Source organism: Psychrobacter maritimus (genome assembly GCF_029953575.1).
Lineage (GTDB): Bacteria > Pseudomonadota > Gammaproteobacteria > Pseudomonadales > Moraxellaceae > Psychrobacter > Psychrobacter maritimus.
In genome coordinates this window covers 1,384,117-1,441,787 of sequence record NZ_CP124526.1, presented here as the reverse complement: position 1 = coordinate 1,441,787, position 57,671 = coordinate 1,384,117, and the positions used below count along the sequence as shown (strand labels likewise).

General features: G+C 43.1%; 50 protein-coding genes and 1 other RNA gene (2 of these 51 only partly in view). 34 read left to right on the top strand and 17 right to left on the bottom strand.

Annotated features, from left to right (window positions below):
* The 4 genes from QJS82_RS05950 to QJS82_RS05935 form a co-directional block, all read right to left on the bottom strand.
* A protein-coding gene (locus QJS82_RS05950; RefSeq protein WP_201564977.1) for a Smr/MutS family protein crosses the window boundary here: on the bottom strand, window positions 1–344 show its 5' portion. Its footprint begins 388 nt before the window's first position; the window shows 344 of its 732 coding nt (coding positions 1–344); the start codon lies at window positions 342–344; its stop codon lies off the left edge, out of view.
* Window positions 345–422: 78 nt separating this feature from the next.
* Window positions 423–1,304, bottom strand: coding sequence for an indole-3-glycerol phosphate synthase TrpC (gene trpC / locus QJS82_RS05945; RefSeq protein WP_281491567.1), 882 nt, complete (start codon window positions 1,302–1,304; stop codon window positions 423–425).
* Between the two features lie 130 nt (window positions 1,305–1,434).
* On the bottom strand, window positions 1,435–2,556 hold the full coding sequence (gene trpD, locus QJS82_RS05940) for an anthranilate phosphoribosyltransferase (RefSeq protein ID WP_281491682.1): 1,122 nt from the start codon (window positions 2,554–2,556) through the stop codon (window positions 1,435–1,437).
* 115 nt (window positions 2,557–2,671) lie between these two features.
* Entirely contained in the window at window positions 2,672–3,307 is a 636-nt protein-coding gene (locus tag QJS82_RS05935) for an anthranilate synthase component II (RefSeq protein WP_281491566.1), read from the bottom strand.
* Window positions 3,308–4,056: 749 nt separating this feature from the next.
* On the opposite strand from QJS82_RS05935, the gene glnA reads away from it, so the two are divergent.
* Window positions 4,057–5,466: a type I glutamate--ammonia ligase gene (glnA, locus tag QJS82_RS05930; RefSeq protein WP_281491565.1), complete on the top strand. Its 1,410-nt coding sequence runs from the start codon at window positions 4,057–4,059 to the stop codon at window positions 5,464–5,466.
* A gap of 190 nt (window positions 5,467–5,656) precedes the next feature.
* A complete protein-coding gene (locus QJS82_RS05925; RefSeq protein ID WP_281491564.1) occupies window positions 5,657–6,490 on the top strand; it encodes a DUF4124 domain-containing protein in 834 nt (277 codons plus the stop codon).
* Between the two features lie 173 nt (window positions 6,491–6,663).
* Here QJS82_RS05925 and QJS82_RS05920 read toward each other — a convergent pair whose 3' ends face one another.
* Window positions 6,664–7,380 (bottom strand): SIMPL domain-containing protein, encoded by a 717-nt coding sequence (locus QJS82_RS05920; RefSeq protein ID WP_201620364.1) that lies wholly within the window; start codon window positions 7,378–7,380, stop codon window positions 6,664–6,666.
* Window positions 7,381–7,647: 267 nt separating this feature from the next.
* Between QJS82_RS05920 and ffs the strand changes: the two genes are divergently transcribed.
* From ffs to QJS82_RS05850, 14 genes are all read left to right on the top strand, one after another.
* An RNA gene (gene ffs, locus QJS82_RS05915) (signal recognition particle sRNA small type) lies at window positions 7,648–7,744 on the top strand.
* 207 nt (window positions 7,745–7,951) lie between these two features.
* Window positions 7,952–8,548 carry a LemA family protein gene (locus QJS82_RS05910; RefSeq protein ID WP_281491563.1) on the top strand — a complete coding sequence of 199 codons (597 nt, stop codon included), beginning with the start codon at window positions 7,952–7,954 and terminating at the stop codon, window positions 8,546–8,548.
* Window positions 8,549–8,598: 50 nt separating this feature from the next.
* Window positions 8,599–11,763: a M48 family metalloprotease gene (locus QJS82_RS05905; protein ID WP_281491562.1), complete on the top strand. Its 3,165-nt coding sequence runs from the start codon at window positions 8,599–8,601 to the stop codon at window positions 11,761–11,763.
* Between the two features lie 84 nt (window positions 11,764–11,847).
* Window positions 11,848–12,732, top strand: coding sequence for a hypothetical protein (locus tag QJS82_RS05900; RefSeq protein ID WP_281491561.1), 885 nt, complete (start codon window positions 11,848–11,850; stop codon window positions 12,730–12,732).
* Between the two features lie 198 nt (window positions 12,733–12,930).
* A complete protein-coding gene (gene serC, locus QJS82_RS05895) occupies window positions 12,931–14,040 on the top strand; it encodes a 3-phosphoserine/phosphohydroxythreonine transaminase (protein ID WP_281491560.1) in 1,110 nt (369 codons plus the stop codon).
* Between the two features lie 246 nt (window positions 14,041–14,286).
* The gene (locus QJS82_RS05890) at window positions 14,287–16,119 is read left to right on the top strand and encodes an extracellular solute-binding protein (RefSeq protein ID WP_281491681.1); all 1,833 of its coding nucleotides are present in this window, start codon (window positions 14,287–14,289) and stop codon (window positions 16,117–16,119) included.
* A 217-nt stretch (window positions 16,120–16,336) separates the two neighbouring features.
* A complete protein-coding gene (gene tnpB / locus QJS82_RS05885; RefSeq protein WP_271133349.1) occupies window positions 16,337–17,485 on the top strand; it encodes an IS200/IS605 family element RNA-guided endonuclease TnpB in 1,149 nt (382 codons plus the stop codon).
* 134 nt (window positions 17,486–17,619) lie between these two features.
* A complete protein-coding gene (gene gloB, locus QJS82_RS05880; RefSeq protein ID WP_281491559.1) occupies window positions 17,620–18,399 on the top strand; it encodes a hydroxyacylglutathione hydrolase in 780 nt (259 codons plus the stop codon).
* A gap of 42 nt (window positions 18,400–18,441) precedes the next feature.
* Window positions 18,442–19,509: a microcin C ABC transporter permease YejB gene (yejB, locus tag QJS82_RS05875; RefSeq protein ID WP_201564987.1), complete on the top strand. Its 1,068-nt coding sequence runs from the start codon at window positions 18,442–18,444 to the stop codon at window positions 19,507–19,509.
* Window positions 19,509–20,591 (top strand): ABC transporter permease, encoded by a 1,083-nt coding sequence (locus QJS82_RS05870; RefSeq protein ID WP_281491558.1) that lies wholly within the window; start codon window positions 19,509–19,511, stop codon window positions 20,589–20,591. Before yejB ends, QJS82_RS05870 begins: the two co-directional genes overlap by 1 nt.
* A 1-nt stretch (window position 20,592) precedes the next feature.
* Complete coding sequence (locus QJS82_RS05865) at window positions 20,593–22,290, top strand: ABC transporter ATP-binding protein (protein WP_281491557.1); 1,698 nt, start codon at window positions 20,593–20,595, stop codon at window positions 22,288–22,290.
* A 34-nt stretch (window positions 22,291–22,324) separates the two neighbouring features.
* Entirely contained in the window at window positions 22,325–22,684 is a 360-nt protein-coding gene (locus QJS82_RS05860; protein WP_201625481.1) for a hypothetical protein, read from the top strand.
* A 36-nt stretch (window positions 22,685–22,720) separates the two neighbouring features.
* Window positions 22,721–23,095, top strand: coding sequence for a hypothetical protein (locus QJS82_RS05855; protein ID WP_281491556.1), 375 nt, complete (start codon window positions 22,721–22,723; stop codon window positions 23,093–23,095).
* Between the two features lie 245 nt (window positions 23,096–23,340).
* Entirely contained in the window at window positions 23,341–24,663 is a 1,323-nt protein-coding gene (locus QJS82_RS05850; RefSeq protein WP_281491555.1) for an iron-containing alcohol dehydrogenase, read from the top strand.
* A 124-nt stretch (window positions 24,664–24,787) separates the two neighbouring features.
* Here QJS82_RS05850 and folE read toward each other — a convergent pair whose 3' ends face one another.
* Complete coding sequence (folE, locus tag QJS82_RS05845; protein ID WP_281491554.1) at window positions 24,788–25,384, bottom strand: GTP cyclohydrolase I FolE; 597 nt, start codon at window positions 25,382–25,384, stop codon at window positions 24,788–24,790.
* A gap of 352 nt (window positions 25,385–25,736) precedes the next feature.
* Between folE and QJS82_RS05840 the strand changes: the two genes are divergently transcribed.
* Together QJS82_RS05840 and QJS82_RS05835 are read left to right on the top strand one after the other, a co-directional pair.
* On the top strand, window positions 25,737–26,543 hold the full coding sequence (locus QJS82_RS05840) for an enoyl-ACP reductase FabI (protein WP_068405263.1): 807 nt from the start codon (window positions 25,737–25,739) through the stop codon (window positions 26,541–26,543).
* A gap of 109 nt (window positions 26,544–26,652) precedes the next feature.
* Window positions 26,653–27,351: a YoaK family protein gene (locus tag QJS82_RS05835; protein WP_201564990.1), complete on the top strand. Its 699-nt coding sequence runs from the start codon at window positions 26,653–26,655 to the stop codon at window positions 27,349–27,351.
* Window positions 27,352–27,400: 49 nt separating this feature from the next.
* Here QJS82_RS05835 and QJS82_RS05830 read toward each other — a convergent pair whose 3' ends face one another.
* Window positions 27,401–27,562 (bottom strand): hypothetical protein, encoded by a 162-nt coding sequence (locus tag QJS82_RS05830; protein ID WP_281491553.1) that lies wholly within the window; start codon window positions 27,560–27,562, stop codon window positions 27,401–27,403.
* 501 nt (window positions 27,563–28,063) lie between these two features.
* Here QJS82_RS05830 and QJS82_RS05825 point away from each other — a divergent pair.
* The 5 genes from QJS82_RS05825 (at window position 28,064) to QJS82_RS05805 (ending at window position 35,681) form a co-directional block, all read left to right on the top strand.
* Window positions 28,064–29,485, top strand: coding sequence for an SLC13 family permease (locus QJS82_RS05825; protein WP_281491552.1), 1,422 nt, complete (start codon window positions 28,064–28,066; stop codon window positions 29,483–29,485).
* A gap of 172 nt (window positions 29,486–29,657) precedes the next feature.
* Window positions 29,658–30,248, top strand: a complete 591-nt coding sequence (locus tag QJS82_RS05820) for a DUF1543 domain-containing protein (protein ID WP_281491551.1) — start codon at window positions 29,658–29,660, stop codon at window positions 30,246–30,248.
* Window positions 30,249–30,261: 13 nt separating this feature from the next.
* On the top strand, window positions 30,262–30,567 hold the full coding sequence (locus QJS82_RS05815) for a hypothetical protein (protein WP_281491550.1): 306 nt from the start codon (window positions 30,262–30,264) through the stop codon (window positions 30,565–30,567).
* Between the two features lie 219 nt (window positions 30,568–30,786).
* Window positions 30,787–35,136, top strand: coding sequence for an ATP-dependent RNA helicase HrpA (gene hrpA, locus QJS82_RS05810; protein ID WP_281491549.1), 4,350 nt, complete (start codon window positions 30,787–30,789; stop codon window positions 35,134–35,136).
* Between the two features lie 176 nt (window positions 35,137–35,312).
* A complete protein-coding gene (locus QJS82_RS05805) occupies window positions 35,313–35,681 on the top strand; it encodes a hypothetical protein (protein ID WP_281491548.1) in 369 nt (122 codons plus the stop codon).
* 124 nt (window positions 35,682–35,805) lie between these two features.
* Here QJS82_RS05805 and QJS82_RS05800 read toward each other — a convergent pair whose 3' ends face one another.
* Window positions 35,806–37,218: an aspartate ammonia-lyase gene (locus QJS82_RS05800; protein WP_281491547.1), complete on the bottom strand. Its 1,413-nt coding sequence runs from the start codon at window positions 37,216–37,218 to the stop codon at window positions 35,806–35,808.
* Window positions 37,219–37,748: 530 nt separating this feature from the next.
* Window positions 37,749–38,084 carry a hypothetical protein gene (locus tag QJS82_RS05795; protein ID WP_201620298.1) on the bottom strand — a complete coding sequence of 112 codons (336 nt, stop codon included), beginning with the start codon at window positions 38,082–38,084 and terminating at the stop codon, window positions 37,749–37,751.
* 203 nt (window positions 38,085–38,287) lie between these two features.
* On the opposite strand from QJS82_RS05795, the gene QJS82_RS05790 reads away from it, so the two are divergent.
* The gene (locus tag QJS82_RS05790) at window positions 38,288–38,908 is read left to right on the top strand and encodes a class I SAM-dependent methyltransferase (RefSeq protein WP_281491546.1); all 621 of its coding nucleotides are present in this window, start codon (window positions 38,288–38,290) and stop codon (window positions 38,906–38,908) included.
* Window positions 38,909–39,030: 122 nt separating this feature from the next.
* Here the strand turns inward: QJS82_RS05790 and QJS82_RS05785 are convergent, their stop codons facing one another.
* Entirely contained in the window at window positions 39,031–39,897 is an 867-nt protein-coding gene (locus QJS82_RS05785; protein ID WP_281491545.1) for an AraC family transcriptional regulator, read from the bottom strand.
* 191 nt (window positions 39,898–40,088) lie between these two features.
* Here QJS82_RS05785 and QJS82_RS05780 point away from each other — a divergent pair, with 191 nt between their 5' ends.
* Complete coding sequence (locus tag QJS82_RS05780) at window positions 40,089–40,502, top strand: organic hydroperoxide resistance protein (RefSeq protein WP_201625953.1); 414 nt, start codon at window positions 40,089–40,091, stop codon at window positions 40,500–40,502.
* Between the two features lie 252 nt (window positions 40,503–40,754).
* Here QJS82_RS05780 and QJS82_RS05775 read toward each other — a convergent pair whose 3' ends face one another.
* The gene (locus QJS82_RS05775; protein WP_201625954.1) at window positions 40,755–41,126 is read right to left on the bottom strand and encodes an MliC family protein; all 372 of its coding nucleotides are present in this window, start codon (window positions 41,124–41,126) and stop codon (window positions 40,755–40,757) included.
* A gap of 205 nt (window positions 41,127–41,331) precedes the next feature.
* Window positions 41,332–42,255, bottom strand: coding sequence for a DMT family transporter (locus QJS82_RS05770; RefSeq protein ID WP_281491544.1), 924 nt, complete (start codon window positions 42,253–42,255; stop codon window positions 41,332–41,334).
* Between the two features lie 140 nt (window positions 42,256–42,395).
* Here QJS82_RS05770 and QJS82_RS05765 point away from each other — a divergent pair, with 140 nt between their 5' ends.
* Window positions 42,396–43,079: a DUF421 domain-containing protein gene (locus QJS82_RS05765; RefSeq protein WP_281491543.1), complete on the top strand. Its 684-nt coding sequence runs from the start codon at window positions 42,396–42,398 to the stop codon at window positions 43,077–43,079.
* An 88-nt stretch (window positions 43,080–43,167) separates the two neighbouring features.
* Here QJS82_RS05765 and QJS82_RS05760 read toward each other — a convergent pair whose 3' ends face one another.
* The gene (locus QJS82_RS05760; RefSeq protein WP_281491542.1) at window positions 43,168–43,758 is read right to left on the bottom strand and encodes an ATP-binding protein; all 591 of its coding nucleotides are present in this window, start codon (window positions 43,756–43,758) and stop codon (window positions 43,168–43,170) included.
* The gene (gene pnuC, locus QJS82_RS05755; protein WP_281491541.1) at window positions 43,709–44,470 is read right to left on the bottom strand and encodes a nicotinamide riboside transporter PnuC; all 762 of its coding nucleotides are present in this window, start codon (window positions 44,468–44,470) and stop codon (window positions 43,709–43,711) included. Before pnuC ends, QJS82_RS05760 begins: the two co-directional genes overlap by 50 nt.
* A gap of 373 nt (window positions 44,471–44,843) precedes the next feature.
* Here pnuC and QJS82_RS05750 point away from each other — a divergent pair, with 373 nt between their 5' ends.
* The 7 genes from QJS82_RS05750 (at window position 44,844) to QJS82_RS05720 (ending at window position 54,604) form a co-directional block, all read left to right on the top strand.
* The gene (locus QJS82_RS05750) at window positions 44,844–45,989 is read left to right on the top strand and encodes a beta-ketoacyl-ACP synthase III (protein ID WP_281491540.1); all 1,146 of its coding nucleotides are present in this window, start codon (window positions 44,844–44,846) and stop codon (window positions 45,987–45,989) included.
* A gap of 305 nt (window positions 45,990–46,294) precedes the next feature.
* Window positions 46,295–47,386 (top strand): peptide chain release factor 1, encoded by a 1,092-nt coding sequence (gene prfA / locus QJS82_RS05745; protein WP_281491539.1) that lies wholly within the window; start codon window positions 46,295–46,297, stop codon window positions 47,384–47,386.
* A gap of 91 nt (window positions 47,387–47,477) precedes the next feature.
* Complete coding sequence (locus QJS82_RS05740; RefSeq protein ID WP_281491538.1) at window positions 47,478–47,951, top strand: hypothetical protein; 474 nt, start codon at window positions 47,478–47,480, stop codon at window positions 47,949–47,951.
* Between the two features lie 129 nt (window positions 47,952–48,080).
* Window positions 48,081–49,619 carry a lysine--tRNA ligase gene (gene lysS / locus QJS82_RS05735; RefSeq protein ID WP_201565008.1) on the top strand — a complete coding sequence of 513 codons (1,539 nt, stop codon included), beginning with the start codon at window positions 48,081–48,083 and terminating at the stop codon, window positions 49,617–49,619.
* Window positions 49,620–49,733: 114 nt separating this feature from the next.
* The gene (locus tag QJS82_RS05730) at window positions 49,734–51,107 is read left to right on the top strand and encodes a hypothetical protein (protein ID WP_281491537.1); all 1,374 of its coding nucleotides are present in this window, start codon (window positions 49,734–49,736) and stop codon (window positions 51,105–51,107) included.
* Window positions 51,108–51,276: 169 nt separating this feature from the next.
* Window positions 51,277–53,469 carry a DNA polymerase III subunit gamma/tau gene (gene dnaX, locus QJS82_RS05725; RefSeq protein WP_281491536.1) on the top strand — a complete coding sequence of 731 codons (2,193 nt, stop codon included), beginning with the start codon at window positions 51,277–51,279 and terminating at the stop codon, window positions 53,467–53,469.
* A 235-nt stretch (window positions 53,470–53,704) separates the two neighbouring features.
* Complete coding sequence (locus tag QJS82_RS05720; RefSeq protein WP_201565011.1) at window positions 53,705–54,604, top strand: LysR family transcriptional regulator; 900 nt, start codon at window positions 53,705–53,707, stop codon at window positions 54,602–54,604.
* A 127-nt stretch (window positions 54,605–54,731) separates the two neighbouring features.
* Here the strand turns inward: QJS82_RS05720 and QJS82_RS05715 are convergent, their stop codons facing one another.
* Both QJS82_RS05715 and QJS82_RS05710 read right to left on the bottom strand, forming a co-directional pair.
* Complete coding sequence (locus tag QJS82_RS05715) at window positions 54,732–55,913, bottom strand: aspartate aminotransferase family protein (protein ID WP_281491535.1); 1,182 nt, start codon at window positions 55,911–55,913, stop codon at window positions 54,732–54,734.
* A 64-nt stretch (window positions 55,914–55,977) separates the two neighbouring features.
* The gene (locus QJS82_RS05710; RefSeq protein ID WP_068405332.1) at window positions 55,978–56,190 is read right to left on the bottom strand and encodes a DNA gyrase inhibitor YacG; all 213 of its coding nucleotides are present in this window, start codon (window positions 56,188–56,190) and stop codon (window positions 55,978–55,980) included.
* Between the two features lie 248 nt (window positions 56,191–56,438).
* Here QJS82_RS05710 and QJS82_RS05705 point away from each other — a divergent pair, with 248 nt between their 5' ends.
* On the top strand, window positions 56,439–57,101 hold the full coding sequence (locus tag QJS82_RS05705; protein ID WP_281491534.1) for a class I SAM-dependent methyltransferase: 663 nt from the start codon (window positions 56,439–56,441) through the stop codon (window positions 57,099–57,101).
* A gap of 172 nt (window positions 57,102–57,273) precedes the next feature.
* Here QJS82_RS05705 and QJS82_RS05700 read toward each other — a convergent pair whose 3' ends face one another.
* Window positions 57,274–57,671 carry the final stretch of an ABC1 kinase family protein gene (locus tag QJS82_RS05700; protein ID WP_201565014.1) on the bottom strand. The gene runs 1,012 nt beyond the window's last position, so 398 of the gene's 1,410 nt are visible here — the last part of the coding sequence; its start codon lies off the right edge, out of view; its stop codon occupies window positions 57,274–57,276.

The following is a 57,671-nucleotide window of genomic DNA, read 5'->3' as shown; positions in this document are numbered from 1 at the left end:
CCTAAGTCACTTGCTTCACTACCTTGAGCTGCGGCACGTTTTGATAACGTTGCGGCGTCAAGTTTGCCGGCTTTTGAAGCATTGGCAGGCGAGCGCACATTTTTATCTTCTAATTGATTGACGCCATGCATCGCTTGCATAAATAGCACTTTATCGTCGTCGATATGTTCGCTATCTAATTGCTTGACCGTTTTTTTAACTTGTTTTTGCGTCAACAATGACACAGGTTCGGTTGGCTTTTCATTATCGCCATCCGCTGAGTTGGTATCGCGACCTTTACTCAGTTGCCCTTTGAGCTCTTTTAGTTGGTCTTGCATTTCTTTTGAAAACAGAGAGTTTGACATAATAGTTAATGTATCGTTGGTGAGTGAATGAGTGGCTTAATGGTTTATATAGTACATAAAAAATCGATTTAGCTTACTTTACGCCTGTGCTGCAACGCTCGCAAGTAAGGATTGTAACGCTTGTCCGGGATGATCGGTTTTCATAAATTGTTCACCTATTAAAAAGTGCTGAATATCGTTATTGAGCATCAAACGAATATCGTCGCTGCTATGGATACCGCTTTCGGTGACAATTAGTGGCGACGTCCTTGGTAACAGCATGCCGCTATCAACGTCAGCTGCTAAGGCTTCGATTAACAGGTTTTTTAGCTCGAGCGTCGTTTGTAAGTCGACATCAAAGGTATTTAAGTCACGATTATTAATACCATAGATATTGTGCGCTGAGCGTGGCAGTTGTAGGGCGCGCTCAAGCTCAGCCTTGGCATGCACTTCAATCAATACATCCATACCAAGCTCGATGCTTAGCGCATGCAGTTCTTGTACTTGGGTATCGTCAAGACAGGCCATAATTAGCAAGATGCAATCGGCACCCATCAAGTAAGATTGGTAAATCTGATATACATCTACCATAAAATCTTTGCGCAATATCGGTAAGCTGCAAGATTCGCGTGCTTGGATTAAGTAGCTATCGTCACCTTGGAAATAATCACGGTCGGTGAGTACTGATAAACAACTGGCACCGGCTTGCTCATATTGCTTAGCAAACAGCGCTGGGGCAAAATTATGATTGATAATACCTTTAGATGGCGAGGCTTTTTTAATCTCAGCAATGATACCAATATCAGCGCTGCGTAAAGCATCGGCAAAACCGCGACGGGGCTGTGTATCAGCAGCAACTTGTGCTTTTAATGCCTCAAGCGATACTGCTGCACGAGCAGCGACAACCTCCTCATGTTTGGTGGCGACGATACGCTGCAACACTGAAGGAATAGCGGTGTCTGATTTTGGATTGGCGGTCATGGCTATATTCCATTATTTGATAAAAAAATTAGGGTAACAATTAGGCAAATAAATTAAGGCTGCATAAATAGTTGCGATTAACAAGGTTATGAGCAACGTATTTTTTTATTAATTCTAAGCATTTAGCTTATTAAGCTTGGTCAGCTAATTGCTGCGTATATTTGGCTAGGTCATCAAGCTTAATCAAAGCGTCACCATTTTGAATGACTTTTTGTGCGCGGCTCACGCCATTCGGATAGTTGCTGGCAAGTCCTGCGGTATATATCGCGGCACCGGCATTTAAGGCAATCATATCACGAGCTTTTAGGACAGCGCGGTCGGTAGTATCTGCTCCTGATAAAGCGGCACGAATCAGCTCAAGACTTTGTGCTGGAGAATCTACATCAAGGCCAATTAAGGTTTGTGATTCAACGCCGGCATCTTCTGGCATCATCTCATAAACAGAGATCTCACCATCTTTTAACTCAGCCACCGTGGTCGAGGTCGCGAGACTGATTTCGTCCAAACCATCTTTTGCTCCGACCACCATGACATGGCGCGCGCCCAAGTTTTTCATCACTTTTGCCAAAGGTTCACATAGCTGCGCGGTAAAGACGCCGATGACGAGATTTGGCGTGCCAGCAGGGTTGGTCAGCGGACCTAAGATATTAAAAATTGTCCGCGCTTTTAGCTCACGGCGTACCGGATTGGCGTAGCGCATCGCACTATGATGATTGGGCGCAAATAAGAAACCAATGCCTTGATTTTCAATACATTGCTGCGCTTGTTCGGGGGTCAGCGTAAGGCTAATACCTGCTTGTTCAAGTAAGTCTGAGCTACCAGATTTGGTCGAAACGCCGCGGTTACCATGCTTAGCGACTTGCGCCCCCGCTGCGGCTGCTACCAAGGCTGCGGCTGTTGACACGTTAAATAAGTTAGCCCCATCGCCACCTGTACCGACGATATCGACCATATAACGACAGTTTTTTGGGCTGATATTGGCGGCTAAAGCACGCATGGCGCTTGCTGACGCTGTAATCTCGTCAATTGACTCACCTTTCATACGTAAACCAGTCAAAATCGCGCCCATCATAGCATCGCTACATCTGCCTTGCATAATGATGAGCATGACTTGATACATCTCATCAAAGGTCAGATCAATATGCTGAAAAATTCTGCCTAAAGCGGTGGTTAGGAGTTTATGAATATCCTCATCTGAGAGCTGGTTGATGTCTTCAACCCCTTTCTGCGTTTGGTTAATTTGTTCCATCATTGATTTTTCATCCTGCATAGCGGCAGAGGTCATAATATTCTCACTTATTATTATCTTTTATCATTGTCGTATAAATACATTCATTGGGTTAAATAGAGTTTTTCTTTTAAAACAGCTAGCCTACTTGGGGTAGCTCATCTGACGACATTACGGCTAGATTGTGCGTTTGTAAAAAGTTATTTAGCAGCTGATAACCGGCTTCGCTCAAAATCGACTCAGGATGAAACTGAACGCCCTCAATTGCAAACTCGCGGTGGCGAATGCCCATGATTTCCTCAATATCGCCATTAGCATTACCATCCGCATTTTGCGTCCAAGCGCTAACCTCAAAGCATTCTGGTAAGCTTGCTTGCTCAATCACCAGTGAGTGATAACGGGTAAACTTTGCTGGATTGGGCAAGTTGACAAACGCCCCTTGTTCATTATGATAAATAGCCGATAAACGCCCATGCATGACCTCGCTTGCTTTGACGATTTTGCCGCCAAACGCTTGGCCGATTGCCTGATGACCCAAGCAAATACCTAATATCGGGATAATACCTTTAAACGTCTCAATGACCTCTAACGAGATACCGGCGCGGTCAGGGTCACAGGGGCCAGGACCAATAACAATGGCATCTGGCGCAAGTGCTTTAATCTCCTCAATACTGATTTCATCGTTATGCCAAACCCTGATGTCCTGCTGCAATTCACCGAAGTACTGTACAATATTGTAGGTAAAGCTGTCGTAATTATCGATCATCAAAATCATTATGTTTTCAACTTAGAATCTTTAACTTAGTATTTCTAACTTTAGAATCTTAGACGTATTGCTATGCGGGTACTTTACGGTTTTATGCTTGGTCATGATAGTTTTTATGCTCATTTATAAAGCGCAGCCATTTTTATAATGCGAAAGGCTTGTTAAGCTTGCCATATTAAACGTCGTTATCTTAACACTATTTTGCCATCTATCAAATGTAGTCCAGCCGCCCTCTAATAGATAACGAATGCACTATAAAAGTGCGACAATTATTAATAAAGTGCTGTTTATGCGCTTCTATAGTGCGTTTATCGTTATGTTATACTTTCATGCTTAAGGATTACAAACTACCGTTGCCATGCAAGTCATTTTCTAATATGCCAATATTTCTTACATAACTATCTGTATTTACTATTAATAATTATGATTTACGGCTTTGTATTGTATTAAAATTTTTATAGTGGTACTCAGAATTGGCATAGCAGTTGCACCCATAATCAGTATTAGTAACTAACGTTACGAAACAATGCGCTACGAAGTAATGCAGCGTTATTTATTAATATGCATTTGAACAGTTAAGCATTATGAGCCAGATGTTGCTAAAATAGCTGCTGCTTGTAGTCGGTTAGGAAAATTACCGTTAAGAGTAAAGAGACATACTGAGTAAATAACGCTGATAACACCGATTTTCTAGAATCTAATATTTTTAATCCTAAGTTTTAATTTCAGTACCATGATAACCATAAGGGAAACTATCCATGTCGAATAAACTACTTGATCTTATCAAATCATCCAATGCCAAATGGGTCGATTTTCGTTTCACCGATACGCGCGGCAAAGAGCATCACATGAGCTTTCCAGCGCATAGCGTTGACGAAGAAGTGATGGAAGATGGCAAAATGTTTGATGGCTCATCGATTGCTGGTTGGAAGGGTATTGAAGCCTCAGATATGATTTTACGTCCTGATCCAGAGACCGCCTTTATCGACCCGTTCTTTGATGCGGTTACGGTGGTTGTGACTTGTGATATCATCGAGCCATCAACGCTACAAGGCTATGACCGTGACCCACGCTCTATCGCCCGCCGCGCTGAAGAATACTTAAAGTCTACCGGTATTGGTGATACGGCTTTTTTTGGTCCTGAGCCTGAGTTTTTTGTATTTGACGAAGTAAAATGGTCGATTAACATGTCTGGCGTCAGCCATGAAATCGTTGCTGAAGAAGCGGCTTGGTCAACCAATAAAGACTATGAGTGGGGCAATATGGGGCATCGCCCGCGCGTCAAAGGCGGCTATGTACCAGTACCACCCGTTGATAGCTCACAAGACATGCGTGCAGTGATGTGCGAGCGTATCGAAGATATGGTTGGTGAAGGTTGTATCGAAGTCCATCATCATGAAGTTGCCCCTTGTCAGTTAGAGATTGGCGTTGCCTTTAATACTTTAGTTCGTAAAGCGGATGAAGTGCAAAAGCTAAAATATGCGGTCCATAACGTTGCCCATCAGTTTGGCAAAACCGCAACCTTTATGCCAAAACCAGTGGTCGGTGATAATGGTTCAGGCATGCACGTGCATATTTCTATCTCAAAAGACGGTGTCAATACTTTCTCAGGTGATGAATATGCGGGTTTGTCAGAAACCGCGCTATACTTTATTGGCGGTGTTATCAAGCATGCGCGTGCCTTGAATGCGATTACCAACCCATCGACCAACAGCTATAAGCGCCTTGTGCCTCATTATGAAGCGCCTATCAAGCTTGCGTACTCAGCGTCTAACCGTTCAGCGTCTATCCGTATTCCACACGTTAGTAGCCCAAAAGCGGTGCGTGTTGAAGCTCGATTCCCTGACCCAGCAGCCAACCCATACCTAGCGTTTGCGGCGTTACTCATGGCAGGTCTTGATGGTATTCAAAACAAGATGCATCCAGGCGAAGCCGCTGATAAAAACTTATATGACTTACCACCAGAAGAAGAAGCACTCATTCCAACGGTTGCTGAAAACTTAGAAGTGGCGCTACAAGCGTTGAAAGAAGATCACGAGTTCTTATTAAAAGGTGATGTATTCACTAAAGAGATGCTAGAAGCCTATGTTGCGCTTAAACAAGAAGAAGTACAGCGCGTCAATATCACAGTACATCCTGTTGAATTTGACTTGTACTATAGCTGCTAATCTATAGTTAAAACGCCAAATTCTCGATAAAAAAACCAGTTAAGTAATTCTTAGCTGGTTTTTTTGTTCAATCAAAGTGCGTGTTTAATTGGTCGATTTAGTGTGAAGTCATTGCTGATTTAATGGTAAAAATATCGCATAATGGTTGCATCTATATATTAATAATAAATATCTACCAGGCTAACTAATTATGAGCTCATCATTTAAAAGCACTGTTTTCAATAAAGGATTGTCGCTAAGACTACTAACAGGTTTGATTATCAGCACCGCCAGTCTTTACGCGCCGATGGCAAATGCCGCTGCTATTTATAAAGTTGTCGATGAAAAGACCGGTCAAGTCACCTTTACCGACCGTCCGCAGAACTATGAACAGCAAGCAGGCAAGCAAATTAGCCGAACCAGTGTCATGACTGGCAGCGACAGTGTGGGTGCAAATAGTTCTAGTCAAACCAGTAATGCCAACAATCAGCCTGTCAATACCGCCCAAGCGCCTGCTGCCGCTAATACCACTGGCACCACTGCCAACAGTGACTCAACCGTTAACAAAGCGCCCATTAACTATCAGCTGACCATGACAGAGCCTAGCGAAGAACGGGCGTATCGTCGTCCCGTACAAACTATTGATGTAAAGGTGCAAGTAAAACCTGCCTTACAAGTGGGCGATAGTGTGAGCATTTACTTAGATGGTAACGAAGTGGCGCAGGGTTTAAGCGCCTCGATTGCAACTGTTGATGTTTTGCCGGGTGCGCATAACATCAAAGCCGTGATAAAAAATAAGAAAGGGCAGATAGCAAAACAAGTCGAGCGTACCGTTTATGTCATCCAAAATACGCAAACCTTGCAAAAAAATAAAAAATTAGCAGAGCAGCTTTTGGCGTATCAGCGTCTGCCTTGGTATCAAAAAGTGTTACTAAAAATGCGTCAAGATGGCAAACAGCCTAATATGTTGTCATTTACTAAGCCAATAGTTGATAAACCCATAGTTGATAAACCCATGACGCTTGAAGAACCGGTAAAAAAATAAATCTGAGTCACTGTGTTAAAGGCTAGTAGTGAAAGGTTAACAGTGAAAAGATAGCGGCAATCCATTAACAATAATTGCTGGATATAAAATAAGGGCAATCACTGAAAGCAGTGAGTGCCCTTATTGGTAGAAGTTAGTAATAATATCTATTGCTTAACTCATTATTTCTGCGTTTATTTCGTTAACTCAATCGTGCCATTCGCAGTCACTGAAATGGTACTGTTGCCCGATTCAAAGCTTTGGCTTGGTACTGAGGCATCCGCCGCTTCAGCTTTCATATTCATCGCGCTATACATAGGGCGAGGGTAGTTGCTACCGGTATTTAGATTGACAGTGACGACACGATAACCGCGCGCATCCCATGCACGAGTCAGGTTTTTAGCCTGCTGCTGAAAAGCGCGAGAAGCATCGGTCATAAGCTTTTGCTCTAGTGCATCTTTTTTAGCGTCTGAAACCCCAAAGTTTAGGTTTTCCATCACTAAGGTCTCTTGCAAGTCTGCAATCAGCTGACTGGTCGCGGCAAAGTCAGTACTCTTTAAGTCGATGCTGGCTTGTCCTGTCCAACCAATGATTTTGTCGTTTTTATCATAGCGCGGATAAGTGCGCTGCTGACCGGTACTGACCGTCACACTAGGGTAGCGTTTGGCGATTTTCATCGCGTTATTGATAGAAGTATTAAGCGTTGTAGCTAGCGTCTTAGCATCTGTTGCCTGTGCTTTTTTATACATACTGGCGCGAACTTCATCGTTCTGGACTTCTTCCTTGACTTCCGTTTGAAAAGTCAGCTGATCGTAGCCTGTGGGTTCTGCATGGGCGCTACCCATCATCGCGGTCAGTAGGGCGGCCGTACCCGTAGCAAGTGCGGCTTTGTTCATCCAAGTGTTTTTCATAATTATCTCCTAATGAGTGCTAGTAATGGTAATCTCAATTATCTGAGTCACATTGATTTACGTTGTTATAATGCGCATTGTTATATCCGCTGTTGTTTGTGTTCATTTTTTATTCAACAGACCTTAGGTAAAATAGCAGAAAATACACGGGTTGCTGTGAGAATTTTGTCACTTAAGTTACAGGCTCATTGAGTTTCTAAAGCAAACAGTTTGACGATAGGGGTTGTAATAATAAAAAATCCTTGTATAATCTGCAACTGGTGGCTCCATTGGTAGCCTCGCAACATTGTTCTATGAATCCCGCCAGGACCGGAAGGTAGCAACGGTAATAGTTATAATGTGTGCCGAGGATGTGCTGATGGAGTCGCTTTTTTTTGCCTAAAATTTGCTGATACTCCTGCTATATCGTTTTAAAGAGTGAAACCTAATAATAAGTCCTTCATTGTAAAGGGCTTTTTTTTCGCCTCCAATTCGCCCGATTTTGAACTTTGAGCAATATATATGGGTTAAAATACATTGTAGTAACCTTTATTAACAATAGTATAAATACAAAACTTTTTGGAGTCTGATAATGAAAATGTTTGTTTGGTTATTCATTGCAGTGGTCATATTGATGGTGGTTTTTGGGGTGTCAGTATTTAATAAGCTGGTACGTGCCCGTAACCAAGCAAAAAATGGCTTTGCGCAAATCGATGTGCAGCTAAAGCGCCGTCATGATTTGATTCCAAATTTGGTCGAAACCGCCAAACGTTATCTGACCCATGAAGAAGAGACGCTGACTCGCGTGATTGGCGCGCGTAATCATGCTCAGAGTTTGCAAGATTCTACTAAGCATCAGCCAGACTCCCTTGAACATATGGCGTTGTTTGCCAAAGCAGAGAGTATGTTGTCGAAAGCCTTGGGGCAATTCTCAGCGGTTGTGGAGTCTTACCCTGAGCTAAAAGCGGATATCATGATTAAAGAGCTGATGGATGAGTTGACCAATACCGAAAACCGGATTGGCTTTGCCCGTCAGCATTATAATGACAGCGTGATGTTTTATAACAATGACCGTGAAATGTTCCCAAATAATCTCGTCAGCAGCACCTTTGGATTTCGTCCACTTAGCCCATTGGTATTTGAAGACAGAAAGGCAATTGCTCAAGCACCTGTTGTCGATATGGGCTGATATTTACATAATGTCAAATGCACTTAGTTATGGTTAGGTAAGAGTAATAGATGGATTTTTTTGGTGCACAGCGTACCCGTACTCAGCGCAGCTTGTTGCTTTATGGGCTATTTTTTCTGATTGTCTTTGCCCATATTGCGGTGGCACTTGGTGTTATGGCGCTGCTGCTCACGCTATTTACCGGTGGCATTTATCATTGGGTATTAATACTGGTGGTCGTATGGACAATCGGTAGCTTTGTTGCGGGCAGTTTTTTAGAGTATAGACGCTTAAAAGCAGGTGGTCGTGCGATTGCTCAGCGCGTGGGCGCGGTGCGCTTGTTTATCGACCACAGCCAAGATGCTTGGGAGCATAGCCAAGGGGTTGCTCATCAGCATCAGCCTGCAGCAAAGGTTCGCTTTAGTGCCCGCCATATTGCGGTGCGTGATGAGCGGGATTTCCCGCCTGTTTATCGGCGTTATTATGAGATTGCCCAGCAGCTAGCCATTGCTTCGGGTTTGCGTATGCCGATTCTCTATGTGCTGCCTGAAGAACAAGGTATCAATGGCTTTGTGGCGGGTCGCCATAGTCAGGATATGGTGCTCGTCGTCACCCAGGGCGCACTTGATAAGCTATCTGATGAGGCGCTATACGGGCTGATAGGGCATGAGTATGGTCATATTTTGCATGGCGATGCGACGTTTAATTTACAGCTAATGGTGGTGTTAGCAGGCTTGCAATTACTCTATGACTGGAGTGATTCTATTAATAATTTTGGTTCTGGTTATAAAGTCAGTCATAAAAACAGTCAGCAAAACTATTTTGATGGCTTTTTTATTAATAGTGCGGTCAATCAAAGTAACCCTTTACCGCAAAGAGCGATTGATAGCCATGCGCGTAGCACTGAAGCGCAGACAGCAAGCTTTACCACTCATAGTGAATGGGTCGCCTACTGGCAAAGCCAGTCGCAAAGCCAGCAATCATCAGCTAAGAGTCAGTCAAGATGGCTACAACATAATAATAAGTTCGATAGTCAAGCACCGCGCAATATTTGGACATTATTAATACATGGGTTGAGTTTTTCTAGTATGGCCAGTGCGCAACTGATTAAGCATAGCTTTAACCGTGAGCGCGAGTTGCTTGCTGATGCGACCAGTGTGCAGCTGACACGTTCGCCAGCTATTATGGAAACCTTAAAGGCCATTCATCAAGATACGCTTGGTTCGCGCTTAACTGGCATCGCCGATATCAATGGATTAAGTCATTTCTTTTTTGCCAGTAGTGGTGCAGATTTGGGTGACGTATCGTGGTTTGCCACCCATCCAAGTTTGGCTGAGCGTATGAGCGCTATTAACGAGAATGCTTATCATGATTTCGCCGTACAGGTTGCTAAAGAAAAACGCATCAATCAACAAAAGATTAAAGAGATATATGAGCAGCGCCGCTTAGGTGATTGGGGCGTGATAGTAGCAAATAGCCTAAGCAATCATAAACAAGATAAAAATACACGTCAAACTCTAGTAACTGCTGCTCAGTCAGCGTCAGATATTTATAAAAGCGCGACCGATAAAAACCGCTGTTCGGCTGAGAAAAGCCTTAACAGTAACTTCAATGATGTTATTGAAAAAGATGCTATCGAAAAAGAAATCGCTACCTTTTCTACTAGTGAAATGCAGAACGAATTGCAAGGCGATAACGGGCTTGAATTTGTTGTAGAGCAAGATGTTGTTATTGATGGGCGTTTGCAGGTGCAAGCAGAAGATATCGGTACTCATCAGTTGCTTAAGCCATGGCAAGCTAAGCCTGATAGTGATTTGCCGTCTGATACATTAGTTGGTATTGATGACATACAAAAAGTCTCCCTACCGCAGTATGTGCTCAATCACAGTTATCACCCGCTAGGGGCGCAAGCTTTGATTGAAGCCGTGCTACTTTGCCATCAGGGTTGTGTGCTATCAACAACAGCGACTTATAATTTAACTGATATCTGGCTTGGGCTTGATGAGGATGGAACCTCTGCTGCTGAAACTGATACAAGCGGCAACACACAAATTTTACCGCATACACTCGATCATAAATTATTAGCGGCAGTGGCAAATCTTGACAGACGATTAGACAGTGCTTTGATTGCGTTAGCGCTAAAGCAACTACGCCAACATAATCTATCAGAAAGTGCTATCGATGAGTTGCGCTTAAAATATGAAGCCAGTCATCGTAATCAAGACCATCAACATTATATGCAGCAAAAAAAGTGTCGGACGATGCTAGTGCGCTATCAGCGAGGTATCATTGAGCTGTTTGAAAACTTACTTACGGCTGATCTAAGCCAAAATATCGCTCATAATATAGATAATGATGATTCTATTGATAAGTCTACATCCGTATTAAATCCTTTAGAGAATACGCGCTCGCGATTGTCTCGGTCGCCTTCGATTTTGTCCTTATGGCAGGCGCTACAGCTACAGCAGTTACTACCCGTATTATCTACTGTATTAAACGATAAACAGGTGCAATCACATCTTCACTCTCGATATTCATATTATCAATGGCAGCAAGTATTGCATGCTGGCACGGATGATATTTATGCTCAGCTTGACCCGTCAGGACAGGTGTTTAATGGTCTCGATATTGCCGCAAAAACCATGCTTACTTTATTGGCTTATCGCTTATCAAAGGATGCTAAAGGGCAGATAATATCTGCACTAGATAGCTCAGTACCTATCTCAGTACCTATCTCAACACCTATTTCAGTGCTCAGCTACAATAGTGCTAGCGTTGCTCATTATCTTGTAGATTTACGCCGTCATGCACGTTTGATTGATATTGATTTAGCAGCCGTTAGTGAGGCAAATTTGCAATGGTTGTTATTGACTGCGCAAAGTTTAAATAGTGTCCAATTATTAGCATTAATAGAAGCGGTGCCTATTTTTATAGCGTCTGCCAGTCAATCGTCTGTATCAGAAGCCAAAGGTGATGATAATTATCGACAGAGGCAACAGGGCGGCGATCAAATAGATTATAATGCTCATATACAGGACGGCAATGCAGATAGGGCAGATAGTGTAGATAAGGCGGGCAATGATAGTACGCGCCATTTTTATACTTATCATACGTACCGGCAATGGCTGAGTACGTTGCATACAGTGATGTTACACGATACGATAGTCAGTCAAGATGAGTATGATTGCTTGACCGAGCTTGCCAATCATTGGCTAGGCGTTCGGCAGCTTTTTTGAGCAATGTCATTGATTGCATTTGAGTATTCTTTTGATAGTAAAAGCCTGTAAATTCATTTTAGATAAGTAGGATAGTAAATAAGCATGAGTGATATTCAAGACCCGCTAATTGTATTGCAGCATCGTATGCAGCAGCGCCAGATTTTAGCGATGATGGGTATCAATCAGTGGGTGCAGCCAAGCTCTGAAACCATGAATATTGCCGATATTTCTGCGCCTACTCTGCCTGAGCAGACTACCGCTAACTCAACTTTATCTAATGCCAGCACTCCATCTAATGCTACAGCTTCTTTTACAACGAGCACTGAACAGCCAAGCATTGCATCTTCTAATATTGAATCCCCAAATATTAATGCCATATCAGATATGGTAGATGATGAGTCTAATCATTCTTATGATGACGCTAATGAGACAGGTTTAAGCCAATCTGACCAACAAAGCCCCGTTACCTATAGTTTTGACTCGACTGCCCCTGATATCTCTAAGCCCGCCGTTACCTCACTTGTAAATACTGTCGTTCAGCAAACTGCGATTGATAATGTAAATAACGCTTCAAGCTTTGAAGATAGCAGTTTTAAAGAGAATAACTTTAAAGACGATAGCTTTAAAAAGGTAGTACCATTTGATTTACAAGGTGGTCGCTATGGCGATTGGGTAATTTTGGTTGATATTCAAGCCCTTAATCATGACAGCCAAAAACTGTGGCAAAATATCACCCAAGCGCTATCCATCAGTTGTGAGACAACCTCATTTCCTATTTGTGAAGGTATGGATACCGCTGAGCTTGCCAATGCCAGCCTTGCAGGATATATCTTTAAGATTGGTCGTAGCGAAGAGATAAAAGTTGCCGCATTGACTGCTTTGCCTGACGGCCTTGAGCATCCGAACCTTTCTACTGTGCCCACGCTCGATGACATGCTTGCTGATAGTAGCCTTAAACGTCAGCTTTGGGAGCAGTTATCTAGTTAAATTTAAATGCTAATAATTAAAGCTTGACCATTAAATTCGCATAATTAAAAAACACGGTTATTAAATACACTGTTAAAAATAAATATAGAGATAAAACTTAAGGGGTTTTAAAGCGACAGTTTTATAGATGAGCTGCTAAAACTGCCGCTTTAGAACTTATATAACCACGATGATTTCATCATATTTAGGATAATGATTATGACCACTAAAGCCGCTCCTAACCGTGTACCCAACTTTTCAGCGGGACCTGCCACCATACCGACCGCCGTTTTATCACGCGCTCAAGAAGAGTTGCTTGATTGGCAGGGACGCGGTATGTCGGTTATGGAAGTAAGTCACCGTAGTAAAGAATACATCGCGATTACCGAAAAAGCGGAAGCCAAATTGCGCTCGCTCATGGACATTCCAGATAACTATAAAGTGCTGTTTTTGCAAGGCGGTGCCAGCTTACAGTTTTCAGCGATTCCATTAAACCTGTTAAATGGTGGCCGCGCAGACTATCTAACGACAGGTACTTGGTCTGGTAAAGCGGTTAAAGAAGCACAGCGCTATGCCAAACTGGGTTTAGGCGAGGTTAATGTGGTGGCAACGGGTAAAGACAGTAATTTTACCGACGTGCCAGCCCAAAGCGATTGGAACTTAAGCGAAGATGCGGCGTATTTCCACTACTGCGCCAATGAAACCATTCATGGTGTACAAATATTTGAGCCGCCACAAGTCGATGCGCCAATTATCGCCGATATGTCCTCTTGCATTTTGTCACAGCCTATTGACGTCTCTAAATTTGGCATGATTTACGCGGGTGCGCAAAAAAATATCGGGCCAGCAGGATTAATCATTGTCATTATTCGTGAAGATTTATTGGGGCAAGCAAGTGAATGGTGTCCATTGCTGATGAACTATGAACATCAGGCTGAAAAAGAGTCAATGTCAAACACGCCAGCGACGTATTCTTGGTATTTAGCAGGGCTGGTATTTGATTGGTTAGAGGAGCAGGGCGGCGTTGCTGCTATCGGCAAAATTAACCAACAAAAAGCTGATTTGCTCTATAAAACGATTGATGACAGCAGTTTTTATAGCAACCCAGTTGACCCTAAATATCGCTCTATCATGAACGTGCCTTTCACGTTAGCAGACAGCAGCCTTGACAAAGTATTCTTAGAAGAGTCAGCGGCAGCAGGTTTGATGAATCTAAAAGGTCACCGCGATGTCGGCGGTATGCGTGCCAGTATTTATAATGCAGTGTCGCTAGATTGGGTACAGCAATTGGTTGACTTTATGATCGCCTTTGAAAAAAAGCACGCTTAAGTTAGCACAGGTTTTAAAACAAAAGACGCAACTTTTATGAGCTGCGTCTTTTTTTATGCGTATTAGTGTTTTTTAAGCTGCATAATCCGTCATGTAGCAACCTTAACGCTGCAAAATATTAGGTTAAAAAACCTAAGTTTGTTATGATAAAATTTCGTGAATCGTCTATTTTGCCGTCAGTCGCGCATTTTTTATCCAAGTCGGTTTAGAGTAGAAGGTCGTTATGAGGGTTGTTATACAGTCATGATGCTAAAAAATACCATGCTAAAAGCCGTCTTGCTCGCCATTACTATCAGCTGGATACCTGCTAGTATTGCTGCGCCAATCACTACGACTGCGCTTGGGCATAATAGTACCACTGAATATATTGACGTGCCGTTTATGCCTTATGCCAATCCCAATGCGCCCAAGGGTGGCACATTATCGCTTGAGGCACGCGGCACCTTTAATGCAGCCAATAAATGGATGACCACAGGCGTGGCGATGGTCGGTACTGACTACCTGTACGATACCTTGATGACTGGCTCACTCAATGAAGCCTTTACCATGTATCCGCAGCTGGCAAATAAAGTCACGTATGACCCTGATGACACCAGTTGGATTATTTACCATGTTAATCCTGCTGCGCGCTTTTGGGACGGGTCGCCAGTGACCAGTAGTGACGTCAAAGCCACTTATGATGCGATACTGACTAAAGGCCCAATGTATATCCGCAGTTATTTAGGCGATATTAAAGACATTGAGATTGTCGATAAGCAGCGGGTAAAGTTTGTTTTTAAGTCTGATGAAAATAAAGAGATTTTATTAACGGTCGGGCAATTCCCTATTTTTGCTAAGTTATCGATTGATACAGATTTTGAGAAAATCACGCTCACGCCATTGATGGGTAGTGGTCCTTATAAACTTGGCCGCGTCGATGCGGGGCGTGCGGTCAGCTATGTGCGTGATCCCAATTATTGGGGCCGTGATTTGATGGTCAATCGTGGTCGCTATAACTTTGATATGATTAAGTTTGTCTATTATCAAAGTGATGAGATTGCTTTTGAGGGTTTTAAATCTGGGCAATATCGCTTTCGTCCTGAAAACAAAGCCTCTAATTGGGCAACAGGTTACAATTTCCCAGCTGTCAAAGCAGGTCTGATTAATAAAGAAACCATAAGCAGCGAAAATCCAGTCCCGATGCAGGGTCTGGTGATGAATATGCGCAGGCCACTTTTTCAAGATATTCGCGTCCGCCAAGCATTGACGGCAGCTTATGATTTTGAGTGGATGAACAAAACTTTATTCCATGGGCAATATGAGCGTCTGCAAAGCTTCTTTCATGGCTCAGAGCTTGCTGCTACTGGTACGCCATCTGCGGCTGAGATGCAGGTATTAAGCCCATTGCTAGCCAAGCTTGAACCGATTCAGCGACAAGCGGTATTGACGGAATGGCGATTGCCAACCAGTGATGGTAGCGGCTTTAATCGTAAAGCCTTATTAGAGGCGCGCCAGCTGTTGCTAGATGCTGGCTTTTATTATGATGATATGCAGTTATATCAGCCAAATGGCAAGCTTGCTCAGATTGAAGTTTTGATGACAGGCGAGACCATGGGACGCGTGCTGTTGCCTTATATCCGTAATTTAAAGCGTTTGGGGTTTGACGCGACCTTACGCCAAGTCGATGGGCCACAATATTACGAGCGTATGCGCCGTTTTGACTATGATATGGTGGTCGACGTCTTTGCACAGAGCTTATCACCTGGTGCTGAGCAGGCGGCGTTTTGGGGCAGTGTAGCCGCTGATGAAGCGGGCAACGCCAATACCATCGGTATTAAAAATATAGTGATAGATGAGGTCGCAAGCGCACTTGCAAATGCTGAGAGCCGTGATGAGATTGTTTTATATACCAAGGTGCTCGATCGCTTGCTACGGGCAGGTCATTATTTAGTACCTTTATACGGCAAGTCTGCCACCAATGTTGCCTACTGGAATCAATATCGTCATACTGAAAAACTGCCGACCAACGCCGTCGCTATCGATTATTGGTGGACAGATAAAGAAGCAGAAGCACGTGTTAATCAATATTTGAAGCAATAGTCTAAAACAATGGCTCTAAAAGATAGTTTAAAGCAATAATTTAAGTTAATAAATGCAATGACGCTTCAGAACTTTTTATTTGGTTTGAAAATTTAACATTTCAGCGCAGAATTCCCCTACTTCTAAAGTAGTGGGATGAATGCGTTATTGATAACTACCCTTACTCTCTATGGTATTATAATTAATAATTATAACGCCAATTAACAACAAGCTCCTTATGACCAAGCAAATCCTAAAAGCCCATAAAGTCAGGCTGTACCCCAATGAAGAACAGCAAATATTCTTTGCTAAATCATTCGGCTGCACACGCTTTATCTGGAATAGGATGCTTAGTGACAAAATTGATCATTACAACGAGCATAAGACCGAGCTTAAAAATACTCCTGCTCAATATAAGAAAGAGTTTGAGTGGCTCAAAGAAGTCGATAGCCTGGCACTGGCTAACGTCCAGCAAAACCTAAGAGCCGCTTATAGTAAATTCTTCAAAGGTTTAGGCTTCCCTAAGTTCAAAAAAAAAGGTCAGCGTGACAGCTACACCACCAATAACCAAAAGGGCACAGTGGCGATCACAGATAGCACTGTCAAACTGCCTAAGATTGGTCATATCATCGCTAAATTTCCAAGCAAGGTAAATGGCTTAATAAAATCAGCGACCATCAGCAAAACCCCATCAGGCAAGTACTATGTCAGTCTATTGGTTGAAACCATCGCTACAACACTGCCAAAAACACACTCTAACATCGGCATTGATTTAGGACTGACTGACTTTATCGTCCTATCAGATGGCAGCAAAGTCGCTAATCCTAAGTTTTTATCGAAGCTGCAACATAAGCTCGCGCGAGAACAGAAAATACTGGCCAAGCGTAGAGCAGTGGCCAAGGCCGATCAACGCAAGCTGTCTGACAGCCGCAACTATCAAAAGCAAAAAGTTAAAGTAGCTAAGGTATATGAAAAAATAACCAATATCCGAAAAGACTTTCTACACAAACTCTCATTCAATCTCATCAAAAACCACGATGTGATTGCGATTGAGGACTTAAACGTCAAAGGCATGGTTAAGAATAGAAAGTTATCTAAAGCCATATCAGACAGCTCATGGTCAACCTTCACCACCATGCTGAACTACAAGGCTGAATGGTACGGTAAAGCGTTAATCAAGGTTGATAGATGGTATCCATCTTCTAAGACCTGCTCAGGCTGTGGTCACTTACTGACTAAGGCTGAGCTACCATTACAGGTGAGATCATGGAATTGCCCCAGCTGCTTGCAATCCAACGATAGAGACATCAACGCCAGTATCAATATCCTAAACGAAGGATTGAAGTTGGCAACAATCAAAACCGTCGGTACGACGGGGTTGGCTTAGTCAATTTGCTTAACCGCTGATACAAAATATCGTATCAAGTATGGGTATTACCTAAGAAACCCCTACCTCTATAGGTGGTGGGTAGTTCATTAAAAGACATTCGTAATAAAGATAATCACTGCTAAGGACTTCATATGAGTATTCGTATTCACCCGATTAAAGCATTTAATGATAATTATATCTGGACATTAATTAATGAGAATAATAAGCAGGCGATTGTCATTGATCCGGGTCAAGCTGAGCCAGTGATTGCTTATTTAGAGGAGCATGAGCTGGAGCTGACGTCTATTTGGACCACGCATCATCACCATGACCATATCGGCGGCGTCGCAGAGCTACAAGAGTCTTATCCGATGACCCATCTGGTCGCGCATACAGAACACAACGTTGATGAAGACCAGACCATTAAAGATGGCAGTACGGTAAGTGCGTGGGGCTGCGCCGCGCAAGTATGGGATGTGTCCGGTCATACCGCAAGCCACGTGGCGTATATTTTGGATATAGATGGGCAGAAGCATTGTTTTTGCGGTGATACTTTATTTAGTGCTGGTTGTGGTCGCGTCTTTACCGGTACGATTGAGCAATTGCATGACAGCTTTAAGCACTTAAATGGCTTGCCAGCCGAGACATTGCTGTATCCAGCACATGAATATACTGCCAGCAACTTACGCTTTGGCTTATCTATTGAACCGGCTAATGAAGCGATGCAGCAAGCGCTTGCGCAAGCAGAAGAAAAAACCGCCCAAGGTATCCCGACGTTGCCCGTTACTTTAGAACATGAGCGCGCAATCAATGTATTTTTGCGCACGCAAGAGCCGAGTGTGATAGCAGGGGTAAAGTCTAAAGTTACTATCGATGATGATAAGTCTTTAACTATATTTGCTGCGTTACGTGAGCTAAAAAATAACTTCTAAATGCTAAGTTGCCATATTTCTTTATTTTAGGAAGCCGCCATTATGGGTCGTTATATCTTAAAAAGGTTATTACTGATATTACCGACGCTATTTTTGATATTACTGGCGAACTTTGTCATTGTACAAGCAGCGCCGGGCGGTCCTGTTGAGCAGCAACTCGCGCTTATCGAGCAAAGCGCAAAGGACAGTGCGCTCGGCGGTAATCTTGGTGCGGGCAGTGCCGGTAATACTAGTACTTACCAAGGTACACGCGGTCTATCGGAGGAGATGGTAGCGGCAATCAATGCGCAATACGGCTTTGACAAATCAGCACCTGAGCGCTTTTGGCTAATGCTAAAAAATTATGCCAAGCTTGATTTTGGTGAGTCGTTTTTTAAAGGTCAGTCAGTAACCGACCTCATTATAGAAAAGTTGCCCGTCTCCATCTCACTTGGGCTTTGGAGCACGTTGCTGATTTATATGATAGCCATTCCACTGGGTGTTTATAAAGCCATGCATCATGGCTCAGGGATTGATAAAGCCACGGCGATGCTGCTTGCTATCGGCCATGCGATTCCCGTTTTTGTATTTGCCGTCATACTATTGGTGTTTTTCGCTGGTGGCAGCTACTGGAATATTTTCCCATTGCAAGGATTAACCTCTGAGAATTTCGATCAATTAAGCACGCTTGGTAAAGTGAAAGATTACTTTTGGCATCTGGCGCTACCGCTCCTAGCAAGTACCGTTGGCGGTTTTGCCGGCTTAACCTATTTGACCAAGTTTAGCTTTTTAGAGGAGCTTGGTAAGCAATATGTCCTTACCGCGCGAGCAAAAGGCTTGGGTGAGCGTCAAGTGCTATATGGACATGTGTTTCGTAATGCCATGCTGATTATTATCGCCGGTATTCCGGCGGCTATCGTTGGCATTTTCTTTGCCGGTAATTTTTTGATTGAAATTATTTTTAAACTTGATGGTTTGGGCTTGTTAGGTTTCGAAGCCATTCAGCAGCGTGATTACCCTGTGATATTTGGTACGCTGTTTATTTTTACCTTGGTAGGACTTTTATTACAGTTAATCAGTGATTTAAGTTATCACTTGATTGATCCTCGTATTGATTTTGAGGGGCGCTAATGTCAAGTCATCCATTATCTTCAACGCCCTCAACTGTCTCTTCTATTCCTATAGAAAAAAAACGCCGCCTAAATCCTATCTGGCAAGCGCGCCTAAACCGTTTTCGTCATAATCGCCTTGGTGTCATATCGCTGTTTATTTTTGCGCTGATATTCGTCATTTGTATGGCAGCCAATGTCATTGCCAATGACAAACCGCTACTGGTGCAGTATCAAGACAATTATTATTTCCCCGTACTAAAAGCCTATCCTGAAACGACTTTTGGCGGGGTGTTTGAGACCGAAACCAACTATAAAGATCCTGCGGTGCAAACGCTGATTGATGAGCAGGGCTTTTATATTATGCCGCCCATTCCCTTTGCCGATCAGACGCCAAACGTTGAGTTAGGTATTCCATACCCAGCCGCGCCGAATAGCCAGAACTGGCTTGGTACAGATGACTTAGGTCGCGATGTGCTGGCACGGATACTTTATGGGTTGCGGGTATCGTTATTGTTTGGACTGGCACTGACGCTCGCGGGCGCTTTGATTGGTATTATCGTCGGTGCGATACAAGGTTATTACGGTGGCTGGGTAGATTTAGCCGGGCAGCGCTTTATGGAAGTATGGGGCGGAATGCCGCAGCTGTTTATGATTATTATTTTGGTGAGCTTATTTAGCCCCAGTATCTTTATGCTGTTTGCCATGATGTTGTTATTCGGCTGGATGGGGTTGGTCGGTTTGGTACGGGCGGAGTTTTTACGTGCGCGTAACTTTGATTATGTCCGTGCTGCTCGTAACCTTGGGGTGTCAGACAGTCAAATCATGCTCAGGCATATCTTACCCAACGCCTTAGCTTCAAGCTTGTCACAACTGCCGTTTATTTTAACGGCTAATATTATTGCTTTAACAGCGTTAGACTTTTTAGGATATGGTTTACCGCCTGGTTCACCGTCGCTCGGTGAGCTGATGGTACAAGGGAAAAACAACCTTGATGCCCCATGGCTTGCGCTATCTGGATTCTTTAGCTTAACCTTTATCTTATCATTGCTAATTTTCGTTGGCGAAGCGCTACGTGATGCCTTTGATCCGAGGCGCTCCTGATATGACAACTGAGAAGATGATAACCGCTAATATGACAACTGCTACTAAGCAAAAAAATAGTTTAAATGACAATAATAGCAATGCCCAAAGCAAGCTCATGCTGACAGTAGATAAGCTTAGTATTGCCAACACTCTTGGCGTGCCTTTAGTCGATAAGCTATCGTATGAGCTGCGGCAAGGACAAACACTTGCCATAGTTGGTGAGTCGGGCTCTGGTAAGTCGATTGCCAGTCTTGCGCTATTGGGTTTGCTACCGGACAGTTTGACCGTGACCGGTGAGGTAAAGCTAGCAAACTCCACAGGCATGAGCGCGCTGCCAATAGCCAATGAAAAAGGGCGTAATGCGGCGCTGCGCTCTATTCGTGGTCAGCGTATCGGTATGGTGTTTCAAGAGCCGATGACGGCGCTTAATCCACTACATACAGTCGGCAAACAAATTGCTGAATCATTGCATCTCAGCGGCGTAGCCAAAAAGCAATGGCGCGAAAAAAGTATCGCCTTGTTAAATGATGTCAATATCAACGACCCTGCTGATAAGCTAAATCGCTATCCGCATGAATTATCGGGCGGTCAACGTCAGCGAGTCATGATTGCCATGGCATTGGCGCAGCAACCTGATATTTTAATCGCTGATGAACCGACTACTGCGCTTGATGTAACCTTGCAACATGAGATTCTTGAGCTGTTAGATAACCTTAAGCGTCAGCATAATATGGCAATGATATTAATCAGCCATGATCTCAATCTGGTCAGGCGCTATAGCGATGACGTCATCGTCATGCGCCAAGGACACACTATTGAGCAAGGGCAAACGGCAGCAGTATTTAGCCAGCCTAAAGCGGAATATACCCGCTCACTTATCAAGCAAGACTTTGGTCAGGCGCTAAGCTTATTCGCTGAGAGCAGTGAGCAACCAACCGTATTGCAGGTAAGTAATTTACAAGTACAATTTCCTATTGAAAAAAGTTTGTTTGGCGGTACCAAACGCTGGTTTGATGCGGTAAAAGATGTCGATATGACCCTACAGAAAGGGCAGGCATTAGGTATCGTTGGTGAGTCAGGTTCTGGGAAAACCACGATTGCCCTTGCGCTAAGCCAATTACTCAGCAATCAAGCGCGTGTCAGTGGTCAGATAATGGTCAATGGACAAGATATTACAGCATTGTCCAAACGTGAGCTACGCACCTTCCGTTCGCAAATTCAAATGGTATTTCAAGATCCCTTTGCCAGTATTAACCCTCGCATGACGGTCATGCAAATCGTCGCAGAAGGGCTGTTAGTACAAGGTGTCAATAAAGCAGAACGTCAACAAGCGGTGATGGATAGTTTGGTGACTGTGCATCTACCAGCTGATTTTGCGCAGCGTTATCCGCATGAGCTATCAGGTGGACAGCGTCAGCGCGTGGCGCTTGCCCGTGCACTCATTATGCGACCAAGTCTGTTGATATTGGATGAGCCGACGTCCGCGCTTGATAGCACCACGCAAGTCACTGTGGTCAGCTTGCTACGTGAGATTCAAGAAAAATTGCAAGTCAGCTATGTGTTTATCAGCCACGATTTAAAAGTAGTCCGTGCCTTATGTCAGCATATGATGGTGATAAAAGATGGTGTGTGTATTGAGTCGGGTCGTAGCGAAGATGTGTTTAATAATCCCCAGCACCCGTATGCGCAGCAATTATTGCAGGCGAGTTTGTTATAACAATAAACGCTATCAATTATTATAAGTAAAAATCATGAGAAAATTATGCTTGATGCTTTTATCTAGCGCTCTATTACTTATTGGCTGTTCGGAGAATTCAACCGTAGCTGAAACACAAGACAAATATGCCATTGGCGATCTTGGTGGCGTTTCTGTAAATCTACCTAGAGAATTTGTCGAATTGATTGAATATGATGGGGATCCTAGTTGGGGAGAGAAGATCGTGGGCAAAAAGCCTGAACGAACCTATCAATCTAAAATCAATAGTCTTGGCTTTGATATTCGCTATACCGATAAAACTCTACTAGATGGTCCTTTTGGTAAGCTAGCAGACATATATCATCAAGAAAAAAAGCTACCAGAAAATCCGTGGGTCTCAGTCGGTATCAATTAAGGTGATCGCTATTATGGTTCCAAAGGTATCGATCGCATGGGTAAAGGTAAGATTAATCCTACCTACGAGGTTACCCCTAGACATCGATATGAAAAATTGCCTGAAAAACAGTATGGTTTAGAAGTCTACTCCCCGCCAGGTATAGACCCAAAGACCAACAAACCATGGCGTGAAGATAGATTTGCAGAGGATGTTTTTATAAAGCGAGATGGTAACGGTACGATAGTGACTTATATAAGGTGTACTAATCGACAGGTTATACGTCCTCCTTGTACTCAGTATTTTGACTTAGAACCTGCTATGCAGCTAGATGTCTATGCCAGTTATTCACGGTGGAACTTAGCGGACTGGCAACGCATTCAACAAGTCGCTACTGAGGCTATTTTAAGTTTTCGTAAAGAAAAAAGTTGATAGCTGATTTTCTTTGTATAAGTAAAGATGCGACGCTAAATAACCAGAACATAGCAGTTCATAATAATCATGACATCCTAAAAATGGCGGTGGTACAATAAGTTTAAACAGTAGTTTAGAGTAGCTAGGCACTGACACAGCACTTTTATTTTAAAAGTATTCTTATTTTGACAGCGGTGATGAATCACTGCTTTAAGTTGTCGCTATTGCTAGTATTAGCATCATTAAAAAGGATTTTTATACCCATGAAAAAACAAAATACTATTTCTAAATTGGTAAACAGTACGGGCTTACAACACGCCGGTTATTTGGCGGTTGCCAAGACGCGTGCTAAAGTGCTAAAAGCCTTTGCGTACGTTGTACCTATCAGAAGACCTATGTTATTCGTCGGTGAGACCTCTTGTGAGGATCTGTGCGACATGCTCATCAATGAAGGCAATACCAACGTTTTTATCGTTACTGACGCGGTATTAAACAAGCTTGGTATTCCTGCGAAAGTCACTGACTACCTAGATAGCAAAAACATCAGCTATAAAGTCTACGATGGCATTACTCCAGATCCTACTTTTAAAGTCGTCGAAGAAGGACTACGTAAGTCTGTCGACGCTAAGTGCGACTCAATTATTGCTATTGGTGGTGGTTCGGTCATTGATGCTGCTAAAATGATTGCCATGTCACAAGGCAATAACTGCAAGCCAAAACAGCTTATCGGTATCTTGAAAGCTAGAAAGCCTTCGGTTCCGCTTTATTGTATTCCGACCACCGCTGGCACGGGCTCAGAAGCTACTTTGGGTGCGGTAGTATCAGATGATAAAACTCATCAAAAAGCCTTATCTATCGACCCAAGAATGGTGCCATTAGCCGCGGCTATTGATCCAGTTATTATGAAAGGCATGCCGGCGCATATCACAGCCGATACAGGTATCGATGTCTTAACGCATGCCTTAGAAGCTTGGATGAGTGCCAATGCCAGCGTCGAGACCGACTACTATGCGGCGTCTGCAGTTAAATCTGTGATGCAAAACTTACCCCTAGTTTATAAAGATGGCGGCAATCTTAAAGCCCGTGAAGAGATGGGTATTGCCGCTCATTACGGCGGTATCGCCTTTAATAAAGCTGGTCTTGGCTACGTCCATGCCATCGCTCACCAGTTAGGAGCGCATTATAGTATTCCTCATGGTCGCGCCAATGCCATCGTGCTGCCGTATGTGCTTGACGTCAATCGTAAAGGCAGCAAGAAAAGACTGGCAGAGTTGGCTCGTAAAACCGGTATGGTAAAATCGGGTCAAGCTAACAAGAGCGATAGCGACATTGCCGATCATCTCATCGCGCAAGTACGCGAATTGATTGCTACCTTAAATATCGATCCAACCGTTAAAGGCATGCAAAGCAGTGATTTTGATAACATTGCCAAAGCCGCGGCTAAAGAAGTCAGCGATACTTATGCGGTACCGACTTATCTGTCTGCAGCTGAAATCAAGGCTATTTTAACTAAGATTCAGCAAGCCAGTGATGAGCACGCAAGTCGTGACTCAAAAAGTGACTCAAAAAATGATAAGGTGGCTTAATAGCTCTCATTAACAATCTCTAATTAACAACCTTTATAAATAAAAAAGAGCATATTGCTAATATGGCAATATGCTCTTTTTTTTGACTTTTATTTCTGTTGCTGGTTTTTATCTTGATTGATATTTAAAAAGCAGGTTTCCGCTTTGGCACCGCATCTAAAAATTCATTACGTGCTTGATTGTCGTATACGTATTCGCCCAGCATCGCTGTACTGCGCGTGGTTGAATGCTGTTTATTCACGCCGCGCATCATCATGCACATGTGCGCTGCATCCATGACTACTGCCACACCGCGGCAACCCGTCACATCCATAATCGTTTGTGCCACTTGTTCGCTTAAATTCTCTTGAATTTGCAAACGACGGGCAAACATATCGACGATACGAGCGAATTTTGACAGCCCTAATACGTGACCATTCGGCAAGTAGCCGATGTGCGCGACGCCATGAAACGGCAACATATGATGCTCACATAATGAATAAAATTCAATGTTTTGCACCAAGACCAATTCACGATTGGTCGATGGGAATACCGCGCCATTGACGACTTCATCCAAGCTTTGATGATAACCCTTAGTCAAATGCGCAAACGCTTTTGCTGCACGCGTTGGGGTGTCTTGCAAGCCGGGACGCTCTAAGTTTTCGCCAGTTGAGGTGATTAGCTGACGATAAGATTCGACACTTTCTTGAAAATCTGATGCTAGTGTTGGGGTATTGCTCATAAGTTTGGCAGCCATCCAAAATGTGGGTGTAGCTTAACGCTAAATCCTTGGTTACAAACAACGGTTGTAACGGATTTTTATAAAAATTGTGCAAGCTGGGAGGGCTGTGATTATACTTGAAATCCACTCAACTTCATACTGCTGTGGTCAGTAGATAATCGTTTTATCCATATTAGATGGTACTATTAAAAGAGAAGGGTGTTCATACAGTGTAAGTAAATAAAGTATACGAGTGTTTACTTAAATTAATTCGTGTATAATAAGTCATCTTTTAACTTGTGCTTTTACTCGCTATTTGTGAGCGAGCTATTAAAAATAATCTATCATTTCAATCGATTTACAGGGAAATATTATGCTACTACAAGGACAACGCTTTGTCGTCACTGGCATCGCAAGCAAGCTTTCTATCGCTTGGGCAATCGCTGAAGCCCTACATCGTGAAGGCGCGTCGTTAATTCTCACTTATCCAAACGATAAAATTAAAAAACGGGTCGATATGGCCGCAGAAGCCTTTGAAGCTGACTTGGTACTTGAGTGTGATGTGGCATCGGATGAGTCGATTGCGGCATGTTTTGAGCAAGTGACCGCGCATTGGGGCGATGGTATTGATGGCGTGGTACACGCGATTGGCTTTGCACCGATGGATCAATTGGATGGTGATTTTGTCAATGCCACCACTCGTGAAGGCAGCCAAATTGCCCATGATATCTCAAGCTATAGCTTTGTAGCATTGGCCAAAGAAGCGCGTGCTTTGTTGGCCATGCGCCATGGTTCTATGCTGACCTTGACTTATGAAGGTAGTATTTCAGTATTGCCAAATTACAACGTTATGGGCATGGCAAAGGCCAGTTTAGAGGCCAGCGTTCGCTACCTTGCCACTTCGATGGGCGGTGAAGGTATCCGTGTGAACGCCATTTCTGCTGGCCCTATCCGTACCCTTGCGGCAAGCGGCATCAAATCGTTCCGTAAAATGCTTGATATCAGTGAAAAAATCGCTCCGCTACAGCGTAATATTACTCAGACTGAAGTCGGTAATGCGGCGCTTTTCTTGTTATCACCTTGGGCATCTGGTATCACCGGTGAGATTATGTTTGTGGACGCAGGTTTTAATACCGTTGCCATCAGTGAGCAATTAATGATGCTTGATGAGACAAAATAATTGTTTTAATTAAGGGTAATATGAGTTAAGACTTAAGGAAGGCAGCCAATTGGCTGTCTTTTTTGGTTATAATAGGGGCTTTTTGGTAATAAGCCATAAAGCGACGAATATGATAACCAAATTACCAGGATGGATATTGTGGGGCGGCGCTGTGCTGGCATTCAGTGCAGGCTGCGTCAATACAGCCGCATTAATGGGCTTTACTAATTTATCTGTCTCGCATGTGACGGGTAACGTTAGCTTATTTTCAGCCGCGATTGCCCATTTAGACGGCCGCAGTATTTTATATATCGGTGCGCTACTGCTGTCTTTTTTGGCAGGGGCGGTATTGAGCGGCTATGTGATTGGTCAACGGTCATTAAAATTAGGTCGGCGTTACGGCACGGCGCTTTATATTGAAGCGGCGTTGTTATTAATGAGCTACTGGTTATATCAACAGCATGATTATTTAGGGCAGTTGGCGGCGGCAATGGCGTGCGGGTTGCAGAATGCGATGGTCGCCACTTATAGCGGGGCTGTTATTCGCACCACGCATTTGACCGGTCTAACGTCTGATATGGGCGCTGCAATCGGCAATTGGTTGGCTGGTCGTCGTATCAGTAAGCCGACACTGGGCTTTCAGGCAATTATTTGGTACAGCTTTAGCGGTGGCGGGGCAGTCGGGGCATTTTTATATGCCAAAGTCGGCTATGGGGCGTTATTTGTCCCTATCACTATTGTTTTGTGCGCGGCATTTATTTATAACTATGTGTCAGATCGTCTGCCAGAAAAAAGACAGCCGAGACGCAAAAAGCACCCATCTACTTGATGGGCGCTTTTTATTTTAATGTTATTACTTAAATAAGCTTAAAGATAAATTATTTCTCGTCTTCTTCGTGACTTTCATGTTCATGCAAACCTTGCATCATATCCAGTGCAGAGTCATCAGTGCGCTGTTGGTCTTTTTTGGCTAAGCCATCTTGGTTGATGTCTTTTGGTGCCATTTTAGTGGTCGAGTCGGTTTTATTTGAGTCTGTCATAAAGTACTCCTAATTATTTTTATCAACTTCCAATAAAAAACGTTATAAGAATTTAATAAGTAACGTTTATTGGTGTTTGGTTTTATAGCGACTTATTTAGTATGGGATAGCAGCATGTGCTTGTACATATACAGTGTACGCTTGTTTAGTGACGATGTGTAACGGCACCTCACACGGGTTAATGCTTGATAAGGCTAATTAACTATAAGGGTTTAAAAGGACTTCAGCTAACAGAAAAATTTATCTTGGCAACGTATTGTTTAAGGTGCATTCATTTTAGTTTATTAAAAATCACAATGCATTGAAGTCAATTTTTTAGCTTTGATATGACCATATCTATTGCAAATTTAATAACCGCTTTGTTACATCAGTTTTTTGTTATATATCTGTTATGATGTCGGCGTCTTTTTAGTGGTTGCCGATGAATGAATGGCAAATCGCTAAAATGCATCTTTATTTTAGCGTCTTTTTACACCGTCTTTGGGAAAATAAGGACATTTTATGTCAGAGCAAAAACTAGATAGCCATCTTCCGGATGATGGCAACGAGTACTTATTTACCGATACCTTTCCAAAAGGTACCGGTAAAGGACTGATAGTGGTCGCCATTGCGGCGGTTATCAGTATGATTATTTATAATGTGTTGCCGTACGATATCAATGCCAATAAAGGCCTTGCGATGTTGTTCTTTATCGGCGTGTTATGGTTGACGGAAGCGGTGCATGTGACCATTACAGCGATATTGGTCGTTGTCATAGGGGCACTTATTGGTTTGCCTGACTTCGATGCTGCAATCGGTTTACAGAGCTTTGCCAACCCAATCATTTATTTGTTCTTTGGTGGTTTTGCGTTAGCGGCAGCGTTGCACGTACAGCAGTTAGATAGAAAGATTGCGCTCAAGATTCTATCAATGTCAGGCGGCAATCTGAGAAACGCGGTATTCTTAATATTTGGGGTGACAGCGTTTTTATCGATGTGGATATCGAACACGGCTACTGCAGCGATGATGCTGCCATTAGCACTGGGTATTTTAACGCAGGTTGATCGCGAAAAAGACCGTGGTACCTTTGTATTCGTACTATTAGGTATTGCTTATTCTGCCAGCCTTGGTGGTTTGGGTACGATTGTTGGTTCACCGCCAAACGCTATCGCGGCAAAGGCGCTCAACATTGCCTTTGTGGACTGGATGAAGTTTGGTATTCCAATGATGTTAGTGCTGTTGCCATTATTGCTTGGTGCAATGTATTTATTTCTCAAGCCCAATCTTAATCGTCAGGTAACACTGAACGAAGATGAGCCTATTGCATGGAATAAGCCACGTGTGCTGACGATTACTGTCTTTATCGTTACCGCATTGAGCTGGATATTCTCTAAACAAATCGGTGCAGCATTGAATGTCGAGGATATTGACTCCATTGTCGCTCTATTAGCGGCATCAGCAGTGGTTAGCTTGGGTTTAGTGTCATGGAAGCAAGTGTCTGACAATACTGACTGGGGCGTACTCATGTTGTTCGGTGGTGGTATTGCACTTTCAACCGTTCTAAAAGTCTCAGGAGCATCTTTGGTTCTTGGTCAAACCGTTGCCAATGGACTATCAGCTGCACCGCTTATCGTAGTCGTACTTGCAGTCTCGGCATTTATTATCTTCTTAACAGAGTTTGCCTCTAATACCGCATCTGCGGCCTTGTTAGTGCCTGTCTTTGCTGCTATTGCTGAGCAAATGGGTTTGCCACCTGCAGTACTAGTAATGATTATCGGTATCGGTGCTTCTTGTGCCTTTATGCTCCCTGTTGCGACTCCGCCAAACGCCATTGTCTTTGGTACGGGTCTGATTAAGCAAACAGAGATGATACGTGTGGGTGTTATCCTTAATATCATTGCTACCTTTGTCGTCGGACTGTGGGCTTATTTCTTCTTAATATAACCTCGCAATCAAGTTCATCATAACTCCTAAAACCCGATGTTTAAGCGCTTAAACATTGGGTTTTTTTATTTCTTTTTATTTGCAATGACTATATAACTAGAGCGTGCTATCGTTTTAAAGTGAGGATATGCTCTAACCATAAGTTTTATATACCTAATAAGGACTACATAACATGCTAACACTGTTTATGGTGCAACTTGGTGGTCGCCCTAAAGGTCGTTTGATTGAGCAGCACGATATATTTTTTGGCGTGGCCAATGAAGTCAGCGAGTTGATAGACGATATCAATCAGCATTGGCCTGAAGTCAGAAATAAATGGCATATTGATTCGTACCGAGCGATTAGCAAAGTCGATAATTATGCGATTAAATTGGTCGAATCAAGCAGCCAATTAGAGAGTGCCAACGATTTAAAGCTATTCTTTATCAACTTAGGTGGTTATCAGCAGGGCAGTTTTGAGGAGTTTCATCACAAGCTACTTATCGTTGCTGCTACTCAAGCGGATGCCATTAAACAAGCCAAACAAAGTCAATTCTACAAACAGTTCACCTATAAAGATAAAGACTCCACTTTTAACGCAGCCTCGCATATTGATGATAAGTTTGAAGTAGATATCGATGATATTTATAACGTCAATAACCTTATTTCAAACGTTCAGCTGTTAATTGAGCCTATGGCTAATGATAGTCATGAGCTTGTGAATGCTGATGATAAAGAGTACGTTGGTTATCTGAGTATCAAGAATTTAGGGAAATTAGCATAATATGGCTTTAAATATGTATTTTAAAAACGGCATCATTCGCAAAACGCGTTGCCAGATACCTGATGAGTTATTGACCACGCTTTATCAGGTTCATAATAATGCCAATTTTCCGCAATTGACGTGGTTAATTGATAATCTTTATGAAAATCCGCAGATTCAGCCTGACGTCGCTAAGTCATTAGCTGATGAGGTGGTCGCGTTTGAGAGATTAATACTTTCGTTGCACCTGCCTTTTCCTATGGTGCCATTGCAAAAGCTCCATACCTTCTTTACGGGAGCTGCGACTAATCGACAGCTCATTTATACCAGTAACGCTTAATTTTACTCTTTTGGCCGTTTTTATTAGTTTTAGGGCGTGCTTGATGGCTTAACCGTGGGCATGAAAAGAGCTATTACATTATCAATGCCATCAAAGCTAGGGCTCTCAAAACTGATAAAAGATTTCAATGTGTCAACCAAGCACTATAACCATCTTGAATCATGCCCAAATTACCCCCATAATCTAACCACTTCCAAATAATAAATAGCCTAAGTAAATATGCCCAATACTTCTAAGAATGTCTCAGAAATGCCTACTGAAAACACCGCCAATGAACTAAGCTCCAATGAACGAAACACCAGTGCCTTTAGCTCCAATCAGTCAAGTAATGAATCAAGTAAAGTTGCAAACTTAGATAATGATGACTCAAATATCACGGCAAACAGTGATAGTACGTCTTCGCAAGCTAAGGTTGCTGCTGATTTACCCGTGCTGGCAAAAGATAGCTATTTTCTTAGCCGCTTAGAGGGTGAGCTGGCGCGGGCTGCTGTGGCTAACAATAAGAGAGATAAAAAGGATTCTGATAATAAAGCAGAAGATGGGCTAGCTAAAAAACGTGCCCAATATGACAAGATAAAAACCCGCTCACAGCAAGCGGTGCAGGCACGTATGGATAGCATTCCAGACAAATTGGCTGAAAAGCTGAATCTTGATTTGCCTGTAAGCCAACGTGCTGACGATTTAATCCAAGCTATTATTGATAACCAAGTGATTATTGTCGCAGGCGAGACGGGCTCTGGTAAGACTACCCAATTGCCGAAATTGGCAATGCTGGCAGGGCGCGGTATTACTGGACAGATAGGGCATACCCAGCCAAGGCGACTAGCGGCTAGAAGTGTGGCAAACCGTATCGCTGAAGAATTGGGCGAGCAGCTTGGCAATACTGTCAGTTTTAAAATTCGTTTTAATGAGCAAGGGTCAGCGCAATCAGTTGTTAAGCTCATGACCGATGGTATCTTATTGGCTGAATTGGGTCATGATCGATTTTTAAGTAAATACGACACCATCATTATTGATGAAGCGCATGAGCGTAGCTTAAACATTGATTTTATTATGGGTTATCTAAAAAAACTACTGCCCAAACGCCCCGATTTAAAAGTCATTATTACCTCAGCGACGCTTGATACCAAACGCTTTAGCGAATACTTTAGCCGTTATGATAATAAGCTCAAGCGTAACGTCCCTGCGCCGATTTTTAATGTTGAAGGCCGTAGTTTTCCAGTAGAAGTTCGTTATCGTCCGCTCACTGATGAGCCGGTGAATAGCTCGGATGATGACAGCTACGACGACTTTGAAGAGAATCTACCGCGTGCGGTGGTTGCCGCAGTTGAAGAATGCTTTAGCGATGCACAAAATAAAGGTCATGCTGACCAAGCGGATATCTTAATATTTGCCGCCACTGAAGCAGAGATTCGTGAGCTCCAAGACGTGCTTGAACGTCATGGACCCAAGCATACCGAAGTACTGCCACTATTTGCACGGCAGACTTATGAAGAGCAGCAGCGTATTTTTCAACCCTCAGGTCGCGGTCGGCGTATCGTTATTGCCACCAACGTTGCTGAGACTGCATTGACTGTACCCGGCATTCGCTATGTCATTGACTTAGGCTTTGCACGGATTTCGCGTTATTCTTATCGCTCACGCGTACAGCGTCTACCGATTGAAGCCATCTCGCAAGCCGCTGCCAATCAGCGTAAAGGCCGTTGTGGTCGGGTCGCGCCAGGTGTTTGTATTCGTCTGTATAGTGAAGAAGATTTCACAGGTCGTCCTGAATTTACGGAACCTGAAATTTTACGCACTAACTTGGCATCTGTTATTTTACAGATGGCAAACCTGCGCTTAGGTAGTGTGGATGATTTTGCCTTTATTGAGCCACCTGATAGCCGCTTGGTCACTGATGGTCATAAATTGCTCGATGAGTTAGGGGCGATTACGTCTAAAGATCAAGCAACTTCTACTAAGCAAACCAACAAGCCAAAACCAAAAAAAGGTCTCGATCATCTACGTCTGACATCTACTGGTCAAAAGATGGCACGTATGCCGATCGATCCAAGGCTGGCGCGTATGCTGGTTGCTGGTTCTGACTTTGATTGTATTCGAGAAATGCTTATCGTTGTGGCAGCGCTTGCCGTACAAGATCCGCGTGAACGTCCAGCCAATAAACGTCAGCAAGCCGATCAAAAGCATGCGGAGTTTCGTCAAGATGATTCCGACTTTTTATTCTATTTAAGTCTGTGGAAAGCACTGTTTGAAAAAGATGAAGACGGCAATAAGCTGTCTGGTAATCAGCGTAAGAATTTTACCAAGAAAAACTATCTGAGCTTCCCGCGTGTCCGTGAATGGAACCAAACCCATCGCCAGCTGGTACAAATGGTGACCGAGCTTAAGCTGACGGATGTTAAGGATGCAAAAACTGCTGATAAAGGTAGTAATAAAAAGGCTTCGTTAGAGAACGTTACGAGCGATCCTACTGCGATTGAAGATGAAGAACTCAAAGCCGTTAAATATGCCAATTTACATCGCGCATTACTAACAGGATTATTGTCTACGATTGCGCATAAGACCGAAAATCGTGGTGAGTATCTTGCTGCGCGCCAGCAAAAAGCTAAAATCTTCCCAGCCAGTACGGTGTTTAAACAAGTACCGCCTTGGGTCATGGCTTTTGAAGTGGTTGAAACCTCGCAAGTGTTTATGCGCACCGTTGCCAAAATTGAGCCGGAATGGATTATCTCGGCGGCAGGTGACTTATTAAAATATCACTACTTTGAGCCGCATTGGTCGAAGAAGACGGGGCGCGTTAAAGCCTATGCGCAGATTAGTTTATTTGGTCTGATTATTATCAGTAAACAGCTGACCAACTATGAGCAAGTCAACTTAGCTGAGTCGCGGGAAATCTTTATCCGTGATGGTTTGGTGACTGGTAATTTAGGTCGGCAAGCGCCATTTTTACAGCATAATATGGATAAAATCGCTGATATTGAACGCATTGAAGACAAATTGCGTCGCCGTGATTTATTGGTTGATGAAGAAGCGCTGTATCAGTTTTATGATAAAAAAATCCCCGAACATATTGCCAGCCGCAAAGCGTTTGAGGATTGGCGTGCCGAAGTAGAGAAAAATGATGCGAATCATCTATTCTTTACCGATGATGACGTGCTTAATAGCCAAGCGCCAACCACAGGCGATTTCCCAGAAGTGTGGAAATTGGGTGATTTAAAATTACCGCTACGCTATGTCTTTGATCCGTCAAGTGATGATGATGGCGTGACCATTCGTGTGCCACTGGTGGCGCTACCACAGCTCGATGCGATTGAGCTATTGTGGGGCGTGCCCGGTTGGCGCTATGAGCTGGTATTACAATTGCTCAAGTCATTGCCGAAAGACATTCGCCGTCAAATTGTACCGATTCCTGACACCGCCGATAGCTTGTTTGGTGAATTGCAGCCCGCTGGTGGTCAAGGACTGCTTAAGCAGCTTTGCCAAGCCCTAAATCGTCGCGGTATTATGTCGGTGACACCAGATAGCTTTAACCCTGCTAGTATTGATCGCTATTTGCAGCCGCAAATCTGCGTTGTTGATGACAAAAACCGCATTATCGAAAAAGGTCGTGACCTGCAAACGCTGCAAATTCGCCATGCTAGTGAAACCCGCCAAGCGGTGAATGAGCAGCAAGGCACACACACCGAATTCCCTGAGCATTTTGCCTTTAGCAAAAACCATCATAGTGCAGGCGTGGTGATGAAGCAGTTTGCTGCCTTGGTCGCAGACGCGTCAGGTGAAGCGGTATCGATTCATCAATATACCGATGTCAATGCGGCGTTGCAGGCGCACCGTATCGGGGTTTTAACTTTAATTAAAGGTAAGCTTGGCGCTAAGAAAAAACAGCTGACCAGTCAAATCGATAAGATATTCAAATTGGCCTTTGCGCCACTTGGGGATATGGAGAAGCTAAAAACCATCGTTATCGATGCGGCATTGGATGCGGCGCTTGAAGAGCATTATGTGTTATTTGATCATAGTGCTGATTTACCTGAAAGTGCTGATGATACTGCCATAGCCCTTGCTGAAGAATTGCCTTTCACGCCAGAAGAGTATGAAAAAACCTTGGAAGTAGTGGCGGGCCACTTCCTATTAACCGGTCAAAACGTGATAAAAACGCTTAAAAATGTCTACACCCGTTGGCAGCGTATCCGTCAGAGTTTACTCATGCTTGATAGAGAAATATTTGGCGAGTCTATCGACGATATCGAAGATCAGCTAGAGGACTTGCAATTGGCTGACTTTGTTTATCGCATGGATTATAGCCATTGGCAGCAGTATCCACGCTATCTGGAGGCGCTGGAGATTCGTATCGAACGCCTTGAGCATAATATTGAATCTGACCTTGAAGGTGTCTATGCCCTTGATGTGCACATGGAGCGGCTAGCAAACCGTGCCAACGATAAAGCCATCAGCGAGTATCGCTGGATGGTTGAGGAATATCGCATTCAGCTATTTGCGCAGCCGATGAAAACCCGCATGGCGGTATCGCCGAAGCGTCTAAGCAAGATATGGGATAAGATGAGTTAAGGCTCGATTTGAGCTTTAAAAGTTGTTAATTGACAACCTATGACAATTATCTTGTATAGCTCTTCATTCTAATCGATAATATTTGATTAAAATGAAGAGCTATTATTGTTTTACACCAAATTTTTCTGGGCTTTACACAATAGATTGATGTAATTTTTTTAGCAGGATAAAAAATAATGATTAAATTTAGACTGATAATATTAGGATTTGCATCAACTATATTTATTATTACGGGCTGTGATGAAACACAAGCCAGTAATAATAAAAACGTGAAGGAATTGACGCCAACAAGCGTGCAAAAAGAAGTGCAGTTACGGGGCGACTTCAAAAGAAGCTTTGAGGTTTATGAGTTGGCCTCTAATGACATCACTTACTACGTGTCAGATCCAAAGCAATTATTAATGAAAGATTCGAAGAGTGTCAATCAAAAAGGCTATTACAAATATTTCGAAACTTGCGTCGTTGGCAAAATCAGTTCTATTGGTAAATATGGCCCTCTAGGCAAATATCAAAATCAAATAACTGTCCGTGAAATTTGCGTGTAGTTTTGATAGTGCAAGTTATTGAATGGATGCACCTTCCAACTCTAAGTAACTAACCCTCATTATCAATAAAAAAAGGCCAGATTAGCAATCGCTAACCCAGCCTGTTTATTTAACTAAAGACAGATTACAGTAAGGCTCTAACCTTTGGATAAACCATATTGGCAGGAGACAAGATATCATCTAGTGTCTCTTTATCCATCAGTTTTTCTTCTAATACGATGTCATACACACTGCCACCAGTCTCTTGTGCTCTTCTTGCGACAAAAGAAGACGCATCATAACCAAGATGCGGATTCAGCGCAGTGACCAGTCCGATATTATTGAATACCTCGACGCTACACGCCTTGTTATTCATCATCAAGCCATCGATACAGCGAGTAGCAAACATCTCACAGATATTGGCAAGCATACTCATACCGGTAAACAAGTTAAAGGCAATCACTGGCTCAAAAACGTTTAGCTGTAGCTGACCATTTTCTGACGCCATAGCGATAGTATGATCGATACCCATCACATGGAAGCAAGCTTGATTGACCACTTCTGGGATAACCGGGTTTACTTTACCCGGCATGATTGAGCTACCCGGCTGCATTTCAGGCAAGCGATATTGCGCCAAACCTGCACGCGGACCCGAAGACTGCAAACGTAAGTCATGGGCAATCTTAGATAAACGCGCGGCAAACAGACGTAAATTACCCGACAGTGCAACATAAGCACTGGTATCTTGCGTCGCTTCAATCAAGTCTTCAGCGATATAATAAGGTCTGCCAGTCAGCTCTGATAAGCTCTTGGCAACTTCTTCAGAATAGCCAGCTGGGGCATTCAAACCGGTACCAATCGCTGTGCCACCCATATTGATTTCATGAAATAGCGCGCGAGTAGCTTCGATGCGCTCCATCTCTTTTTTTATCATGGTTGCAAAAGCATTAAACTCTTGACCTGCCGTCATAGGTACCGCATCTTGTAAATGCGTGCGACCCATTTTTAATTGATCAGCCAGCTCAACGCTTTTTTTCTTCAGGCTTGTGTGCAATATAGCCATCTTATCTAACAGGCGCACGCAATAATCGTCCAAAGCAACATTCATCGCCGTAGGGTAGGCGTCGTTGGTTGATTGTGACAGGTTGACATCGTTATTTGGATGCACATGTTGATAGTCGCCTTTTTCATAACCGAGGATTTCTAGTGCTCGGTTGGCAATCACCTCATTGGCGTTCATATTGGTTGACGTACCTGCGCCGCCTTGGAACATATCTACGATAAACTGGTCGTGATATTTATTATCGATTAAGTCATCGCACGCCGCTGCAATAGCGTCTTTAACCGTGTCATTTAGTACGCCTACTTTGTTATTGGCGATAGCCGCCGCTTTTTTAACGGTGGCAAAAGCACGAATAAAGGTAGAAAACTGATTTAAGCGCACACCACTGACGGTGAAGTTTTCAAAAGCACGTAAAGTTTGGATGCCATAGTAAGCATCAGCAGGGACGTCACGATAGCCGAGTAGATCATGTTCTTGGCGAGTAGCAGTAGTCATTCAATAAAATTCCTTTCAATAAAAAGCCCTGATTAAGACGCAGTGAGACCGTCATTTATTAAAATGACAGTGGTTGCATCACATTGGTAAATCAATTCAATCAACATTCAAGCATAAGCCTTTTACAAGGCGATTAATAATGAATATTTATTGTATTATGCATAATAAAACAAAAAAGTTTATATCATAAACGGTTGATGATAAATGCTTGTGATTAGGCAAATGGGTTGAGCCATATGCTTAACTGCCGTGCAATGCTAACCCAAGCCCTCACCCTTAATTCAGATTAAACTCAATCAAGTAGGGCAAGTAAGCTATGTAAGTATGGTAGGGTAAGTGGTTAGCGATGATAATTACTGATATAAGCACAAGTAAAAATATAGGCAGGTATCTACTGTACTATGTTTAGACGATTAAAGCGATAAGGCGTTGCACCTTATGCCTTATAAATTCACAAGCAAAGATGAGGCGTTCTGTCTTTTCTCTAATGATTACGCTAAATATTCAGGTTTCAGGTTTATGAATGAGCTTTAGGGTTTTGCTCTTATATTTTCCGTAAGCACACCCATACCATAAAACAAGAAGGCGATAAGCGTCAAGGCGACGATAAATGGCGTCAACAGCCAAATCACGATATTGATTAATAATGACGATAATAAGCCATTAAAGATAATCGTATGAGGCGCGATAAAGTCCGAAACGACATCGACTGCACGCTTAGCAACCGGGAGGAGCAGGGTGCTGATGGCCAAAATATAGATATATTTTGCAAAGGCAGGATTGCTTGATAGGACAATGAAGTGAAATCCCAAGTAATACATAATACCTAATGCCCAACATTTGAGAGTGTAGCTTAAACGAATCATGTGACTTCCTCCCCAATATACTTGCGATTTTCTACTGCATTGAAAGCACGTCAATAAATTCGGAATAATGAATATATTATATATGTTATATTATGAATACATGGGTAAAGTCAATGGTTTTCTATGCTTACTGTTTACTTGCCCGCTATTTATATACATATTTTATAAATAGCCTAAGCAATAATATATAAAAGGAATGAGATATGTGGAACGAGCGCTATAACGAAGCAGAGTATATCTTTGGTACCGAACCTAATGATTTTTTAAGAGATACATTTAAGGAAATAACAGCAGGTGGTAAGGTTTTATGTTTGGCTGAAGGCGAAGGTAGAAATGCGGTATTTTTGGCGGAGCAAGGCTACGAAGTGACCGCCATGGATATGTCTGAAGTAGGTTTGAATAAGGCATTAAAGCTGGCGCAAGATAGAGGCGTGGAGATTAAAACGCAGGTTGCCGATTTAGCCAACTATGAGTTTGGCGAAGCACAGTGGGATGGTATCGTTGCTATCTGGGCGCATTTACCTACAGCCATACGCCAGCACGTTCACGCTCAGATTGTAACAGCGTTAAAGCCGAATGGGATATTTCTCCTTGAGGCTTATACCGAACAGCAGCTAACCATGGATGCTGTCGGCGGACCTCCGGCAAAGCAAAAAGAGCGCTTTGGTTCGTTAGCAGTCTTGCGTGCCGAGCTGGCAGAGCTAGAAGAAATAACGGGTATCGAAAAGCAGCGCATGATTTCTGAAGGTACGCGCCATCAAGGTTTGAGTGCGGTGGTACAGTTTATTGCCAAAAAAACAGATAAACATAAATTTAAACGCTAATTCATAAACGTTATTGTCAGTTGTGATAATACAGATAATGATTATATTTATGGATATAAATAGGGGGCTGGCGATTCATTCTAATTGTTTAATTACAAGTATTTAATCATAAGTACTTAATTCTAGGCCTGCAATTCACCGCTCGGACTGATGCCAAATAGCCGTTTATATTCTCGGCTAAATTGGCTCGGGCTTTCATAACCGACTTGCATGGCGATTTGCGATATCTGAGAGTCATTTGCCTGAATCAGTCGTCTTGCTTCCATGAGTCGCAAACTCTTTTGATATTGTAGCGGGCTTAACTGAGTAATTTCTTTGAAATGATGATGAAACCCCGAAACACTCATGCCGCAGCGACTGGCCAATTCCTCTACAACAACTGCCTCATTTAGATGCGTCTTTATCCAATCGGTAGCTTGGGTGATACGGTGCGTATGGCTGCCATTGACTACCAGTTGGCGTAGTTTATTGCCTTGCTCTGCTATGAGCAGGCGATAGTAAATCTCTTGCTGAATTAATGAAGCAAGAAAGTCGATATCGTCTGGATAATCAAGCAAGTGTATAAGGCGCTCAAAGGCCCCCAGTATGGTGCTGTCCAATTGCCACTTTATTCCTAAGTGATTAGCAGGTTTAAGTGCTTCGGGCTGTTTGGGCGGTATTTTTGCTAAAACCTCACCAATCATGGCAAGGTTTAATTTCATAGACAGCACGATAACCGGACGCTCTCCCGATGCATGCTTTATATGCATGCTTAAAGGAATATTGACCGGACAAAACATCAGATTGCTCTTATCAAACTTTTGGCAATCTGCACCTAAATAAATCTCACGTGCGCCTTGCAAGACGATACAAATACTCGGTTCTTGAATATAACTGATGGCTTTACTGGGTTTATCTGCACAGTAAAAAAATAAGCCTGAAATAGCAGATTCAATGGTTTGGTTTCTAGGCAAGAGGGAGAGTAGGTGCTCAATAGTTGATTGGTTCATTAGGTTTTCTTATTTTATTTAATTGCTCGATACTATATATATTTGTAGAATTAGGCAAGACGTTTGGAGCTATGTTCTAACGGATTGTCCTACATACTCCTATAATAGCTTTATTGAAAATGACCAAGCGCTACTGCTGATGCTAGCGCTAAACACAATAAACTATCTAAAACATAGCTGAGGAATCAATCATGAAAATATTTTATAAAACTCGCGCCACTGCAACCGGTGGTCGTTCTGGACATACCGGTCTTGACGATGGCTCATTAGGTTTTGATTTGGTTTCGTTTCAAGAAAAGGACAAAGAGGGCGTCAATCCAGAGCAGCTTTTTGCCATGGGTTACGCCGCTTGTTTCGATAGCGCCTTAAACCTGACAGCTCAACAAATGAAACTGCCAATCACTGCATCAAAAACCTCTACCCAAGTTGGTATTGGCATGAAAGCTGATGGCAGCTATAACTTAGATATCGATCTGTATATCGAAGTATCTGGTATCGATGAAGCCCAAGCGCAAACGCTTATCGAAGCCGCTCATCAAGTTTGCCCATACTCTAATGCCACACGCGGCAATGTAGACGCACGCTTGCATGTAACTGTGGTTTAATGGCTTTAATTTAATCGTTGCTCTAATAACTATAAATAAATATAAAAATGACATGGCTTTCAATTGCTTGAATATATAGCGTATTCAAGCAATTTTTTTATTTTGCATAAAAGATGGTACGCATAAAAAAGAGCCAGTAGTTTGACTAATGGCTCTTTTGTTTTAAATAGATTGTTTTAAATAGATGTGAATAAGAATACGGATTTTATTCAAATAACTATAATGCCTTTAACTACCATGCATTATTTATAATTATAATTTGCAGTTAACTTGGTACTCTTGGCCGTTGTCTGATTTGATGGTCATGATGCCAAAATCAGCTTTGGTGTGCCAATCATAAGTGGTTTTAGGGTTCACATCGTTTACATAACGAGCGCCAGAACCTGATACCGCTTGCTTCATGGTAATTTTTGCATTGGTCAAACCAACTTTAGGCAAGGTAACGTTTAGGTTTGCAGCTTGACCGTTTGCAGTGTATGCAGCAGTTACTTGACCGTTGTCTTCACAAGTAAATGATTGAACTACTTGCTGAGGATTGGTCGTTGGTGTAGTAGTGGTCGGTGCGCTGGTTGCACAAGCAGCTAGTAATACAGCAAAAGGCGCTACGGCTAATAATTTTTTCATAATATCTCTCAATGTCTATCAAAATTGGTGTGAATTCTATTTGTTACACTAGGCGGTATAGTACAACAAAAAATGTAATTTCGTGTTGTGGTTCGAGCTTAGGAAAGTAACATCGGCTAGCGAATTTATGACTAAAACACATGGCTGGTCAAGCTTTGCTTACCATGAGCCTGTTATATCTCTACTATCAAACCTTTGTTTTTCCTTACTTTTTATTTAAGACAAATACCAATACTGCACTCAAAATAACCGAGCTTGCGATAATAAACTCTAGGGTGAGCTGCTCGGACAAAAACACCACGCCCATAAGCGCTGCAAGTACAGGGACACAAAGCTGTACCACCGCAGATTGGGTGGTTTTTAGCAGCGGCATGGCCACATACCAAATACTGTAGCCGATGCCAGAGGCGATAGCACCTGACGCGACCGCCAGCATGACGCCCGTCATGCTTATGGTTGAGAGGTAACTCATACCGATCAGTGCCAATATCGGCACAGCAACTAGGCTTCTTAAAAAGTTAAAGCCCGTCGTTCTTAAGGGCGATACGCAGGTTTTGCCGCGTATGCTATAGATACCCCAAGCGGCACCACTGATTGCCATCATCAGCGCGCCAGATAAGGAAGGCGTTGCCGCGGACGGCAGCATCAAGTAGACAAAGCCTATCAATGCGATCAAAAGCGCTAGCCACTGTATGCGGTTGAGTGGCTCTTTATTATAAATTCCCCAACCAATCATCGTGAGCTGCACAACTGCAAACAAAATAAGCGCGCCCGTGCCAGTATCAAGCGCTTGGTAAGCCACTGAAAAACACAGCGCATAAACCACTAAGCTAATAGCACTGAGCCAATCGCCTTTGTCTGTTAAGGCAGCAGGGTCAAAGTTGCCCGTCTGTTTTAAATCAGTCCGTTTTAAATCAGTCCGTTTTAAACTGGTTCGTTTTAGACTGTTTCGTCTTAAATAGTGAGCTTGTGCCGTCATGATTAGCCCAAGGCAAGCGGCGCCGCTGAGCAAGCGGATAGCGGTAAAATTCCAAGCATCAATCGCACCGTCTGCCAATGCCATTCTACAAAGCAATGAGTTGGCGGCAAAGGCTATTAATGCGGTTATCGTATATAAGGCAGCTTTCAAAAATAATTCCTACAATCATTAACAGAGTTTTTGCATAAAATAGAGCAGCGTTAAGCAAAGCAGTAGATGTTAAGCACAGAAGTATATTGAGCAATTTTGCTGCGCTAATCCTGCCAAAAAATAATAACAAGGAAAAACACATGGATTGGGCAAGTATCTTTATTTATGACACCACATGGGCATTTGCCGCCGAAATACTCATACGCGTCATCGTGATGTTTACGCTTATTATTTTGTTTTTACGTTTTACCGGTAAGCGCGGCGTGCGGCAGCTGTCTATCTTTGAGCTGACAATTATCTTATCGCTTGGCTCTATCGCTGGTGACCCGATGTTCACCGAGGACTTGCCCATTATCCAAGCGGTACTGATTATGAGTACGGTGATTGTGCTTTATCGCTTGTGTACGTGGGCGATGATGAAATTCCAAGCTTTTGAAGACTTGCTAGAAGGGAGAGCGATTTATATTGTCGAGGACAGTATGTTGGTTCTTGATAAGATAAAAAAGGGCGAAATGTCGCACGATGAGTTTTTTGCTGAAATGCGCCAGCAAGGGGTTGAGCATCTAGGGCAAGTGCGTACCGGCTTACTTGAGACAGATGGTGAATTTAGCTTATTGTTATGTTCACCTGAGGATACCTGCTATGGCTTGCCGCTTTTCCCTAAGCAGTATCAGCCTGTCGAACAGATAGCGCCAGATGTGCATTATGCTTGTATGTATTGTGGCTATGTGGACTTTATCTCAAATCCCAATCAAGTATGCCAACGCTGTGAGAATGACTGTAAAAACTGGGCGAAAGCGTTAAATAATGAAATTGTTAGATAGTTTTAGATAGTTAGCGACACAGCATTTAACCATCTTTGTTAAACAACCTGACTGCGTTAAATAGCCTAAGTATTTTTATTCACTAAAATCAGGCTAGTGACGTTAATAGTTTTACCACTTGCTGAACCCGTTCCTCTCTATCACCACCGATACGTTGAAAAGCCTTGTTATGCAAGGTCAATTGACTGGCAAAATAAGCGCTGATATCTTCGCGTTGATGCGGGCTATCACGCAAATCATCGGCAACCCATGGGATATCAACGTCGGTTAAGAGTATTAAATCATAATGGTGTGCCAATGCCGCTTGGGTAAGCGCCTCAGGGCAATCACCATAATACCAGTTGGAATATACCATCAGCTCAAACAAGCTGGTATCACAGAATAAGTAACCACTATCAGACGTTTGCGCGGCTTGCTGAGCAAATTTATTTTCTAATTCAATCTGACCTTGCGCGATAGGTAATAAGTCATCCCAGGTACAGGTCAGCTGCTCACTATCCCATTTTGCTTGCAGATAAGTGCGCATATATTCTGGCACCCATGGACAGCCAAAATGCGCGGCCAAATCGCGGCATAACGTGGTTTTGCCGGTACTTTCTGCCCCCAGTATGGCGACATTAATAACGGATTTAGGCGTATGCTGCGTGAGATTGCAGGCGGTAGCGTCGTTGCCATTCATAATATGCCCAGATTGCAATAAGAGTGAACACTACATATTGTAGCGCCGTAAAAGTCAAACCTTTATAAAAGTACAGCGGTACGGAAATAGCATCGGCGATAATCCAAAGTAGCCAGTGCTCAATTTTGCGCCGTGCCATGAGCCACATTGCCATTAAAAACAGCGCCGTGGTCAGCATATCGGTGTAATCGACCCACGTAAACAAATGCAAGCCCAATACCGCGCCATCAAAGCTAAAGTTATTATTGATGACCGGTCTAAAATAATAGACCAAAGCGACAAAAGCAATGGTTGCCGCCGCCAGTGCGCTCAATATGGGCACATCTTTTTTGCTTAAATGTTCAACTTCAATAGCATATTGAGCATCTGTATTTTGCCCGCGCTCATCTTGCGGCTGGCTGGTTGGATTTATATGATCCTGATGCTTTTTAATTTCTATATTGTTTTTATTTTGCGTCCAGTTTATCCAACCATAGATACTCATGACGCTGTAATAGGCATTGATAAACATATCACCGAATAATTGCCATTTCCACAGCAGATAGACAAAGATGGCGGTGCTGACCAGCCCAATAGGAAAAACCAAAATATTGGTCTTGCTGGCAAGTAAAACGCTACTTACCCCAAAGATTACCGCAATCAATTCTAAGGCAATAAATAGGGTCGGGTAGTCAGCATATTGCCCGAATAGCCAGTTTAGGAGTTCCGCCATTGCTATTCCAAAGTCAAAAAGTAAAAAGAAAAGGTGGATAATATCAGTTAAGTTGATAAAAATTTAACAAGTCCATGCCAGTTATTGGTAATTAGCCGCAAACAAGCGAATCTATATTGAATAAAATAACGCGATCAAGCCATGCTAATGAACGCTGATTATAGCGCAGCTGTTGGGAAATGAAGCCAATCTTTACTTATTCTCGTCAAGAAGCTGATTATTTGTAACAAAGTATTAGAAAAATTATATTATTCAGGCATAATAAAGGCACTTATTTTAAGTTTACAGTTATTCACCGAAAATTAGACGACTGTTGTTTTCTCCACTTTTATGCTTATTGCAAGCACCATCGTAGTAGACAAGGAAGCGCATCATGACGACTTGTATCACGGGCACTGGCCTGTATATTCCCCCTTATAGCATCAGTAATGAAGAGCTAGTTGATTCATTTAACCAATATGTTGAAAATTATAATGCTAAGCATGCTGATGAGATTGAAGCAGGAACGGTTACTGCGCTTCAGCCTTCATCAGCGGCTTTTATCGAAAAAGTCTCAGGCATCAAATCACGTTATGTGATGGAAAAAGACGGTATCTTAGATCCTGAAATTATGGCACCGGTCATCCCTTACCGCAATTTGGGTGAAGAGCTGTCTATCATGGCAGAAATGGGCACGGCAGCGCTAAAAGATGCGCTCGCAGATGCGGGTCTGGAGGCCAATGATTTAGATGGTATTATTCTTGCCTGCTCAAATTTTCAGCGTACTTATCCTGCGGTTTCTATCGAGATTCAGGATGCCATCGGTATGGTTGGTGGTTTTGCTTATGATATGAACGTGGCTTGTAGTGCGGCGACTTTTGGTCTATCGCAAGCACATGGCTCAATCGTGTCGGGTCTTGCTAAACGCGTTGCTGTGGTCAACGTTGAGATTACCTCAGCGCATCTAAACTGGCGCAACCGTGATAGCCACTTTATCTTTGGTGATGTGGCAACCGCTTCTATCGTTGAAGAGCTAGAGACGCCAAAAGGTTATGAGATTCTAAACGCCAAGCTATTTACGCAGTTTTCGACCAATATTAAAAATGAATATGGCTTTATGGACCGCTCTGAGTTCCTAGCGGCGCAGACTGAGATGTATCCGGATATCAAAGAGCCGGTCACCGATAAGCTGTTTTTGCAAAATGGCCGTAAAGTATTCCGTGAAGTCTGTCCAAAGGTTTCTGAGATTATTACTGAGCATTTGCATGACAATGAGCTGCAAGCTAGTGACATCAAGATGATGTGGCTACACCAAGCCAATGCCAATATGCTTGATTTAATCTTGCGCACAGTCGTTGGACGTGATGCTGATAAAGCCATTGTGCCAAGTGTTATTGATGAATTTGCCAATACCAGCTCTGCCAGTCCGATGATTGTTTTCCATCGTTATAAAGATGCGCTAGAATCTGGCGACTTGGGCGTGATTTGCTCATTTGGTGCAGGTTACTCAATCGGTTCAGTGTTGGTTCGTAAAGTTTAATATTTCGTTAAAATTTTCTGATAACCATAATAGCCGCAAAAATAGCTAAGAGTTTTCTTAGCTATTTTTTTATGTCCGCTATTTATAGCTTCTTCTGGACTGTTTTTGTGCGCTATGTTTACTGATTTCTTATTGGCCGCAGAGCTATGGGCTAATATGAAGCTAGGGGCTAATATTTAGGCATAATCTGCGATAAAACAGCCAGTTTGCGAATATTATGGCAAGATTGCTTAGAGGTTTTAAATTAAGCGCAAAAATTTGCTATAATCACTCTCTTATTTTACTCATTTTAAAAAAGTCCTTTTATGAAAGAATCCTTACGCCTGCGTTTAGACCAGATGGTAGACCGTTATGAAGAGGTCACCGCCTTATTATCAGACCCGAGTGTCATCAGCGATAATAATAAGTTCCGTGAATTGTCCGTTGAGCATAGTGACTTGATGGATATCACGACATTATGGCAGAACTATGTGCGTGCAGAAACGGATCAGGCGGATGCAGAGGCGATGTTAGCAGAAGCTTCAGACCCTGAAATGAAAGAGATGATGCAGGACGAGATTGACAGTGCCCGTGACACCATTGTCGAGATGGAAGAAGCGCTTAACGTCATGATGTTGCCAAAAGATCCTAACGATAAAGTGCCTGCTTTCTTGGAAATTCGTGCGGGAACGGGCGGTGATGAAGCGGCGATTTTCTCGGGTGACTTGTTCCGTATGTATCAAAAGTATGCCCAAGCTCAAGGCTGGACGGTAGATATTCTGTCGGCTAATGAGGGTGAACACGGCGGCTATAAGGAGATTATTACCCGTGTGTCGGGCAATAGCGTTTATGGTCGTTTAAAGTTTGAGTCAGGCGCTCACCGCGTACAGCGTGTCCCTGAAACCGAAAGCCAAGGTCGTGTCCATACCTCGGCTTGTACGGTTGCGGTTATGCCAGAGGTTGAGATTGATGATACGGTTGATATCAATCCTGCAGACATTAAAATGGATACCTTCCGCTCAAGTGGCGCCGGTGGTCAGCACGTTAATACCACGGACTCTGCGGTACGTTTGACGCACATTCCGACCGGTACCGTGGTAGAGTGTCAACAAGAACGCAGTCAGCATAAAAACCGGGCGCATGCGATGAAAATGCTGGTGTCCAAAATCCAGCAAGCAAAAGTACAGGCGCAGGTCGATGTGGCAGACTCAATACGTCGTGACTTGGTCGGTAGCGGCGATCGCTCAGAGCGCATTCGTACCTATAACTTCCCGCAAGGTCGTATGACTGACCATCGAATCAACCTGACCTTATATAAGCTTGATTCGATTATGGAAGGTGACTTGGATGAAATCCTTGATGCACTGTTACGCGAGCACCAAGCAGACTTGATGGCCAGTATCGGCGGCGGTGATTAAGACAGTTAACGGTTAAAAGCTGATTAAGTTAAAAGCCGTAAACCATGCCGATAAGCCAGTTATTTATAATAGTAAAACTAAGGTAACGATTATGATAAATGACTGGTTAGCTTCAAAACAATCCTTTAATGGCATGGTGTTAATTATATTGGCTATGCTTATGGCGTTTTGGTTATCTGCTTGTAGCGTAACGCCCGCGACTTCGACAGCGCCACCAATACCATCGTCTTCTGAGAGCACCGCATCCGCTGAAACAGCTGATCCATTGACTTACCAAGCATGCGTATATCCGCCTAATGAGCTGGTACAAGCTTGTGAGGTAAAAGGTGGAACGTTTTTGCAGCAAGGTAGGCTTGGCTGTTATCAGTGTGTGCTGTCTTATAGCGATGCCGGCAAGGTTTGCCAAGATGGTGCTGACTGCCAAGGACAATGCAAAAACACGGGTGAATTTATAGATTCACAGGCCAACAATCAAACAGGGCAATGCGCCAGTGATAGCAGCACGTTTGGCTGTTATCAAACGATTGAAAAGGGCGTGGCACAGCCTGCTATTTGTGTTGATTAGTTCTAGCGCTTTTTAGTATGAAAAATCAATAAGTATTATTGAGCTTCCTTATTTATATGTTTTATTTGAACGTCTTATTTTAATTTACTTCGTTTATTCCTTTAATTATCTAATAATTTTGAGAGTATTATGTCAAAGCACAACAATCAAAACCAGAATCAAGAGCAAGCCCCAGAAGATGCGAACGAGCTGATTGCTCAACTACAAGCTAAGCTAGATGAAATCACCGCGTCAGGTAAGCAGCCTTATCCTAATACCTTTAAGCGCACAGATTACGCTCAGGATTTGCAAACGGCTTTTGATGGTATCTCAAAGCAAGAAATCGAAGATAAAATTGCCAACGGTGAAAAAACTCAGGTAAACGTTGCCGGTCGCGTGATGCTAAACCGTGGGGCATTTATTGTTATTCAAGATATGACCGGTCGTATTCAGTTATATGTGGCACGCAAACAGCTAGATCCAGAGACATTGGCGACGATTAAGTCGCTAGATTTGGGTGATATCGTTGGCGTATCTGGTTATATCGGTCGTTCTGGAAAAGGCGACTTATATGTCCATATCGAAGAGTTTACTCTGCTGACCAAAGCACTACGTCCGATGCCAAATAAGTTCCATGGTTTAGCCGATGTCGAAGCACGCTACCGCAACCGCCATCTTGATTTGATGACCAATGAGACGACTCGCGACACCTTTGTGATACGTAGTCAGGTTATCAGCGGTATTCGCAAGTTTATGTTAAATGAGCGTTTTATGGAAGTTGAAACGCCTATGATGCATCCTATCCCAGGTGGCGCGGTTGCGCGTCCGTTTGTGACCCATCATAACGCTTTAGATATGCCGTTATATCTGCGTATTGCGCCTGAGCTTTATCTAAAACGCCTGGTGGTTGGTGGTTTTGAGAAAGTGTTTGAGATTAACCGTAGCTTCCGTAATGAAGGCGTGTCAACCCGTCATAATCCTGAATTTACCATGATTGAGTTTTATCAGGCGTATGCTGACTATCATGACTTGATGGATTTGACCGAGCGCTTGTTCAACGAGCTGGCGATGGACATTTTGGGCACCACTGAGCTGACTTATCAAGAGGAAGCGATTAGCCTAAAAGCGCCTTTTGAGCGTCTGTCGATGTCTGATGCGATTGCTAAGTATGCAGAAAACTTCGATATGGCACGCATTAATGACCGTGACTATCTTGCAGAATATGCTTCAACGACCCTTAAACAACAAGTTAAAGACGTCTTTGGTGTGGGCAAATTGCAGACCATTATCTTTGAAGAAACTGCTGAGCATCAGCTACGTCAGCCGACTTTTATCACAGAATACCCTGCTGAAACGTCGCCACTGGCGCGCCGTAACGATGACAATCCTGAGATTACCGATCGCTTTGAGCTATTTATCGGTGGTCGTGAACTGGCCAATGGTTTTAGTGAGCTTAATGATCCGGCCGATCAAGCTGAGCGTTTCCATGGCCAAGTCGCTGAAAAAGACGCTGGCGATGATGAAGCGATGCATTTTGATGAAGAATATATTGAAGCCTTATCTTATGGCTTACCGCCAACAGCAGGCGAGGGTATTGGTATCGATCGCTTGGTGATGCTATTTACGGACTCGGCCAGTATTCGTGATGTGATTTTATTCCCGCATATGCGCCGCAAGCATGAAAGCTAGACTGCTTTACTTGCCATAAATCCACGCTGGGACTAAACTGAACATAAGAAGGCTCTTTCTACTTTTAACGGAATGGTCTCAAGTTCTTTATGAGACCTTATGTATAGGGATATTATGAACACTCAGCAAGTACCAGCGTCGATTTGGCAGCAGATGATTCAGCAGAATTTTTTATCTTTGTACGACTTAACCCCAGACAAAATCACTGACCCTGAGTATCTTCAGGGTTATGATTTTGTTTTTGAGTTTTCTAATGCCGTGGTCTACCTTATCGTCAATGATGTGACGATACAGGCTGATAGGCAGGATATCGATAGTGCTCAGGTGCGTAGGTGGAGAAAAGACGTTGTCAATCAACTGATTAAGCAACATGCTCAGCTGTATCTTAAAAATGATAAGGCGCTTGCCTATAAAGATGAATCTAAAAACAAATCTAAAAATGAATCGGCATCTGACACAACGGCAGACAAGGCGATTTATTTTATTGGTTTGACCGCACTTTCGGTTCAGCATCAAGACATTGCTGAAAAAAACAGCGCTCAGAGTGCTTATCACAATAGCTATCAAAACAGTTATCGTAATAGTCACCAGAGTAAGCCTGCAGAGGCGGTCTCTTATGCGGTTGGCTATGAATATGGCAGTCAGTTTTTTGCGGAAGACTGTGTGCTAGATTTGGACGATGAAGAAAGTGTCCTACAAGTATTCAGCTATCAGAACTTCACTGAGATACTCAAACAGTTGGTGACGCCCAGCGATTTGACGGCATTTCTAGACTTTCACCGCGGTAAGCTGACAGGGTTTGAAGCGTTTCAAGATGAGTCAACCTTGCTTGTACAGTTTTTGCAGTCGCCAGATTTTCATCAAAGGGCGATTAAAGTTCAAGAACAATTGGTCAGCCATGACTTGATAGCGCAGATTGAACCACGATTGTTAAAAGCGGCAGAGCCTGAGCAAGCGGAATTTGCTAAAGCATTGATGGCAGAGATTCAAAAGAACACGCGCATGTGGTATCAGCTTTTTAATAGCTTAGTCAGAGAGCGTTATGACGCCGGTACACCACTGCCAAAAGAGCAGGTTGATATTTTGGTCGACGAGTCGATGTATACCTATGCTTGTTTGGTAGAAAAAATCTTGGCTCACAGAACGATTGACCAAGATTCACGCTGGAGCGGCTACGTGCGCCATGAGCATTCTTATAATGTTTTTGGGCGTCATTATCTGATGGTGTTTTATGCGCAAGATGACAGCAGCTCGTTAAGTGCAGACAAAGTGCGTGCCGGTCATCAAGATTTGTTATTTGAGCTTAATGCCCAAATGCAGCAGCCGGTCATGCAAGATCTGTTTTTGATCGGTGTCGGCGTCAGACCTTGTGAAAATAGCGTGAATACTGAGGTTCATCTTGACGCATTTCATCAGCACGGCTCGCTTATCGATGCCAATACTCAACGTTTGTATGAGCAATTGGCTGAGTTGCGAGCTCAATCATAACCTATTCTAAAATCCAGTTTTGATGCTTAGCTTCAATATTTAGCTTTGCTATCTGGTTTTAATAATTGGCTTTGCTATCTGGTTTTAATAATTGGCTTTGATATCTGGTTTTAAGGTAAATCGCTGATTTGATGCTTTATTTATATTATTACTCACATTGGCATTCATTATGACGCAGCAATATCAAGTTTTAGCGCGCAAATATCGCCCAAAAAACTTTCACGAGTTGATTGGGCAATCACACGTCTCACAAGCACTGATTAATGCGATTGATTATAATCGTCTGCATCATGCTTATCTATTTACCGGTACGCGCGGTGTCGGTAAGACCACTATCGCGCGTATTTTGTCTAAATGCTTAAACTGTGATACCGGTATTACCAGCACCCCATGTGGCGTCTGTGACAATTGCGTGGCGATTGATCAAGGGCGTTTTATTGATTTGATCGAGATTGATGCCGCCTCTCGTACCAAAGTTGAAGACACGCGCGAGCTCCTTGATAATGTCCCTTATGCGCCAAGCCAAGGTCGTTATAAAGTGTACCTGATTGATGAGGTGCATATGCTGTCGACACACAGCTTTAATGCGCTGCTTAAAACCTTGGAAGAGCCACCTGAGCATGTAAAGTTCCTGTTGGCCACTACTGATCCGCAAAAGCTGCCCATCACGATTATCTCGCGTTGTTTACAGTTTGTGCTGCGTCCTTTATCGCAAAGTTTACTCAGTGAACATCTAGCCAATATCTTAACCCAAGAGCAGGTAGGTTATACGCAGCCTGCGCTTTGGCAATTGGCCAGTGCCGCAAAAGGTTCAGTTCGTGATGCGTTATCATTGACCGACCAAGCGATTGCTTTTGGGCAAGGTGCATTAGATGATGTGACGGTTAATGCCATGCTTGGCTTAATTGATGCGGCTGATTTGGTGCGTTTAATCACAGATATTTATAATCATGATAAATCAGCGGTTGCCACTCATATCGAGCAGATGCGTGCACAAATGGTCGATGCGACCAGTATGTTTGATGGCTTGGCTGAGCTGTTACATCAATTGGCATTGACGCAACTGTTACCTGAAGTTGCTCTTAACGTCAATGAAGCACAAGCACAGCAGATTAATCAGCTTGCCCAGCATATGAGTCCTGACGTCTTACAGCTATATTACGAAATCGTAGTGCAAGCACGTGAAGGCGTTAAACTTGCTAGCACACCGATGCAAGCGCTTGAGATGTGTATTTTACGTTTGTTGGCTTTTCGCCCTTTGCCCGTTGATGAGATTTTAGCGAACCTACCTGATAGCACCATACCACCTAGCTCTATACCATCTAACCCTGTATTACCTAATCCTACAGTTTCGATAGAAACAGTTATTTCTACTATCTCTAAAGATGAACCCAATACAGCATCAATAAATGCCAATACTATTGAGGCTTCAAATACCAATGCGGTTTTAAATTCTAATGAGCATTTAGCATCAGCGTCTTTATTAGTGTCAACATCAGCAGTAATGTCAGAGTCCTTATTAGAATCGCAGCCAGAACAGCAGTTAGAACCAGTAGCGGAATCAATACCGCCGCTACAAGATTATAATGCTGATTATCCGACCCCAAATCAAAATGAGGTCGAGTCATATAACGCAAGCTATGATAGTGCGGAATCGAATCCTTATGATGGTTATAGCCATAGCCATGATGAAAGGTTAGATTTATTAGACAGCAACGTTAGCTCTGAACCTGTAGTTGAGCCTGAACCTGTTGTTGAGCCTGAACCTGTTGTTGAGCCTGAACCTGTTGTTGAGCCTGAACCTGTTGTTGAGCCTGAACCTGTTGTTGAGCCTGAACCTGTTGTTGAGCCTGAACCTGTTGTTGAGCCTGAACCTGTTGTTGAGCCTGACGCAAATGATTCTCAATTAACTGCGCAAGCTGATGATCCGCGTACCTTGTTACGTTGCGCCCCGCAACCGTTGACGGGCGAGTGGACGCCAGACAAATGGGATTATTGGTTACAATGTGCGCGTGAAGCTGGTAGTTTGGCGCCAGATGAACTGGCACTGGCGCGTCAAGGTATGATGACTGGCTACTGTAATGATAAAGCTGTCTTTGTCACCGCAGTGGATAGCAAGCATTTACAAGCCACCTTTCAGCAGCTGGCGGCAAAACTGCAAGAACAATTTACGCAAGCAGACATCAGCTTGCAGATAGATAGCAGTATTATGCAAGCCGACGATAAGACGCCTGAACGTCGTCAGCAAAAACGCCTCATACAAGCCCGTGCAGTGGCAGAGTCTAGATTGCTCAATACGCCCGTCATGCAATATTTGACTGAGCGCGGCGAAGGAAAAATGGGCAAAGTTCAGTTATATTAAACAATCAGTAGTTTTATAATGGTTGTTATTTTAATAGTTAGATAATTACTAAACCTATTATAGTGAATAAAATATCAAGGCGAGATTATGTTATCGCCTTGATATTTTTGGTTTTATTAAGCAGTAAATCTGCTTTATTGACCGTCAGAGGTATATTAAAAAACTGTAAGATTTATGATAATCGGCTATAATGGTTAAGTTATATTAAAAACTAAAAAGCAGCTTAGGTGAGAATATGTTAGATAATTTACGTGGTATGGCTGTGTTTGCCAGTGTGGTCGGACACGGCTCTTTTAGTGGTTCAGCTCGTGAACTGGGTATTACAACCAGTGCGGTTAGTCAGCAGATACGTTCTTTAGAAAATGAGCTGGGCGTGGTGCTCCTGCATCGCTCAACTCGTAAGCTTAGCTTAACAGAAGCGGGTGCCAGCTTTTATGAAGCGGCAAAAGACGTGGTTAGCGCTGCTGAGCAAGGACGTATCAAGGTCAATCAATTACGTGATGAGCTGGCTGGTAGCTTGCGTATTGCAACGACGCCTGAGCTGGGTGTACATCATATTTTGCCGGCATTATCGACTTGGATGTCTGCGCACGACGACCTTAGCATTACGTATTTCGCCGACAATCATTATATCGACATGATCGATGAGCGCATTGATATTGCGGTACGTATGAGCCCAAATATCAATGATTCAACGTTAAGCAATCATCCGTTATCTGATGTGCGTCAATTGTTGGTCGCCTCACCGCAGTATTTACGTCAACATAAAAAGATTGAAACCCCAAAAGATTTGGTAGATCATCAATTGATTTGCATCGATCTTATGAAAGATGCCAATCATTTAGAGCTGTCCCAAACGGAAACGGGTAAAAAAACCCGCATTAAGATGAATTCACGTATTCATACCAATAACGTCTTTATGGCGATGACCTTGGCAAAAGAAGGTCATGGCTTGATTCGAATCATGGAAATGGACGTCAAAAAAGAGCTTGAAAACGGCAATTTAGTCGAAGTTTTGACCGGCTATCAGCTGCCAAGTTTCGTGTTATATGCCGTCACTTTAAACCGTGATCAGCAGCCTGCAAAAATCACCCGCTGCTTAGAGGTATTAAAAAAGTACTTTCATGCCAATTAAGCTAAGCGCTTAATAACATTTACTTTAAAGCACTGTTAAATTACTTTTAAAGTGTTAAAAAGCAAAAAGCCTATAGATAACTTATCTATAGGCTTTTTTAGCTTTAAACTTTGATTAAATCAATCGTTTAAAATGAAGGCTTTAATAAATTAACCAAGCGCTCAACCACTTGTGAGCTTTCATCACGGGTCATATTGAGCGGCGGCAATAGACGAATCACATGCCCACCTGTGACGTTGATGATAAGTTTCTGCTCATCACGGGCACGGTCAACCAATTTGCTACAGTCCATCTCGTCAGGGAGCGCAATACCAATCATCATTCCAGCGCCGCGAGTGCTGACGCCATATTGTCCAAGCGCCTCAACCACACCATCACGGATAAACTGTCCTTCGGTGACGGCATTGTCCATGATATCGCCATTGGCAAGCACCTCATAAACGCTATGTACCACGCGACTGGCTAATGGCGTGCCACCATAGGTTGAGCCGTGACTACCGGCACCAAACAAGCCATTGGCGCGACCACGCACCATGCAAGCGCCTACTGGAAAGCCATTACCTAAACCTTTGGCAGTGGTTAATACATCAGGGCGAGCATTGCTATGCTGATAAGCAAAGTATTTGCCCGTACGACCGTTACCGGTTTGTACTTCATCGAGCATAAATAACCAATTATGGCTATCGCATACGGCTTGTAATTGCTCAAGGTAAGTAAAGCCATTCGCTGCGGTATTCAAACCACCTTCGCCTTGGATAGGCTCGACAAATACCGCACAGATATCATCATGGTCTTGAGCTGCTTGTTCAATCGCGGCGATATCACCAAAGGGCACACGGATAAAATCTTCATCCAAGGTATAAAAACCTTCACGTGCTTTAGGGTTGGCAGTTGCTGATAATGACAGCAAGGTACGCCCATGAAAAGAATGTTCCATGACGATGACTTTTGGGCGTTTAAAACCTTGCTGATGCGCATAGAGTCGTGCCAATTTTAATGCCGCTTCGTTGGCTTCGGCACCACTATTGGCAAAGAATACGCTGTCCATTTGTGCGGCATTACATAGGGCTTCGCCAGCGCGCTCTTGCCAATCAATACCAAATAAATTGCTGGTATGCACCAAGGTTGCTGCTTGCTGCTGAATAGCCTCAGTCACCTTTGGATGACAGTGTCCTAAGCCGCATACTGCGATACCCGTCAAAGCATCTAAGTAAGGTGTCTCATCTTTGGTATAAAGCCAACTGCCTGAACCGCGGGTGAAGCTGATTGGTTGACGATTATAAATGGGCATCAGGTAAGTAGCAGACATGTAAAACATCCTTGGGATAATAAAGAGTTAAAGGGTTAAAAGTTTAACGGAAATAATTAGATGATTAGAGCTCATCAGAAAATGGCGTCGATTCGGCAGGTAAGGTGTATTCTTCACTTGCCCAAGCGCCTAAGTCGATAAGCTTGCAGTGATGACTACAAAATGGCTTATATTTATTGTCTTGCCAAGCGGTTTGGTTGCCGCATTCTGGACAAGGATAGGTTTTGGGTAAGGGGTTGGTATTGTGGTCGCTGTTGCTAGAAGTAGATTCAGTCATAATAAAAGTGGGTATATCCTATGGGCTATCAATAAATGCTGTCATTGACAACAGCACTGCTCATCAATAGCGAGTATGAATAAAGGTTGTAAAACCAAAATGTCATCGAACGATAATCATTAATTACACTGAGCAATTAATGATTATCGTTCGATGAGCACGGTCGTTATATTACTATTGGGCTTGATTGACTATATAATAGCATGTGGTCGAATAATGACAAATGACAAATACCTTAAGGATAGTAGATGACTCATAATCTTGAGCTTTCACATCAGCAGCCGCGTGCCTTTCAACCACAAAAACTCTCAGCCCCACGTGATTTTATAGTGCCCGATATATTGATCAACGCTGAACTGCCTTTGGTGTTAGAGATTGGCGCAGGGAAGGGCAAGCATGCCCTTATCTTCGCACGGCAACATTCTGACAAACACTTGATAGCCATCGAGCGTACGCGCAATAAATTCGATGCCTTTGCTAAATTGGCAGCGCAGCAGAAATCAAGCAATCTAAGCGCGATTCATGCTGATGCTATTGCTTGGATTGTACATGCCATTGCGCCAAACAGTATCGAGCGTATCTTTATATTATATCCCAATCCTGAGCAACATAACCCTAACCAGCAGTGGTTAAATATGCCTTTTTTTGAGTTCTTACTTTCTCGTTTACAGATAGGTGGAGAAGTGGTGCTGGCGACCAATATAGAAGCATATATGGATAATGCAGAGCAGCAAGCCAATGAGGTGTGGTGCTTACCGAATACGCGTCATAAAGTAGCTAGCGATAGTCAACGCACACACTTTGAGGTTAAATACTTGGCGCGCGGTGAGACCTGCTGGCAGCTAAACATGCGTAAGCCTGAAGGTTATAAAACCAGATTCGATACATGGCAAGCGAGCAGTGAAGCATAGTAAGATAAATAGCCTAAGCATTTATATATACACTACGCAAGAATGATAGGTTAAAAAATAGAAATGCATATCCTCATCAAGATATCTATAAAAAATAGCCTAAGCAAATGAAAAGAAAAACACAAAAAAGACCGCCACAAAAGGGCGGTCCAAAAAACATCACTTTCTCATCTTACAAAAAAGGCTTTACCAGTTTATTAGAATCCGTATGCGCATCTAGCACTGTCAAAAACGTATAAGCACCGATGAATTTTCTGCTGATAAACATAAATTCTTTAGGCGGCAGATTAAACTCGAAAGACTGCATTGCTCGCGTCGCATCGTTTGAGAGGCGAGTATGCAATTTACTGTTTGCCCAAATATAACGCTGCTGCTCATCCAAACAATCAAGAGGAATATCCGGATTCAATGCCGGATCACTGAAAGGTTCGGTGGCCAATAAAAACAATGAGGCAATATCAGAGCGGACTTTATCACTCATGCTATCAAAGAAGTCATAACCGGTCATAGCGCGTTTCATTGCTTGATGGTCATGACGATATCCGGCGCGCAATAACCCGTGCGCAATCG

Coding starts and splice junctions, on each gene's coding strand:
- yejB (WP_201564987.1), top strand. CDS start 18,442: ATGGGTCGTTATATCTTAAAAAGGTTATTACTGATATTACCGACGCTA.
- QJS82_RS05855 (WP_281491556.1), top strand. CDS start 22,721: ATGGGTAAAGGTAAGATTAATCCTACCTACGAGGTTACCCCTAGACAT.
- QJS82_RS05795 (WP_201620298.1), bottom strand. CDS start 38,084: ATGATTCGTTTAAGCTACACTCTCAAATGTTGGGCATTAGGTATTATG.
- prfA (WP_281491539.1), top strand. CDS start 46,295: ATGAAAGAATCCTTACGCCTGCGTTTAGACCAGATGGTAGACCGTTAT.
- QJS82_RS05775 (WP_201625954.1), bottom strand. CDS start 41,126: ATGAAAAAATTATTAGCCGTAGCGCCTTTTGCTGTATTACTAGCTGCT.
- hrpA (WP_281491549.1), top strand. CDS start 30,787: ATGCCCAATACTTCTAAGAATGTCTCAGAAATGCCTACTGAAAACACC.
- trpD (WP_281491682.1), bottom strand. CDS start 2,556: ATGATGGAACAAATTAACCAAACGCAGAAAGGGGTTGAAGACATCAAC.
- QJS82_RS05935 (WP_281491566.1), bottom strand. CDS start 3,307: ATGATTTTGATGATCGATAATTACGACAGCTTTACCTACAATATTGTA.
- tnpB (WP_271133349.1), top strand. CDS start 16,337: ATGACCAAGCAAATCCTAAAAGCCCATAAAGTCAGGCTGTACCCCAAT.
- QJS82_RS05740 (WP_281491538.1), top strand. CDS start 47,478: ATGATAAATGACTGGTTAGCTTCAAAACAATCCTTTAATGGCATGGTG.
- QJS82_RS05830 (WP_281491553.1), bottom strand. CDS start 27,562: ATGACAGACTCAAATAAAACCGACTCGACCACTAAAATGGCACCAAAA.
- lysS (WP_201565008.1), top strand. CDS start 48,081: ATGTCAAAGCACAACAATCAAAACCAGAATCAAGAGCAAGCCCCAGAA.
- QJS82_RS05705 (WP_281491534.1), top strand. CDS start 56,439: ATGACTCATAATCTTGAGCTTTCACATCAGCAGCCGCGTGCCTTTCAA.
- QJS82_RS05910 (WP_281491563.1), top strand. CDS start 7,952: ATGAAAATGTTTGTTTGGTTATTCATTGCAGTGGTCATATTGATGGTG.
- QJS82_RS05820 (WP_281491551.1), top strand. CDS start 29,658: ATGCTAACACTGTTTATGGTGCAACTTGGTGGTCGCCCTAAAGGTCGT.
- QJS82_RS05925 (WP_281491564.1), top strand. CDS start 5,657: ATGAGCTCATCATTTAAAAGCACTGTTTTCAATAAAGGATTGTCGCTA.
- QJS82_RS05905 (WP_281491562.1), top strand. CDS start 8,599: ATGGATTTTTTTGGTGCACAGCGTACCCGTACTCAGCGCAGCTTGTTG.
- QJS82_RS05920 (WP_201620364.1), bottom strand. CDS start 7,380: ATGAAAAACACTTGGATGAACAAAGCCGCACTTGCTACGGGTACGGCC.
- gloB (WP_281491559.1), top strand. CDS start 17,620: ATGAGTATTCGTATTCACCCGATTAAAGCATTTAATGATAATTATATC.
- dnaX (WP_281491536.1), top strand. CDS start 51,277: ATGACGCAGCAATATCAAGTTTTAGCGCGCAAATATCGCCCAAAAAAC.
- folE (WP_281491554.1), bottom strand. CDS start 25,384: ATGAGCAATACCCCAACACTAGCATCAGATTTTCAAGAAAGTGTCGAA.
- QJS82_RS05790 (WP_281491546.1), top strand. CDS start 38,288: ATGTGGAACGAGCGCTATAACGAAGCAGAGTATATCTTTGGTACCGAA.
- QJS82_RS05900 (WP_281491561.1), top strand. CDS start 11,848: ATGAGTGATATTCAAGACCCGCTAATTGTATTGCAGCATCGTATGCAG.
- QJS82_RS05865 (WP_281491557.1), top strand. CDS start 20,593: ATGACAACTGAGAAGATGATAACCGCTAATATGACAACTGCTACTAAG.
- QJS82_RS05765 (WP_281491543.1), top strand. CDS start 42,396: ATGGATTGGGCAAGTATCTTTATTTATGACACCACATGGGCATTTGCC.
- glnA (WP_281491565.1), top strand. CDS start 4,057: ATGTCGAATAAACTACTTGATCTTATCAAATCATCCAATGCCAAATGG.
- QJS82_RS05860 (WP_201625481.1), top strand. CDS start 22,325: ATGAGAAAATTATGCTTGATGCTTTTATCTAGCGCTCTATTACTTATT.
- QJS82_RS05890 (WP_281491681.1), top strand. CDS start 14,287: ATGCTAAAAAATACCATGCTAAAAGCCGTCTTGCTCGCCATTACTATC.
- QJS82_RS05750 (WP_281491540.1), top strand. CDS start 44,844: ATGACGACTTGTATCACGGGCACTGGCCTGTATATTCCCCCTTATAGC.
- QJS82_RS05835 (WP_201564990.1), top strand. CDS start 26,653: ATGATAACCAAATTACCAGGATGGATATTGTGGGGCGGCGCTGTGCTG.
- QJS82_RS05730 (WP_281491537.1), top strand. CDS start 49,734: ATGAACACTCAGCAAGTACCAGCGTCGATTTGGCAGCAGATGATTCAG.
- QJS82_RS05805 (WP_281491548.1), top strand. CDS start 35,313: ATGATTAAATTTAGACTGATAATATTAGGATTTGCATCAACTATATTT.
- serC (WP_281491560.1), top strand. CDS start 12,931: ATGACCACTAAAGCCGCTCCTAACCGTGTACCCAACTTTTCAGCGGGA.
- QJS82_RS05815 (WP_281491550.1), top strand. CDS start 30,262: ATGTATTTTAAAAACGGCATCATTCGCAAAACGCGTTGCCAGATACCT.
- QJS82_RS05870 (WP_281491558.1), top strand. CDS start 19,509: ATGTCAAGTCATCCATTATCTTCAACGCCCTCAACTGTCTCTTCTATT.
- QJS82_RS05710 (WP_068405332.1), bottom strand. CDS start 56,190: ATGACTGAATCTACTTCTAGCAACAGCGACCACAATACCAACCCCTTA.
- QJS82_RS05825 (WP_281491552.1), top strand. CDS start 28,064: ATGTCAGAGCAAAAACTAGATAGCCATCTTCCGGATGATGGCAACGAG.
- trpC (WP_281491567.1), bottom strand. CDS start 1,304: ATGACCGCCAATCCAAAATCAGACACCGCTATTCCTTCAGTGTTGCAG.
- QJS82_RS05840 (WP_068405263.1), top strand. CDS start 25,737: ATGCTACTACAAGGACAACGCTTTGTCGTCACTGGCATCGCAAGCAAG.
- QJS82_RS05720 (WP_201565011.1), top strand. CDS start 53,705: ATGTTAGATAATTTACGTGGTATGGCTGTGTTTGCCAGTGTGGTCGGA.
- QJS82_RS05715 (WP_281491535.1), bottom strand. CDS start 55,913: ATGTCTGCTACTTACCTGATGCCCATTTATAATCGTCAACCAATCAGC.
- QJS82_RS05785 (WP_281491545.1), bottom strand. CDS start 39,897: ATGAACCAATCAACTATTGAGCACCTACTCTCCCTCTTGCCTAGAAAC.
- QJS82_RS05800 (WP_281491547.1), bottom strand. CDS start 37,218: ATGACTACTGCTACTCGCCAAGAACATGATCTACTCGGCTATCGTGAC.
- QJS82_RS05760 (WP_281491542.1), bottom strand. CDS start 43,758: ATGAATGGCAACGACGCTACCGCCTGCAATCTCACGCAGCATACGCCT.
- QJS82_RS05780 (WP_201625953.1), top strand. CDS start 40,089: ATGAAAATATTTTATAAAACTCGCGCCACTGCAACCGGTGGTCGTTCT.
- QJS82_RS05850 (WP_281491555.1), top strand. CDS start 23,341: ATGAAAAAACAAAATACTATTTCTAAATTGGTAAACAGTACGGGCTTA.
- pnuC (WP_281491541.1), bottom strand. CDS start 44,470: ATGGCGGAACTCCTAAACTGGCTATTCGGGCAATATGCTGACTACCCG.